Source organism: Rheinheimera sediminis (assembly GCF_004005375.1).
Taxonomy (GTDB): Bacteria; Pseudomonadota; Gammaproteobacteria; order Enterobacterales; family Alteromonadaceae; genus Pararheinheimera.
Genome location: NZ_RZUF01000012.1, coordinates 1 through 57,671, shown reverse-complemented (window position 1 = coordinate 57,671; position 57,671 = coordinate 1). Strand labels below are relative to the sequence as shown.

Annotated in this window: 54 protein-coding genes; 20 read left to right on the top strand and 34 right to left on the bottom strand. The window is 45.3% G+C overall.

The window, feature by feature from the left end:
• Positions 1 to 23: 23 nt before the first annotated feature.
• Positions 24 to 887 (bottom strand): flagellar protein MotY, encoded by an 864-nt coding sequence (locus tag EMM73_RS09670; protein WP_127686240.1) that lies wholly within the window; start codon positions 885 to 887, stop codon positions 24 to 26.
• A gap of 129 nt (positions 888 to 1,016) precedes the next feature.
• Between EMM73_RS09670 and rnt the strand changes: the two genes are divergently transcribed.
• Positions 1,017 to 1,694, top strand: a complete 678-nt coding sequence (gene rnt, locus EMM73_RS09665) for a ribonuclease T (protein ID WP_127686239.1) — start codon at positions 1,017 to 1,019, stop codon at positions 1,692 to 1,694.
• A gap of 64 nt (positions 1,695 to 1,758) precedes the next feature.
• On the opposite strand, the gene EMM73_RS09660 is transcribed toward rnt, so the two are convergent.
• On the bottom strand, positions 1,759 to 2,097 hold the full coding sequence (locus EMM73_RS09660) for a Grx4 family monothiol glutaredoxin (RefSeq protein ID WP_127686238.1): 339 nt from the start codon (positions 2,095 to 2,097) through the stop codon (positions 1,759 to 1,761).
• A 224-nt stretch (positions 2,098 to 2,321) separates the two neighbouring features.
• Between EMM73_RS09660 and EMM73_RS09655 the strand changes: the two genes are divergently transcribed.
• From EMM73_RS09655 to EMM73_RS09640, 4 genes are all read left to right on the top strand, one after another.
• Complete coding sequence (locus EMM73_RS09655) at positions 2,322 to 2,906, top strand: Fe-Mn family superoxide dismutase (RefSeq protein ID WP_127686237.1); 585 nt, start codon at positions 2,322 to 2,324, stop codon at positions 2,904 to 2,906.
• Positions 2,907 to 3,136: 230 nt separating this feature from the next.
• On the top strand, positions 3,137 to 5,059 hold the full coding sequence (locus EMM73_RS09650; protein ID WP_127686236.1) for a PrkA family serine protein kinase: 1,923 nt from the start codon (positions 3,137 to 3,139) through the stop codon (positions 5,057 to 5,059).
• A gap of 21 nt (positions 5,060 to 5,080) precedes the next feature.
• The gene (locus EMM73_RS09645) at positions 5,081 to 6,349 is read left to right on the top strand and encodes a YeaH/YhbH family protein (RefSeq protein WP_127686235.1); all 1,269 of its coding nucleotides are present in this window, start codon (positions 5,081 to 5,083) and stop codon (positions 6,347 to 6,349) included.
• Between the two features lie 23 nt (positions 6,350 to 6,372).
• Positions 6,373 to 7,875, top strand: a complete 1,503-nt coding sequence (locus tag EMM73_RS09640; RefSeq protein WP_127686234.1) for a SpoVR family protein — start codon at positions 6,373 to 6,375, stop codon at positions 7,873 to 7,875.
• Positions 7,876 to 7,935: 60 nt separating this feature from the next.
• Here EMM73_RS09640 and EMM73_RS09635 read toward each other — a convergent pair whose 3' ends face one another.
• Together EMM73_RS09635 and EMM73_RS09630 are read right to left on the bottom strand one after the other, a co-directional pair.
• A complete protein-coding gene (locus EMM73_RS09635; RefSeq protein WP_127686233.1) occupies positions 7,936 to 8,892 on the bottom strand; it encodes a sensor domain-containing diguanylate cyclase in 957 nt (318 codons plus the stop codon).
• Positions 8,893 to 9,924 (bottom strand): response regulator, encoded by a 1,032-nt coding sequence (locus EMM73_RS09630; protein WP_127686232.1) that lies wholly within the window; start codon positions 9,922 to 9,924, stop codon positions 8,893 to 8,895.
• A gap of 145 nt (positions 9,925 to 10,069) precedes the next feature.
• On the opposite strand from EMM73_RS09630, the gene tpx reads away from it, so the two are divergent.
• Together tpx and EMM73_RS09620 are read left to right on the top strand one after the other, a co-directional pair.
• On the top strand, positions 10,070 to 10,678 hold the full coding sequence (tpx, locus tag EMM73_RS09625) for a thiol peroxidase (protein ID WP_127686231.1): 609 nt from the start codon (positions 10,070 to 10,072) through the stop codon (positions 10,676 to 10,678).
• Positions 10,679 to 10,866: 188 nt separating this feature from the next.
• Positions 10,867 to 11,310, top strand: a complete 444-nt coding sequence (locus tag EMM73_RS09620) for an Hsp20 family protein (RefSeq protein ID WP_127686230.1) — start codon at positions 10,867 to 10,869, stop codon at positions 11,308 to 11,310.
• A gap of 72 nt (positions 11,311 to 11,382) precedes the next feature.
• Here EMM73_RS09620 and EMM73_RS09615 read toward each other — a convergent pair whose 3' ends face one another.
• From EMM73_RS09615 to EMM73_RS09540, 16 genes are all read right to left on the bottom strand, one after another.
• Entirely contained in the window at positions 11,383 to 12,123 is a 741-nt protein-coding gene (locus tag EMM73_RS09615) for an alpha/beta fold hydrolase (RefSeq protein WP_127686229.1), read from the bottom strand.
• Between the two features lie 3 nt (positions 12,124 to 12,126).
• The gene (locus EMM73_RS09610; protein ID WP_127686228.1) at positions 12,127 to 12,507 is read right to left on the bottom strand and encodes an MAPEG family protein; all 381 of its coding nucleotides are present in this window, start codon (positions 12,505 to 12,507) and stop codon (positions 12,127 to 12,129) included.
• Between the two features lie 198 nt (positions 12,508 to 12,705).
• Positions 12,706 to 13,350 carry an adenylate kinase gene (gene adk, locus EMM73_RS09605; protein ID WP_127686227.1) on the bottom strand — a complete coding sequence of 215 codons (645 nt, stop codon included), beginning with the start codon at positions 13,348 to 13,350 and terminating at the stop codon, positions 12,706 to 12,708.
• A gap of 453 nt (positions 13,351 to 13,803) precedes the next feature.
• Positions 13,804 to 14,514, bottom strand: coding sequence for a DUF3379 family protein (locus EMM73_RS09600; RefSeq protein ID WP_127686226.1), 711 nt, complete (start codon positions 14,512 to 14,514; stop codon positions 13,804 to 13,806).
• Positions 14,507 to 15,067, bottom strand: a complete 561-nt coding sequence (locus EMM73_RS09595) for a sigma-70 family RNA polymerase sigma factor (protein ID WP_127686225.1) — start codon at positions 15,065 to 15,067, stop codon at positions 14,507 to 14,509. The genes EMM73_RS09600 and EMM73_RS09595 overlap by 8 nt, the downstream gene beginning before the upstream one ends.
• An 80-nt stretch (positions 15,068 to 15,147) precedes the next feature.
• A complete protein-coding gene (locus EMM73_RS09590) occupies positions 15,148 to 15,789 on the bottom strand; it encodes an HvfX family Cu-binding RiPP maturation protein (RefSeq protein ID WP_222422640.1) in 642 nt (213 codons plus the stop codon).
• A 717-nt stretch (positions 15,790 to 16,506) separates the two neighbouring features.
• Positions 16,507 to 18,438: a molecular chaperone HtpG gene (gene htpG / locus EMM73_RS09585; protein WP_127686223.1), complete on the bottom strand. Its 1,932-nt coding sequence runs from the start codon at positions 18,436 to 18,438 to the stop codon at positions 16,507 to 16,509.
• Positions 18,439 to 18,895: 457 nt separating this feature from the next.
• Positions 18,896 to 19,498, bottom strand: a complete 603-nt coding sequence (gene recR / locus EMM73_RS09580; protein WP_127686222.1) for a recombination mediator RecR — start codon at positions 19,496 to 19,498, stop codon at positions 18,896 to 18,898.
• Positions 19,499 to 19,516: 18 nt separating this feature from the next.
• Complete coding sequence (locus EMM73_RS09575) at positions 19,517 to 19,852, bottom strand: YbaB/EbfC family nucleoid-associated protein (protein ID WP_008897685.1); 336 nt, start codon at positions 19,850 to 19,852, stop codon at positions 19,517 to 19,519.
• 87 nt (positions 19,853 to 19,939) lie between these two features.
• Positions 19,940 to 22,153 (bottom strand): DNA polymerase III subunit gamma/tau, encoded by a 2,214-nt coding sequence (gene dnaX / locus EMM73_RS09570; RefSeq protein ID WP_127686221.1) that lies wholly within the window; start codon positions 22,151 to 22,153, stop codon positions 19,940 to 19,942.
• A 146-nt stretch (positions 22,154 to 22,299) separates the two neighbouring features.
• Positions 22,300 to 22,848 carry an adenine phosphoribosyltransferase gene (apt, locus tag EMM73_RS09565; protein ID WP_127686220.1) on the bottom strand — a complete coding sequence of 183 codons (549 nt, stop codon included), beginning with the start codon at positions 22,846 to 22,848 and terminating at the stop codon, positions 22,300 to 22,302.
• 271 nt (positions 22,849 to 23,119) lie between these two features.
• Positions 23,120 to 23,857, bottom strand: coding sequence for an HvfC family RiPP maturation protein (locus EMM73_RS09560; protein ID WP_127686219.1), 738 nt, complete (start codon positions 23,855 to 23,857; stop codon positions 23,120 to 23,122).
• 1 nt (position 23,858) lies between these two features.
• On the bottom strand, positions 23,859 to 24,707 hold the full coding sequence (locus EMM73_RS09555; protein WP_127686218.1) for an HvfB family MNIO-type RiPP peptide maturase: 849 nt from the start codon (positions 24,705 to 24,707) through the stop codon (positions 23,859 to 23,861).
• Positions 24,708 to 24,759: 52 nt separating this feature from the next.
• Positions 24,760 to 25,056 carry an HvfA family oxazolone/thioamide-modified RiPP metallophore gene (locus tag EMM73_RS09550; protein WP_127686217.1) on the bottom strand — a complete coding sequence of 99 codons (297 nt, stop codon included), beginning with the start codon at positions 25,054 to 25,056 and terminating at the stop codon, positions 24,760 to 24,762.
• 170 nt (positions 25,057 to 25,226) lie between these two features.
• The gene (locus tag EMM73_RS09545; protein ID WP_127686216.1) at positions 25,227 to 26,183 is read right to left on the bottom strand and encodes a class I SAM-dependent methyltransferase; all 957 of its coding nucleotides are present in this window, start codon (positions 26,181 to 26,183) and stop codon (positions 25,227 to 25,229) included.
• A gap of 135 nt (positions 26,184 to 26,318) precedes the next feature.
• Complete coding sequence (locus tag EMM73_RS09540; RefSeq protein WP_127686215.1) at positions 26,319 to 28,967, bottom strand: TonB-dependent receptor plug domain-containing protein; 2,649 nt, start codon at positions 28,965 to 28,967, stop codon at positions 26,319 to 26,321.
• A 476-nt stretch (positions 28,968 to 29,443) separates the two neighbouring features.
• Between EMM73_RS09540 and dinG the strand changes: the two genes are divergently transcribed.
• The 4 genes from dinG to EMM73_RS09520 are packed head-to-tail and all read left to right on the top strand — an operon-like array spanning position 29,444 to position 33,817.
• A complete protein-coding gene (gene dinG, locus EMM73_RS09535) occupies positions 29,444 to 31,516 on the top strand; it encodes an ATP-dependent DNA helicase DinG (RefSeq protein WP_127686214.1) in 2,073 nt (690 codons plus the stop codon).
• 2 nt (positions 31,517 to 31,518) lie between these two features.
• Positions 31,519 to 32,298: a sulfite exporter TauE/SafE family protein gene (locus EMM73_RS09530; RefSeq protein WP_127686213.1), complete on the top strand. Its 780-nt coding sequence runs from the start codon at positions 31,519 to 31,521 to the stop codon at positions 32,296 to 32,298.
• On the top strand, positions 32,295 to 32,885 hold the full coding sequence (gene priC, locus EMM73_RS09525; protein WP_127686212.1) for a primosomal replication protein PriC: 591 nt from the start codon (positions 32,295 to 32,297) through the stop codon (positions 32,883 to 32,885). The genes EMM73_RS09530 and priC overlap by 4 nt, the downstream gene beginning before the upstream one ends.
• Positions 32,858 to 33,817 (top strand): histone deacetylase family protein, encoded by a 960-nt coding sequence (locus tag EMM73_RS09520; protein WP_127686211.1) that lies wholly within the window; start codon positions 32,858 to 32,860, stop codon positions 33,815 to 33,817. Before priC ends, EMM73_RS09520 begins: the two co-directional genes overlap by 28 nt.
• A gap of 100 nt (positions 33,818 to 33,917) precedes the next feature.
• On the opposite strand, the gene EMM73_RS09515 is transcribed toward EMM73_RS09520, so the two are convergent.
• Positions 33,918 to 35,021 carry a tryptophan 2,3-dioxygenase family protein gene (locus EMM73_RS09515; protein WP_127686210.1) on the bottom strand — a complete coding sequence of 368 codons (1,104 nt, stop codon included), beginning with the start codon at positions 35,019 to 35,021 and terminating at the stop codon, positions 33,918 to 33,920.
• A 183-nt stretch (positions 35,022 to 35,204) separates the two neighbouring features.
• Between EMM73_RS09515 and EMM73_RS09510 the strand changes: the two genes are divergently transcribed.
• From EMM73_RS09510 to EMM73_RS09495, 4 genes are all read left to right on the top strand, one after another.
• Positions 35,205 to 35,474 (top strand): late competence development ComFB family protein, encoded by a 270-nt coding sequence (locus EMM73_RS09510; protein WP_127686209.1) that lies wholly within the window; start codon positions 35,205 to 35,207, stop codon positions 35,472 to 35,474.
• Positions 35,461 to 35,649: a YbaM family protein gene (locus EMM73_RS09505; protein ID WP_261373375.1), complete on the top strand. Its 189-nt coding sequence runs from the start codon at positions 35,461 to 35,463 to the stop codon at positions 35,647 to 35,649. Before EMM73_RS09510 ends, EMM73_RS09505 begins: the two co-directional genes overlap by 14 nt.
• A gap of 38 nt (positions 35,650 to 35,687) precedes the next feature.
• Entirely contained in the window at positions 35,688 to 36,593 is a 906-nt protein-coding gene (locus tag EMM73_RS09500) for a DMT family transporter (RefSeq protein WP_127686208.1), read from the top strand.
• Positions 36,594 to 36,670: 77 nt separating this feature from the next.
• Entirely contained in the window at positions 36,671 to 37,456 is a 786-nt protein-coding gene (locus EMM73_RS09495) for a substrate-binding periplasmic protein (RefSeq protein ID WP_127686207.1), read from the top strand.
• Between the two features lie 104 nt (positions 37,457 to 37,560).
• Here EMM73_RS09495 and EMM73_RS09490 read toward each other — a convergent pair whose 3' ends face one another.
• The 3 genes from EMM73_RS09490 to EMM73_RS09480 form a co-directional block, all read right to left on the bottom strand.
• The gene (locus EMM73_RS09490) at positions 37,561 to 38,070 is read right to left on the bottom strand and encodes a DUF1993 domain-containing protein (protein ID WP_127686206.1); all 510 of its coding nucleotides are present in this window, start codon (positions 38,068 to 38,070) and stop codon (positions 37,561 to 37,563) included.
• Between the two features lie 72 nt (positions 38,071 to 38,142).
• Complete coding sequence (locus tag EMM73_RS09485; protein WP_127686205.1) at positions 38,143 to 38,586, bottom strand: MarR family winged helix-turn-helix transcriptional regulator; 444 nt, start codon at positions 38,584 to 38,586, stop codon at positions 38,143 to 38,145.
• Between the two features lie 69 nt (positions 38,587 to 38,655).
• Positions 38,656 to 39,045: a cytochrome b562 gene (locus tag EMM73_RS09480; protein ID WP_127686204.1), complete on the bottom strand. Its 390-nt coding sequence runs from the start codon at positions 39,043 to 39,045 to the stop codon at positions 38,656 to 38,658.
• Between the two features lie 106 nt (positions 39,046 to 39,151).
• Between EMM73_RS09480 and EMM73_RS09475 the strand changes: the two genes are divergently transcribed.
• Positions 39,152 to 39,940, top strand: a complete 789-nt coding sequence (locus tag EMM73_RS09475) for a PhzF family phenazine biosynthesis protein (RefSeq protein WP_127686203.1) — start codon at positions 39,152 to 39,154, stop codon at positions 39,938 to 39,940.
• Positions 39,941 to 39,993: 53 nt separating this feature from the next.
• Here the strand turns inward: EMM73_RS09475 and EMM73_RS09470 are convergent, their stop codons facing one another.
• Positions 39,994 to 40,707, bottom strand: coding sequence for a DUF445 domain-containing protein (locus tag EMM73_RS09470; protein WP_127686202.1), 714 nt, complete (start codon positions 40,705 to 40,707; stop codon positions 39,994 to 39,996).
• A 343-nt stretch (positions 40,708 to 41,050) separates the two neighbouring features.
• Positions 41,051 to 42,490 (bottom strand): MocR-like pyridoxine biosynthesis transcription factor PdxR, encoded by a 1,440-nt coding sequence (gene pdxR, locus EMM73_RS09465; RefSeq protein ID WP_127686201.1) that lies wholly within the window; start codon positions 42,488 to 42,490, stop codon positions 41,051 to 41,053.
• 90 nt (positions 42,491 to 42,580) lie between these two features.
• On the opposite strand from pdxR, the gene EMM73_RS09460 reads away from it, so the two are divergent.
• Positions 42,581 to 42,976, top strand: coding sequence for a GNAT family N-acetyltransferase (locus tag EMM73_RS09460; RefSeq protein WP_127686200.1), 396 nt, complete (start codon positions 42,581 to 42,583; stop codon positions 42,974 to 42,976).
• 6 nt (positions 42,977 to 42,982) lie between these two features.
• Positions 42,983 to 43,579: an FMN-binding negative transcriptional regulator gene (locus EMM73_RS09455; RefSeq protein WP_127686199.1), complete on the top strand. Its 597-nt coding sequence runs from the start codon at positions 42,983 to 42,985 to the stop codon at positions 43,577 to 43,579.
• 113 nt (positions 43,580 to 43,692) lie between these two features.
• Here EMM73_RS09455 and EMM73_RS09450 read toward each other — a convergent pair whose 3' ends face one another.
• A complete protein-coding gene (locus EMM73_RS09450) occupies positions 43,693 to 43,881 on the bottom strand; it encodes a hypothetical protein (RefSeq protein WP_127686198.1) in 189 nt (62 codons plus the stop codon).
• Positions 43,882 to 44,186: 305 nt separating this feature from the next.
• Here EMM73_RS09450 and EMM73_RS09445 point away from each other — a divergent pair, with 305 nt between their 5' ends.
• Positions 44,187 to 44,615, top strand: a complete 429-nt coding sequence (locus tag EMM73_RS09445) for a hypothetical protein (protein WP_127686197.1) — start codon at positions 44,187 to 44,189, stop codon at positions 44,613 to 44,615.
• Between the two features lie 64 nt (positions 44,616 to 44,679).
• On the opposite strand, the gene EMM73_RS09440 is transcribed toward EMM73_RS09445, so the two are convergent.
• The 5 genes from EMM73_RS09440 to EMM73_RS09420 all read right to left on the bottom strand — a co-directional run bounded on the left by EMM73_RS09440 (position 44,680) and on the right by EMM73_RS09420 (position 53,504).
• Positions 44,680 to 45,552 carry a 3-keto-disaccharide hydrolase gene (locus EMM73_RS09440; protein WP_127686196.1) on the bottom strand — a complete coding sequence of 291 codons (873 nt, stop codon included), beginning with the start codon at positions 45,550 to 45,552 and terminating at the stop codon, positions 44,680 to 44,682.
• A gap of 165 nt (positions 45,553 to 45,717) precedes the next feature.
• Positions 45,718 to 48,957 (bottom strand): S41 family peptidase, encoded by a 3,240-nt coding sequence (locus EMM73_RS09435; protein WP_127686195.1) that lies wholly within the window; start codon positions 48,955 to 48,957, stop codon positions 45,718 to 45,720.
• A 291-nt stretch (positions 48,958 to 49,248) separates the two neighbouring features.
• Complete coding sequence (locus tag EMM73_RS09430) at positions 49,249 to 49,758, bottom strand: hypothetical protein (RefSeq protein ID WP_127686194.1); 510 nt, start codon at positions 49,756 to 49,758, stop codon at positions 49,249 to 49,251.
• Positions 49,759 to 50,156: 398 nt separating this feature from the next.
• On the bottom strand, positions 50,157 to 51,227 hold the full coding sequence (gene ltaE / locus EMM73_RS09425) for a low-specificity L-threonine aldolase (RefSeq protein WP_127686193.1): 1,071 nt from the start codon (positions 51,225 to 51,227) through the stop codon (positions 50,157 to 50,159).
• Positions 51,228 to 51,338: 111 nt separating this feature from the next.
• Positions 51,339 to 53,504 (bottom strand): prolyl oligopeptidase family serine peptidase, encoded by a 2,166-nt coding sequence (locus EMM73_RS09420; RefSeq protein WP_127686192.1) that lies wholly within the window; start codon positions 53,502 to 53,504, stop codon positions 51,339 to 51,341.
• 246 nt (positions 53,505 to 53,750) lie between these two features.
• Here EMM73_RS09420 and EMM73_RS09415 point away from each other — a divergent pair, with 246 nt between their 5' ends.
• Positions 53,751 to 54,857: a dienelactone hydrolase family protein gene (locus EMM73_RS09415; protein WP_127686191.1), complete on the top strand. Its 1,107-nt coding sequence runs from the start codon at positions 53,751 to 53,753 to the stop codon at positions 54,855 to 54,857.
• Positions 54,858 to 54,877: 20 nt separating this feature from the next.
• Here the strand turns inward: EMM73_RS09415 and EMM73_RS09410 are convergent, their stop codons facing one another.
• Positions 54,878 to 56,518 carry a methyl-accepting chemotaxis protein gene (locus EMM73_RS09410; RefSeq protein ID WP_127686190.1) on the bottom strand — a complete coding sequence of 547 codons (1,641 nt, stop codon included), beginning with the start codon at positions 56,516 to 56,518 and terminating at the stop codon, positions 54,878 to 54,880.
• A 187-nt stretch (positions 56,519 to 56,705) separates the two neighbouring features.
• The gene (locus EMM73_RS09405) at positions 56,706 to 57,608 is read right to left on the bottom strand and encodes an AraC family transcriptional regulator (RefSeq protein ID WP_127686189.1); all 903 of its coding nucleotides are present in this window, start codon (positions 57,606 to 57,608) and stop codon (positions 56,706 to 56,708) included.
• Positions 57,609 to 57,671 lie beyond the last annotated feature (63 nt).

Sequence of the window (57,671 nt, the reverse complement as noted above, 5' to 3'; positions counted from 1 at the left end):
CCCCCGTTTCAAAAGCCCTGGTGTCAGGGCTTTTCCATCTGAATAACAACACGACGGTTTTTAGCTCTGCCTAGCGAGCTTTCATTAGAGGCTACGTGACGTTTTTCACCCAAGCCTTCAGTGCGAATTCGACTTTCTTCCAAACCAAAGCTAATCAGGCGCGCCTTAATAGTCTCGGCACGCTTGATAGACAACTGTTCATTCATCCAACGGCCTCCAAAGGAATCACTGTAAGCTTGGATATCGATACTTTCGATACTTTGATCATGCTTTAAATATTCAGCAATTTGGTCCAAACGTTTTTTAGAGGCCTTGGTCAGCTCATCACCACCGGACTCATAAGTCAACACAGTAAAAGCAATATCATCAAATGTGTAAGGTAGCAACGAGCTAACACAAAGGCTGAATTGATCCATGGCTGTCATAAAATGTACAGGATTCAGTGACACACTAACTCTGTCATACGGACTATACCAATCAGAGAAATAAAAAGTTGGGCTATAGCCCTGCTCCAGCTCTGTCAGCATGATCCAACTTTCAGCTTTACCCAAATCACCATCAAACTGCTTTAAAATTTTCATACTAGTGATAGCTTTAGCCTGTTCACCAGGCCGCCAAACAGGCGGAACAGACAAGACCTCAGCCAATGCATAATGATCGGGTAAACGCAGCATACTCAGTTCGAACTGCATATTGAGTTCTTTGCCAGCGACACTTCGAAAAAAAGCTTCACCAAAATGTGGAATAGGATGACTGAGTTCGCACAACAAGGGCGAATTTTGCACCAAAGACCAACTGGATTTATCGATAGTAGCTGAATACTGGCGTAATCCTGCTTCAGCATGAGCAGTGAGCCCCAGCAGAACCAGCGCAAGCTTATATCGCATAGGTTTCCCTTTTTTCATCTCAACACCCGCTGTTTTTCAACTTCAACCCGGACAAACAAGGTACTCAAACAAGACGCTTTGCAATTTATTTGGCATAATACCCGCCAATCTTATCAGGACACAGGTCTTATGACTCAAGCTTTACATCCGTTAGCACAACGTTTTCGTGGCTACTTCCCTGTTGTTATCGACGTAGAAACCGCAGGCTTTAATGCAAAAACAGATGCATTGTTAGAAATCGCTGCAACTTTGTTGACTATAGACGAAAAAGGCATGCTTGTTCCAAGCCAGACTTTACATTTTCATATTGAACCTTTTGAGGGGGCCAATATGGAAGCAAGCTCCTTGGCTTTTAATGGTATAGACCCCTACAACCCGCTTCGCGGCGCAGTTTCAGAACGGGAAGCCCTGACTGAAATTTGCCGAGCTGTACGTAAGGCTCAGAAGGATGCTGACTGTCAACGTGCTGTGGTTGTGGCTCATAATGCAGCTTTTGATCAGGGCTTTTTAAATGCAGCTATTGATCGAATTAAATTAAAACGTTCGCCTTTTCACGCTTTTGTGTCTTTTGATACCACGACTTTGTCGGCATTGGCTTTGGGTCAGACCGTTCTGGCAAAAGCATGTAAACAAGCTGGTATTGATTTTGACAATAAAGAAGCGCATAGCGCTTTGTATGACACGGAACGCACGGCTGAGCTGTTTTGCTACATAGTTAACCGCTGGCATCAACTCGGCGGCTGGCCGCCCCCTATGCTGATGGATGATTGCGATTCAGAGGAAAGCAGCGAATCCAATCCTGCATAATAAAACTGGGGGCAGATCACATTAGTTACGCATAACTAATGTGATCTGACCCCAGTTTCAGCATCTACTCTGCGCTTTCGCTGTTGTACTTTGCTGCAGTCTGGTTAATTATTGGCTGCAATTCACCGCGCTGGAACATTTCCAGAATAATGTCACAACCACCAATCAGTTCACCCTCAACCCATAACTGTGGGAAAGTTGGCCAGTTGGCATATTTTGGTAATTCAGCACGGATATCCGGATTTTGCAGAATGTCGACAAACGCAAAAGGTTGGCCACATGCAATCAGGGCTTGAGAAGCCTGAGCTGAAAAACCGCAACTCGGTAATTTTGGCGAACCTTTCATGTAAATAATGATTGGGTTATCAACCAACTGTTGTTTAATTTTCTCAATGGTTTCCATCTTCAGCCTCTGACACTACTGGGTTTAAAAATTGTCTCATTTTACGCTGAGTTTGTTCATTTAGCACTTGAGATCTTACAATGTGCCCCAAGAACATGGGAAGCAGACATTTGCAGTGCAATAAACTCAGACTATGAAATTTACGACTAAAACTTGAGTAATTTAGTCGGGTTTTGTAGTCTACGCGATGCAGACCTCATAAACAACGCCTACGGAGAACGACAATGGCTTTCGAATTACCAGCATTACCTTTCGCAAAAGACGCATTATTACCTCATATCTCTCCTGAAACTCTGGATTATCACCATGGCAAGCACCATAACGCCTATGTTGTGAAATTAAATTCACTGGTTGAAGGTACTGAATTCGCAGGTAAATCTTTAGAAGACATCATTCGTACTTCTCAAGGTCCGGTATTTAATAACGCGGCTCAGATCTGGAACCATACTTTTTACTGGAACTGCTTATCACCAAATGGTGGCGGCGAACCTACTGGTGCTTTAGCTGATGCTATTACCGCGCAGTGGGGCTCTTTTTCTGCATTCCAGACTGCTTTTAATGACAAAGCCGTCAACAACTTCGGTTCAAGCTGGACCTGGTTAGTGAAGAAAGCGGACGGTTCTTTGGATATCGTCAACACCAGCAATGCTGGCACACCGCTGACTGACAGCTCAGTGACTGCACTGATGACTGTGGATCTGTGGGAACACGCTTACTACATCGATTTCCGCAATGCGCGCCCAACTTACTTAAATGCATTCTGGGCATTGATCAACTGGGAATTTGCTGCGGCAAACTTCGCGGCTTAATCTGCTGTTGCTGTAAAAATTAAAGCCCGGTTCGCCGGGCTTTTTATTCAGTTCCTAATTCAAGTCCACACTCTACCTCCCAACAGCTTTACTGTTCTGTTCACTCATCGCTACAAAAAAATTCATATTTTTCTGTGAATTAGTTGAGCGAAGCGCTTTTTTACTGTCTAACCTTACAACAGTGGCTTTATTTGCATTCAGTTCCCACAGACCAGTTTCGGAGGTGCACTATGGGCATTTTTGAGCACTACAAATCCAGATACGAAGCAGCCAAAGAAGAGGAATACAGCATCCAGGAGTATCTGGAGCTGTGTAAAAAAGACAAAAGTTGTTATGCGAGCGCAGCTGAACGCCTCTTAGTGGCTATAGGTCAACCTGAGTTGATTGACACAGCACAGGACCCTAAACTAAGCCGCCTGTTTTCCAATCGCGTTATTGGCCGTTATCCGGCTTTTGCCGAGTTTTATGGCATGGAGGATGCGATAGAGCAAATTGTCTCGTACCTGAAACACTCAGCTCAGGGACTGGAAGAGCGCAAACAAATTTTATACCTGCTAGGCCCTGTAGGTGGCGGTAAATCATCCTTAGCTGAAAAGCTAAAATCGCTGATGCAGCAAGTGCCTGTGTATTACATTAAAGGTTCACCTGTTTATGACAGCCCTTTGTGTCTGTTTGATGTCAACGAAGATGGCACTATTCTGGAGCAGGAATACGGCATTCCCAAGCGTTACCTTAAAACCATTATGTCGCCCTGGGCCAGTAAACGTCTGCATGAATTTAATGGTGATATCAGTCAGTTTAAAGTAGTCAAAAAATACCCTTCCATTCTGGATCAAATTTGTATTGCTAAAACTGAGCCTGGCGATGAAAACAATCAGGACATCGCGTCTTTGGTAGGTAAAGTAGATATACGCCAGCTGGAGCATTTTTCCCAAAACGATCCGGATGCCTACGCTTATTCAGGCGCTTTATGCCGTGCCAATCAAGGCCTGATGGAGTTTGTTGAGATGTTTAAAGCGCCTATTAAAGTGCTGCATCCACTATTAACTGCCACACAGGAGGGTAATTACAATGGTACTGAAGGTTTAGCTGCGCTGCCCTTTGAAGGTATTATTCTGGCGCACAGCAACGAGTCGGAATGGCAAACCTTTCGCAATAACAAAAACAACGAGGCCTTCTTAGACAGGGTTTATATTGTCAAAGTGCCTTATTGCCTGCGGGTATCTGAAGAAGTCAAAATTTACGAAAAACTATTGGAACACAGTGAGTTAAAAATCGCACCTTGCTCTCCTGCGACCTTAACCTCGTTGGCTCAATTTGCCGTGCTATCGCGTTTAAAAGCGCCGGAAAACTCCAGCCTGTATTCCAAAATGCGGGTCTATGACGGCGAAAGTTTAAAAGACACAGACCCCAAAGCCAAGTCCTATCAGGAATACCGCGATTACGCCGGCGTAGACGAAGGCATGTCGGGTTTATCCACCCGTTTTGCTTTTAAAATTCTATCCCGGGTCTTTAACTTTGACTCCACTGAAGTGGCAGCCAACCCTGTGCATCTGTTTTATGTGCTGGAACAGCAAATAGAGCGGGAACAATTTCCGACCGACGTGTCAGAGCGTTATCTGGAGCACTTAAAAGGCTATTTAATTCCGAAATACGTAGAGTTTATCGGCAAAGAAATTCAAACCGCTTATTTGGAATCCTACTCTGAATACGGCCAGAATATTTTTGACCGCTATGTCATTTATGCTGATTTCTGGATCCAGGATCAGGAATACCGTGACCCCGAAACCGGTCAGTTGTTTGACAGAGCTGCACTGAACGCTGAGCTGGAAAAAATCGAAAAGCCGGCAGGCATTAGTAATCCAAAAGATTTTCGCAATGAAATCGTTAATTTTGTACTAAGGGCCAAAGCCAAGAATAATGGTAAAAATCCAACCTGGACCAGCTATGAAAAACTTCGCACTGTGATAGAGAAAAAGATGTTCTCCAGCACCGAAGAGCTGCTGCCTGTGATTTCCTTTAATGCCAAAACCTCGACCGACGATCAGAAAAAACATGATGATTTTGTCGACCGTATGATGGAAAAAGGCTACACCCGTAAACAAGTACGCTTACTGAGCGAATGGTATTTACGGGTTCGCAAGTCGCAGTAGAGGCAGAGCCTTGGAGGTTGTATGGCGCATTTTATCGACCGCCGTCTAAATGGAAAAAACAAAAGTGCTGTCAACAGACAGCGCTTTATCCGCCGTTATAAGCAGCAAATTAAACAAGCTGTGTCTGATGCCATCAGCAAACGCAGCGTCACTGACATCAACAAGGGTGAGAAAGTCTCTATTCCCGGCAAAGATATAACTGAACCTTTTTTCCATCAGGGTCAGGGCGGTCATAGAGAACGTGTACACCCTGGCAATGACCAGTTCAGCCCTGGCGATAAAATCAAACGGCCTCAAGGCGGGCAAGGCAGTGGTTCAGGCCAGGGCGACGCCAGTGCAGATGGTGAGGGCGAAGACGAGTTTGTGTTTTCGATATCCAAAGACGAATACCTGGATTTGTTATTTGAAGATTTAGAACTGCCCAATCTGAAAAAAAATCAGTTGGATAAACTGGTGCAATACAAAAATGTGCGGGCTGGTTTTCGCTCTGAAGGCGTGCCCACTAATATTGATATAGTGCGATCACTACAAGGATCACTAGCCCGCCGTGTTGCTATGACCGCAGGGAAAAAGCGAGAATTGCATGAACTGGAGGCGAAATTAGGCTTGGTTGAAGCAGAACCTGTACCGGATCAGTATCAACTGATGGCACTGCGGGAGCAAATCGCGCAGTTGGAGAAAAGAATAGGCGCAGTGCCTTTTATTGACAGCTTTGATTTACGTTTTCGTAATTTCCAAAAAAGACCTGAACCTACCAGTAAGGCGGTGATGTTTTGCCTGATGGATGTGTCAGGCTCTATGGATCAACCAACTAAGGATATGGCGAAACGTTTTTATATATTGCTGTATATGTTTTTAAGCCGTAGCTATAAAAATGTCGAAGTGGTGTATATCCGCCACCATACCCAGGCAAAGGAAGTGGACGAACAAGAGTTTTTTTACTCACAAGAAACAGGCGGCACTATAGTGTCCAGCGCGCTAAAAATGATGGCCGATATTGTCAAAGACAGATATGACCCAGCAGAATGGAACATTTATGCCGCGCAAGCCTCGGACGGTGACAACTGGGCCGATGATAGCCCATTATGTGCTGATTTACTGTCGCAACAAATTTTACCCCTTGTACGTTATTACGCTTACATTGAAATTACTCCAAGGCCACATCAAAGCTTATGGCTTGAATACGAAAAAATTCAGCAGAGCTTTGATAACTTTGCTATCCAGCCAATACGGCAAGTTGCGGACATCTATCCTGTATTTCGTGAGCTCTTCAAAAAACAGGCCGCTTAGCTACTGACTTCAGGGAGTTGCTTATGTCTTCTGTTGCACAAAAACAACCACTATCCGATGGCCCGGACTGGAGCTTTGAGTTACTGGAGCAGTATCAGGCCGAAATAGAACGGGTTGCCAAACTTTATAAACTGGACACCTACCCCAATCAGATTGAAGTGATTACCGCCGAACAAATGATGGACGCCTATTCCAGTGTCGGCATGCCTATTGGCTATAACCACTGGTCTTATGGTAAAAAATTTATCCAAACCGAACAAAACTACAAACGTGGCTTTATGGGGCTGGCGTACGAGATTGTGATTAACTCCAATCCTTGTATTGCGTATCTGATGGAAGAAAACACCGTGACCATGCAGGCGCTGGTGATGGCGCATGCCTGTTATGGTCACAATTCTTTTTTCAAAAACAATTACCTGTTTCGCAGCTGGACTGATGCATCATCCATTATCGATTATCTGGTATTTGCCAAGCAGTACTTAAGTCACTGTGAAGAAAAATACGGTATCAGTGAGGTGGAAGACATGCTGGATTCCTGTCATGCCCTGATGAACTACGGCGTCGACCGATACAAAAGACCACAGAAAATATCGATGGATGAAGAACAAAAACGCCAGCAAGACAGAGAAGCTTATCTGCAATCCCAGGTCAATCAGCTATGGAAAACCATTCCGAACAAAAACCATTTATCTGCAGAGCATGAATACCGTTTTCCATCAGAGCCTCAGGAAAATATTTTGTATTTTATTGAAAAAAATGCGCCGCTGCTCAAGCCCTGGCAGCGTGAAGTAGTACGCATAGTACGAAAAATCTCGCAGTATTTTTACCCGCAAAAACAAACCCAAGTGATGAATGAGGGCTGGGCAACCTTCTGGCATTACACCATATTGCAGCACCTGTATCAGGAGAACTTAGTCACGGACAAGTTTATTCTGGAAGTGCTGCATAACCATACTAATGTAGTGTTTCAGCCTGAGTATCACAGTAAATATTACTCGGGTATTAATCCTTATGCTTTGGGTTACGCCATGTTTACTGATTTACGGCGCATTTGCGAACAACCAACCGAAGAGGATAAAGAATGGTTTCCGGATATTGCAGGTTCAAACTGGTTAGATACCTTGCATTTTGCGATGCAAAATTTTAAAGACGAGAGTTTTATCAGCCAGTATTTATCGCCCAAAATTATCCGGGACTTTCATTTATTCGCCATCACAGACGATGACAAAGAAAGTACTTTAGAAGTAGCTGCTATTCATAATGCTGAAGGCTACCAGCAAATCCGCCAGACATTGTCAGCCCAGTATAATTTAAGCAACATTGAACCCAATATTCAGGTGTACAGCGCGAACATCACAGGTGACCGTAGTTTAACTTTAAGGTTTATCCCGAATCAGCGCATTCCACTGGCCGACAACTTCCAGCAAGTGTTGAAACATGTCCATAGGTTATGGGGTTTTAATGTGCAACTGGAGCAACTTAACGAAGACGGTAGTGTGAAGTTCTTAGGTAGCTGTCCTCTATAGATTCGAATGGGGGGCAAAACACATTATTAATTAACCTGAACAATGTGTTTACCCCCTTTTTCATTCAGCTTTGGTAATGCGGTTACGCCCCGCAGCCTTGGATTGGTATAAAGATTTATCCGCCGCTTCAAGCCAGTCCCGATACTCCGTCATAGTTTCATTGTATTCAGACACACCTATACTGACGGTCACTTTTACAATTTGCTGGTTATATTCCACCGACATAGCTTCAACATTTTTCCGCAAACGTTCAGCAAAAAACATCGCTTGCTCTACAGTAGTATCCAGCAACAAAACAGAGAATTCTTCTCCACCATACCGGCCTGCCACATCTGTGCTGCGCAAATTTTTCTTCACTGCGGCAGCAACATGCTGGATCACGGCATCACCAGCCGAATGGCCATAGGTATCGTTAACACGCTTAAAGTGATCAATATCGCACATTAAAAGGGTACTATGGTTGCCGCTGCGCTGAATGCGCTTGTACTCTTTAATCAGCGCCTCTTCCCAGAAACCTCTGTTATTCAACCCTGTCAGGAAGTCTGTTTTCGATAAAGTACGCAAATGGCCATTCATCGACTCAAGCTCTATTCTGCTTACTGCTACATCAGTTACGTCGTAAATGATAAGACAGAGATGAGTGACTCTACCCATAGTATCGGTCAGCGGAAATATAGTACTGTTTTGATACATATACTCAGCTGAACCTGTAATAGGACGGTAATTGCGAAACTTGAAAATATAAGGCCGTTGCTCCCAAATCGTAAATGCCCGGTTTTTTAATAAAATGACAGGGTCACATTTGCGTCGCAACCAGTCTTCGTCAATTTCTGAGAATAAATCAAACAGGTATCTGTCACGGACCTGGCGTGGTGTCAGACCACTGTGATTTTCCATAAAGCCGTTCCACACCTGAATGCGGTAATCAGCTGACAATACCACCAGGCCAACGTCAACCGTCTGGAACATGTCCATCAACCAGTGGATTTCGGATACTTCTACGTTGTTTTGTGACATTTAATCTTCCAGCAGGAATTCGACTTTATAATTCAGGGTTTTAATACTGTCTTCCGTAAAGAGCAGCAACAAATCACAGCTGATATTGTAATTCTCAATACCATAACTAATTTCTATAGCCAAAGTTCGACGCCAACGTCTGGCGTTGGCTTTAATCAGTTCGCTTACAGGAGCATGCTGCCCTAAAACCACGGGATGCCCCTGACTGAAGGTCATATCTATTTGTTCAGCCAGTCCTTTGAGCACAGCACCAATCAAAATGTTGGAGATGTCCATCAAAAGCTCCAGTTCAACCTTAGTGGTTAGCTCACCGTCATATTGCATCAATCTGGCGATGTCTTTAAAACTAGAATCGTTTAAGATCAACAAGGCTTCGCCAGCAACGCCACCACCAATAAAGCCCTGACAAATAGCTGAGGTGTTCTCTTTTTGCTCAACGGATGCTATCGCCATATGCAATTCACTGACTTCAATCACATTTACATTGGGGATAGGGAGTTTGACAAAGACATTGAGGAGGCGGGCTAACAAATCACCAGCCTGCCCCATGGCCACATTACTCAGCTCTTGAAATACATCACGTAAGTCATTAGAGAGAGTAAATGAGCTATGGCTTCTCACTGCAGCCTTTTTGGGATCGTTTTTGGCTTCTTCTTGTTGCTGAATAGTTTTTTGCTCAACCAAACCTAACACATGATTTAGCTTTTCCTGATCTACAGGTTTTTTAATAAAGTCCAAAGCACCGTAAGATAACACCCTCTCGCGGGCTTCGGGTTGAATGTCACCAGAAACAACTATGGTTTTCACAGGCAACTGCTGTTGCTGGATAGCAGCAAGTACCTGATAGCCATCCAGTATAGGCATATTCAAATCAAGAAAAAGTAGATCGATAGACTGGCGCTGCAAAATATCTAAGGCCTCCCCGCCATGACCGGCAAATTTAACATTTTGCTGCCACTCTGCAGGTAAAGATCTTGCCATTTGTTTACGCGCAAGATTGGAATCGTCACATATCAAAACTGCTGCTACCATTTACGGCTCACTTCACGTATTGTTGATTTTCAGTGTAGCCAGAAATACGGCTCTGCGCTAACCAAGTGTAGTATCTGACAAAAAATAAACAACACCTACAGTTTTTTTCACTTTAAGCAGTTCAACCAGGCCGGGAGACATTAGAATGCCATTAAATTTGATAAAAACACTCACTTGTTGCCTATTCATCAGTCAAGCCGCTTGGGCTGTCGATTTAAATTCACAACTACCCAGCCGGTTATCAGAGGTAAAAGCAGGTAACAAAGCGATAGAGTTACTAGGCTATCCAGTGCAATTGCAGCAACAAGCCCCGGATTTCAAAGTTGTAGACGATAAATTTAAGACAATTCAGCTGAGTGATTTTAAAGGTAAAACAGTATTGATCAGTGTAGTGCCAAGTGTAGATACGGGCATTTGCTCTTTGCAAACGAAAAGGTTTAATCAGGAAGTCAGTCAAGTATCGGATCAGGTAGTAATGATGACTATCTCTACCGATTTACCTTTCGCACAAAAACGTTACTGTGCCCAGGAAAAAGTTGAGCAGTTGATGGTGTTATCTGACGCCGTCTGGCGCGATTTTGGCAGTAACTACGGCCTGTTGATCAAAGATATGGGCATTCTGGCACGCGCTGTATTGATCATTGATTCTAAAGGCAATTTAGCTTATCAACAACTAGTGCCTGTGCTGGCACAAGAACCTGATTATGCGCACAGCATGGCTGCTCTTGCACAAATTACCGGCAAAAAATCTTAAATTTTTGTATAGCCCTCTATTGAAAATTCTCTAAGCGCACTTATTAAGTAAGCAGGTGGCCGTATGGCACCTGCTTTTTCCGCCGCACTTGCAGTTGCTCTGCCGCTGCAAATACTTAGGAAATACTGTAAAAAATTGCTCGTTCAATTGAAGAGCAGAAAAGATTATTTGCCTTAGAGGATTTGATTATGAATACGTTAGATTTCACCCCATTTTACCGCTCATTTATTGGTTTTGATCATTTAGCCAACCTGATGGATGCCGCTGCACGCAACGAAAAGCAGCCTGCTTATCCTCCTTATAATATTGAAGTGACAGGTGAGGATCAGTACCGAATTACAATGGCAATAGCTGGCTTTGATGAAAACGAGCTGTCGATTGAAACCGAACATAACACCTTGCTGGTTCGTGGCCAGAAAGCGGATAAAACCGAAGGTCGCCGTTTCCTGCATCAGGGTATAGCAGAGCGTAATTTTGAACGCAAATTTCAACTGTCTGATTATATCAAGGTTACGGGTGCGCAAATGAGCCATGGTCTGCTGCACATAGAGTTGGTACGCGAAGTGCCTGAAGCATTGAAGCCACGCAAAATTGCCATTAATCAGCCATCAGCCATCAGCCATCAAAGTTGAACCTCAACTGCTTAATCAAGCATTAGCTCAGATGAACAATGCCTAAGCTAGACATGGCTTGTATTTTAAAACCTAGAGCTGCTGAATAAATTCAAGCAGAATAGAGTTTACCAACTCAGCATCGGTAACGGGCCCCATGTGGCCCGTTTTTACTGTCTGAAACTTTACCTGCGGTAAAGCCTCAGCCAGCAGTGTCGCTAAACGCTTGGCCGATAACTGGCTCTGTTCACCGCTGAGAAGCAACACGGGGCACTGAATGGCGGCGTAATCGTGAAGAGTTGCAGGCTCACCACTTAAAGCCTCAAAGTCGGCAGACACTTTGCCAACTTGTAGTGTCAACTTTTGCTGCATCACATGCGGTAGCCCAGCGAAGTAACCTTGGCCTTGCCAATAATCGATAAAAAGCGAGGCGGCATCTTCAGGTTGCAGCCGGTGTATCTGTGAGCTTAATTGCTGTACCTCTTGATACAAAGCAGGCTCTGCTGTTTTTAATAAATGAAAAGCCACTGGCTCAAACAGTACTACAGCTTTAAAGAGTTCTGGACGGGCCCTGGCCATATGCAAAGCCAGTGCACCACCAAAAGAGTGCCCAACACTAATCACTGATCCAGCAGGCTTTCCGTTCAGCAGAGGCCAAAGCTGGCTCGCTTCGTCCGCAAGACGCATGGGACGAGGGTAAATGCTTGTATTGCTGCCATAACCGAGAAGATCAGGATTATAGACTTGAAAATTAACCTTTAAGGCCTGTTTTAGTCCTTGCCATTGGCGCCCGCTCGAGAGCGAGCTATGCAACATAAGTACCGTATCCTGCATCAGTTACTTCGTCAGCAAAAACACAGCGCCAACCATGAGAGCTGTAAAAGTTGATATCATGCCAAAAAAGCGTGGGACAGAGGTACCACTGCTAAGCCATAAGCCTATTGCATGCAGCACACGTCCGGCCAGGGTTAAGCCAGCTACCAGATGTACTTGCCAGACTGGGCTCTGCTGAATCTCAAGCAAGGCCACCAGTATCAACAAAAACGGCACGTATTCAGCAAAGTTACCATGCATTCGCACAGTCTGCAGCAGTTGTGGCTGTTCGCCCGTGCCAAGACCTATTCTGTGTTTAAAACGCTGACGGATCACTAAGCCAGCCAGTAGCACGTAAAAAAGCGCTAAAATAGCAGTATAAAAAGACGTAACAACTAATGTCATAAAAACACTCCCTGCAGTTCTTGCAACTCTAAAGCTGCGCTTTGGAAATTAATAAGGCAAGCACAGACAGCGGCATGCGGTTAAACATCCAGTTCCTGTTGCAGTTAGAGAGCAGCGTCAGACTTCACATCTTCCGATGCTCTGTTTACCCTTCACAAAAAAGCCCACTCAAGGTGGGCTTTCTATAACGACAGACACTTAACCTAATAAGGCCTCAAGTTTTGCGCTGACTTGCTCAACAGGCAAAGTACCTACCATATGATGGTACTGAGTACGGCCCTGCTCGGCCTCTTCGCGGTAATAGCCGACCAGTAATTCAGTTTGTTCGTGGTAAATACCTAAACGCTTACGCACTGTCTCTTCTTTATCGTCTTCACGGATCACCAGATCTTCGCCAGTTAAGTCATCTTTGCCTTCGACTTTTGGCGGATTGTAGCTAACGTGATAGACACGACCTGAAGCCGGGTGCACACGACGGCCGCTCATACGCTCAACAATCACATCGTCAGGCACATCAAATTCAATCACATGATCCACTATCACGCCATTAGCTTTCATCGCATCAGCTTGAGGTATAGTGCGCGGGAATCCGTCTAATAAAAAGCCTTTAGCACAATCGTCTTTACTGATGCGCTCTTTTACTAAACCAATAATTAAATCGTCTGAAACCAACTGGCCTGCATCCATCACTTGCTTTGCAGCCAGACCTAAAGCAGTGCCCTCTTTAATGGCAGCACGCAACATGTCACCAGTAGAAATTTGCGGGATCCCATACTTGTTCATCAGAAACTGCGCCTGAGTTCCTTTTCCAGCACCCGGGGCACCCAACAAAATAATACGCATACAAAGACCCTCAATTAACCTGGGAATGAACCATTTGTTATAGGGGATGAATCTTTACATAATGCGCATCATCAGACAAGGAATTTGTCTGCTTGTCTTACCTGATACGCGCCAGTCAAGCCTACTTTGGTAGGATAACCTACTACAATAGCCAATTCAGTGCTGTCTTAGGTCGAAAAGGGGTCTTTTAGCAAAAAAGATGAATAAAGACAGTTAGCTATTCGACTAAAGTGGTGCATATTTACTGCGTTTCAAAGGCCAATCAAAACAAAGCCATAAATAATAAAACTGTGTGTCAGCTCAAATAATGAACAGCAGATCATTGATACAAAACATTGATTTTAAATAAAAAAATATTTATCTGTTCAATTTTATTTGACAGAGATCAATGAGACAGATGAGTTTAGGCCAAAACACCGCGGAAGCAAACAAAGCCTGTGAAGCGAATAGCTTTCAGGCTTTAAACTCAAGACTTTTCAGCAACTGCCGTTCACCCTGCAGTAATGCATCAGGTTTGTCACTCACCACCACCAGAATAGCTTTTTCACTATTAATACTGCGCCCCTGATACTTATCGTCATGAAACTCAGCTTCAAAATCCAGTGAGTTTTCTTTTGGAACTACAAACACAGTCATCAGGCCCTGTTCTGTTTCAACCACCAGATGCAAAGAGCGAGTACCACGGAAATTACAAAAATTAGCGTACACAACGGCATGCTGGCTTTCACTCAAACTTGCATCAAACTCAGCAAGCTTCGCATTAACATCTGACAAAGATAAAGCCGTTGTCATATGTTGCATATAAGGCTCTTCATGATAGACATGAGCGAGAGAATGTTGTCCCAGGCTTTGTGAGCCATACATAAATACCGACCAATTCAATGCAAAGCCTGCCAAAAAAGCCACAGAGGCAGCGAAAGCAACAAGATTCTGGTAGAAACGTTTTTGTTGTTGTTGCTTATAGTTGTGTTGTTGCATTAGCAAAGCACTCTCCAGTGCTTCTGGCACAGGTGGGCTTAAAAGCTGTTTGAGCTTCACATCTAAGGCTAGTACATCCTGATGAAACTGTTGGCTGTCGGGATCTTTGTGTAACTGTTCTAGTTGCTCAGCCTTTAGTCTGTAGGGGTCAGTCAGCAAACGACGGCGAATTTCTAACTCATCCATTTTGTTGCTCCCTTACATTGTCACTATTTAATAGATCCCGTAATTGCTTACGAGCGCGAAATAAACGAGTATTGACTGTATTGAGATTCAGTGCGAGCAATTGTGCTATCTCATCCCCACTAAAACCACCAATAATTTGCAAAATTAAAGGCTCACTGTATTCAGGCTCCAGGCTTTCAATTTGTCTAAGTAACTGCTGTTGTGAATATAATTGTTCTGGACTAACCTGGTGTTCATCCAGCAATAAGTCCTGCTCAACGTCCTGATACTGAAACTGCTTTCGCTCAAATCGTCTGGCATTTTCGTTACGCAAGATTGTAAACAACCAAGCTTTGGCTGATGCCTCGCTTTGCAACAAATCAATACTTTTCCAGGCCCTCAAATAAGTATCCTGCACCAAATCTTGCGCAGTGTCAGCACTACGACAAAGCCAGCAGCTGTAGCGGTATAAATCCGCATGATACAAACGAACCAACTGCATATAACTATAGTGGCGCCGTTCTTTATCCGTCATCAAACTTTTAGGTACAACTTTTAGACTAGACCACCACATTAATTTTTTTGTCCTTGTAGCTAAGCGCTCAATTTCCGGCGGTTCTGGCTGTTCACTATAGGACATAGAACGGAGAAAACTCAAGCGACCGCCTCCTTTGCTATTGTCACTTTTGCTGCTTTTTTTGCTAACAAGTAATCCAGACTCAACCAGCGTCCAGCGCCATAGACTACCAATACAAAAAGCATAGAAAAGTAAGTGGCTGCAAATTCAATACCGTTATTGAGTACCACCAATTTGCCACTGGAGATCAGCCAGCTGTAATCAGCTTGTTGCTGTAAAACTTCATTCGCTTTGGCGAGTTTCTCTGGTACGGCCATCACAGCTTCATTGCGGAAAATAGTGCCATCAGCCAACCAGCTTGATGCATCCGCTATGGCCAGCCAGCCGTTTTGCGCATGCACTGTTAGCATAGCGACTAACATCGTTATACTTAGTCCAAAAGCTGTCAGTCGGGTAAATAAACCCAATAGCAGTGCTAAACCGCCGCCAAGCTCCAGCAAAATCACCAAAGACAATAACAGCGCAGGCGCAGGTAAACCTAAACCCCAGTCCGGGTTGGTAAACCAGCTTAAGGTGCTGTCAAAGTTTTGCAGTTTAGTCCAGCCCGCCTGCATCATCACAGGAGTTAAATACAACCGCAGCAATAACAATGGAATAAAGTCGAGTTGCTGTAGTTGGCCCACTAGTTTTTGATAAAAGAGGATACTTTGTCGTATCACAATCAGGCTCCGCATTATGCTGTTGTGATCATAGACAGGGAAATAGCGGCAAATCTTTCTCTTGATCGATAAAAAATTGTCAGGAGCAATTTTTAACAACGCGAAGCGTTGGCCCTAAGGGTGAGCGCCACGGATGGCTGCGAATAAAAAATTGTCAGGAGCAATTTTTAACAACGCGAAGCGTTGGCCCTAAGGGTGAGCGCCACGGATGGCTGCGAATAAAAAATTGTCAGGAGCAATTTTTAACAACGCGAAGCGTTGGCCCTAAGGGTGAGCGCCACGGATGGCTGCGAATAAAAAATTGTCAGGAGCAATTTTTAACAACGCGAAGCGTTGGCCCTAAGGGTGAGCGCCACGGATGGCTGCGAATAAAAAATTGTCAGGAGCAATTTTTAACAACGCGAAGCGTTGGCCCTAAGGGTGAGCGCCACGGATGGCTGCGAATAAAAAATTGTCAGGAGCAATTTTTAACAACGCGAAGCGTTGGCCCTAAGGGTGAGCGCCACGGATGGCTGCGAATAAAAAATTGTCAGGAGCAATTTTTAACAACGCGAAGCGTTGGCCCTAAGGGTGAGCGCCACGGATGGCTGCGAATAAAAAATTGTCAGGAGCAATTTTTAACAACGCGAAGCGTTGGCCCTAAGGGTGAGCGCCACGGATTTCTGCGAATAAAAAAGCCTCTGCGTTTGCAGAGGCTTTTTAAACTCAGAGTAAAACTTATGCTTTTTTCGATAAATCCAGCAGCAGCGCGTTTAAGCGGCTGACAAAAGTTGCAGGATTTTTCAGGCTGCCACGCTCAGCCAATAAAGCCTGATCCAACAAGACTTCAGCCCATTGTTTAAACTGGGTTTCGTCCTGCACATCGGCAATATGTTTCACCAGTGCGTGATCAGGGTTCAGTTCAAAAATAGGTTTCACATCCGGCACTTTCTGGCCAACAGATTCCATCAGTTTCATCATCTGCGTGCTCATGTCAAACTCGTCAGTGACAATACAAGCCGGGCTATCGGTTAAGCGATGACTGGTTTTCACCGCTTTGACCTGATCACCTAAAGCGGCTTTAAAGCGTTCAGTCACAGCGGCAAATTGCTTTTCTGTTTCTTCCTGAGCTTTTTTGGTTTCTTCGTCATCCAGCTTGCTGATGTCCAGATTACCTTTGGCGATAGAACGCAGCTTTTTACCTTCAAAGTCAGTCAGATGCTGCATTAACCACTCGTCAACACGGTCAGACAGCAGCAATACTTCGATGCCTTTTTTACGCAAGACTTCTAAATGGGGACTGTGTTTGGCCGCTTCGAAGCTATCAGCAACGATAAAATAAATTTCGTCCTGACCCTCTTTCATCCGGCTGACATAAGCCTCTAAGCTGACATTCTGATCGGCATTGTCGTTATGAGTCGAAGCAAAACGCAGCAGCTTAGCTATGCTGTCTTTATTGCCCATATCTTCAGCCGGGCCTTCTTTCATCACCTGACCAAACTCGTTCCAGAAGGTCTGGTACTCACTTTGGTCTTCAGCTTTGGCCATTTTCTCCAGCATTTTTAACACGCGTGAAGTACAGCCTTTGCGTAGGCTTTGCGTCACTTTCGTATCCTGCAAAATTTCACGCGATACGTTCAATGGTAAATCGCTGGAATCCAACACACCTTTGATAAAACGCAGGTAACTTGGCATAAACTGTTCAGCGTCATCCATAATAAATACACGCTGCACATAGAGTTTTAAGCCATGACGGGCTTCACGATTCCACATATCAAAAGGTGCTTTTTTCGGCACAAACAATAAACTGGTGTAGTTGGTATTGCCTTCGACTTTGTTGTGAGTCCAGCTTAATGGCTCGCTCCAGTCGTGCGATATATGCTTGTAGAATTCCTGATATTCATTTTCAGTGACTTCAGACTTATCACGCATCCAAAGTGCTGTGGCTTTGTTGACTGCTTTCCAGAAGCCTTCAGTGGCAGGGATTTTTTCGCCATCTTCACCGTCCTGCTCTGGCGTGCCTTCCTGATACATTTCTACCGGAATGCTGATATGGTCAGAGTACTTGGTGACAATAGACTCCACTTTCCACTGGCTTAAAAATTCAGTTTCTTCGTCGCGTAAATGCAGAATGATTTCTGTACCACGACCTGATTTGACTATAGGTGTGATAGTGTATTCACCCTCACCTGTCGATTCCCACTCAACGGCAGAATCAGCTGGTGCACCGGCTTTACGGGTTTTCACTGTTACTTTGTCGGCCACGATAAAAGCAGAATAGAAACCTACACCAAACTGACCAATCAGCTGAGAGTCTTTGGTTTGATCACCTGACAGCTGACCAAAAAACTCTTTAGTGCCGGATTTCGCGATAGTACCTAAATGACTAATCACTTCATCCTGCGTCATACCAATACCATTGTCGCTGATGGTAATGGTCTTCGCGGCTTCATCCAGACTGATACGAACGCGCAATTCGCCATCATTGTCGTACAGGCTACTATCTGACAAGGCTAAAAAACGCAGTTTGTCAGCCGCATCTGAGGCGTTGGAGACCAGCTCGCGCAGGAAGATTTCTTTATTGGAATACAGCGAATGGATCATCAGCTGCAGAAGTTGTTTGACCTCGGCCTGAAAGCCGTGCTTTTGTTTTTGTACTGTCTCAGTCATGTACAGCTCCTTATCTTTCGTGGAATGACTTTAAATGCAAAGGCGCCTATGCAAGGGCATAGCGCCTTTCAAATTGTGCTGGCAAGGATATGGGTTTAATAGCCACAAATATCAAGGGGGCAATAAAAGCAAAAGTCAGAACAAAAGTAGAGTAACAGGCAACTGGAGAAAGAATAAGCAAAGCTATAGCTTCAAGGATGAAGGTTTTGAGCAAAAGTATTGGAGCCAGAGCACAGCAAAATTGTAGGGGCGTGGTTTATCCACGCCCGCTTGCAGTTCTAAGCAAGTGGCACGAAGAGCGCAGCCAACAAAGCTATAGCTTCAAGGACGAAGGTCCTGAGCAAAGGCATTGGAGTTGCAGCGCGACGACAAGCGAGCGAGACCCAAGGAGCATAGTAGTCCTATGTGACTTGAGCGAGTAGCGCAGTCAACAAAGCTATAGCTTCAAGGACGAAGCTCAGATAGGTTTACGGCCACTAAAGGCGTGCGACAAGGTAGTCCCGTCCACATACTCTAAATCCCCACCCACAGGCACACCATGGGCGATACGGGATACAGTGACCTGATACTTTTTGCACTGCTCGGCAATGTAATAAGCTGTGGCATCCCCTTCTACGGTCGGGTTGGTGGCCAATATTACTTCCTGCACCGAACCTGTACCGAGCTGCTTTTGCAGTAAATCCAGACCCAGTTCTGAAGGACCTATGCCATCAAGTGGCGACAATTGGCCCTGCAAGACAAAATAACGGCCTTTAAACTGGCCTGTTTGCTCTATCGCAAACTGATCAGAAGACGAAGCGACAATACAAAGGCTTTGACTGTCGCTGCGCTTCGGGTCTGAGCAAATCGCACATAAATCAGTTTCGCAAAAAGTACGGCACTGTTGGCAATGCCCTACTTTCTCCATAGCCACAGCCAAAGCTTTCGACAACTGCACAGCACCGGAACGGTTGCGTTCCAGCAACTGCAGGGCAATACGTTGTGCCGACTTCGGACCTACCCCTGGCAATATGCGCAAGGCGTCAATCAGCTGCTGCAACAATGGGCTAAATTTGCTCATACTAAATCAAACAACAACTTAGAACGGCATCTTAAAACCAGGAGGTAATTGCATACCACCTGTTACAGCAGCCATTTTGGCTTTGTTGGTTTCTTCAACACGGCGTACCGCGTCGTTAATAGCTGCAGCAACTAAATCTTCAACCATTTCTTTGTCATCCTGCATCAGACTATCGTCGATGCTGACACGGCGTACATTGTGGTTGCCTGTCATGGTGACTTTCACCAGACCTGCACCCGACTCGCCTGTGACTTCCAGATTAGCCAATTCCTGCTGGGCCTTTTGCATTTTATCCTGCATGGCTTGCGCCTGCTTCATGATATTGCCTAAACCGCCACCACCACCTTTGAACATAACTGTACTCTCTTTAAAAATGACTCGATTAAACTGGCGACAAGATAATGACTTGAGCCCCAAATTACAAGATTAAAACAAGACGAATTAGTTGACGATAATACTATCGGCCACTATTTCCGCCCCAAACTCTTTTTGCAGCTGCAGCACCCATGGATCCTGTTGCAGCAACTGCTCTACATAAACCAGTCGTTCCTGCTCAATACGCTGCTGAATAGCCACAGGGCAAGTCTCCACCCAAGGTTGATACTGAATGTCCAGCTGAACCGTTTTATGAAAGGCCTGACTTAGTTCTTTAATAATTTCAGCACGGAATTTTTCTTTATCCAGATGCTGCTGACTTTGACAGACCTGCAACTGCACTGTATTCCCTGCCCAACTAATGCAGCTGTGTAACAAATACAAACGCAACAACCCACCTAAATTCAGACTATCCACTAAAGCTGCCCATTCATCCACCTGAGCGGCAAGCCGCACTGAAAAGTTCTCGGCTGTGATCACCCCATCAAAACGGTACTGCGCTTTCGTTTCCGGCGCGGCAATTGGCTGCGGTTCTGGTATAGGTTCAGATTGATACTGCTGTTGGAACTCCTGCCAGGCCCAATCAGCGGCAAAATCGGCATCTTCAGGCGGCACATCTGCAGGATCAGATTCATCAGGGTAAGCGGACATTGCCGGTTCTTGCTGTTCAGACACCACAGCAAGCATAACCGGACTGTGCTGAATAACAGCGGGAGAGTGCAGAGGCGTATTGGCTTGCTGCGAAGCTAATGGCTGCGGTAGTTGCCGTTGTGATACGGGTTGCTGTAAAACGGGCTGATGAACCTCGGCTGGAACAGCTTGCGCTCTTTGTATAGCAAAAGGCTCTGTAGCCTTAGCTACAGCCGGAGTTGGTTCAGACTTTTTTTCGCTCTGAGTCTCCACAGCTCTATCAAGGCTAACAGCATCAACTTTAATACCACGGCGCGCCAAAATAGAAGCTGCAATACCTGCAGCAGCGGGTTGCGCAACAGCAGCCACAACTTCTGTTGCAACATGCTGTTCTGGAGGCATTTCAACTACAGCTTCAGACTCTAACTGCAAGGACTCTGTCATATATAGCTCAGGTTCTGGCTCTTTAGCCGGAGCTGCAGTTTCAGGTAAATTAAACTTGGCTTTGAGTTCAGCGGCATGCGATACAGGCAGCGACGCTCGCATAGCAGAAGAAGTATCAGCAGCTCCTGGCACAAAAGCCACAGCGCGTAATAACGCCATTTCCAAACCAATACGTGGCTCTGGAGCAAAGGCCAATTCTTTTTTGCCGGAAATCAGTAACTGATAAAACAGCTGTAACTGCTCTGGGCTTTGCTGCTCTGCTAATTGCTGCACAAAAGCGCTGTGGTCTGTGACCAAATCAGCAGCCTGCCAGTTAAACTGACTTAGAGCAGCTAAATGCAACAAGGCAAGCATATCATCCAGCACATGGGCAAAATGACTATGCTGCTGTACCAATTGATCCAGATGCTGTTTCAGCGCAGCTAAATCCCGGTTAATTACAGCAGCTAATAACAGTTCAGCCCACTGCTGCTCCAGATATCCCAGCATATCGCGCACTAGCTGCACTGTAATATTGGAATTACTCTGGGCTATTGCCTGGTCAGTTAAGCTTAACGAATCGCGTAAACTGCCCTTGGCGGCACGAGCTAATAAAGCCAGCGCATCTGCAGCAGCAGGAATGCCTTCCTGCGCCAATACATATGACAAATGATGTTTAATCTGTTCCGGGCTTAACGCCTTTAAGCTGAACTGCAAACAACGGGATAATACGGTCACAGGCAGCTTTTGCGGATCAGTAGTGGCCAGCAAAAACTTCACGTGCGGTGGCGGTTCTTCTAAAGTCTTCAACAGTGCGTTAAAGCTGTGGCGAGACAGCATATGCACTTCGTCTATTAAGTAGACTTTATAACGGCCACGGCTGGGCGCGTATTGCACGTTGTCGAGTAAATCGCGGGTGTCTTCTACTTTGGTGCGGGATGCAGCATCAATTTCTAACAGATCAACAAAAAAGCCCTGATCAATTTCAACGCAGGCACTACAAACCCCACAAGGCGTGGAGGTTACGCCAGTTTCACAGTTTAAACTTTTGGCAAAAATACGGGCTATGGTGGTTTTACCGACACCACGGGTGCCGGTAAACAAATAGGCATGATGTAATCTGTTGTGATTCAGCGCATTGGTCAACGCTGTTTTCACATGATCCTGGCCGACCAATTGACCAAAATGTTGCGGTCGCCATTTTCTTGCCAGTACTTGATAACTCATGCCACCTGCCTGTTTTAGCCTTTGTACTTGAAGCTACAGCTTTGTTGGCTACGCGCGCTCCCCCCAATCACATAGGAAACTATGTTCATGGGGCCTCGCTAGCTTGCCGCCGCGCTGCCAGTCCAAATAATTTGGCTACATTAGATTTAATCGCCTGCAAATTCAACCAGACTGTAGAGGTTAAGCCCCAGTTTCTCTAAACGCGCTTGTCCACCCAAATCCGGCAGATTCACCACAAAAGCGGCGTCCGTCGCTTTGCCACCTAAGCGCTCGACTAAACTGGTTGTTGCAGCAATAGTACCACCTGTAGCCAATAAGTCATCCACTAACAGCACCTTATCTCCGGCAACTATTGCGTCTTTATGAATTTCCAGCGTGTCTTCGCCGTATTCCAGTTGATAAGACTGAGCAATACGTTCGCGCGGTAATTTACCTGGCTTACGCACTGGTACAAAAGGTAAACCCATGGCATAAGCCAAAGGGGCACCAAAAATAAAACCACGGGATTCAGTACCGACAATCTTGGTAAAGCCTTTGCCCTGATACTGCTGCTTAAACGCATCAATCACCTGTGCGAAAGCACCAGCATCCAGCATTAAACTGGTCACGTCACGAAATAAAATACCTGGCTTTGGATAGTCAGGCACAGCTTTAATCACCTGACTTAATAAAGCGGAAAGAGATTGTGGATTCATCATCACCATCCTGATTATAAAATTCAACAACGGCATATCGACAAAATGCTGGATATACCACAGATAAAAAAACCGCCTTGAGGGCGGTTTTTTTCGCTCGCAACAATTTAAGCGATGATCCGCAGCCAACTGATGATGGGTGCCAGACACAATAAAACCACAAAGGCTGTGACTAACAGCACTAACTGGCCGATACCAAAAGATTCTTTAAAATTCTCGTCTGCCATGATGTGAGCTCATTCACTAAAAAGGTTGGACATGGTAATGAATTTTAGCCCGCTTGAAAAGCTTGTACTATGCCTTTCTCGGCAAAATCTGCCAGTATCTGCTCAGCACCGGGCAACAATTGACAGGGATCCAACTGTGGCACGTAAGGTGATAATTGGCTAACCAGTTCAGCCAAGGTTAAACCTGGCTGCTGCGCTAATACTTGCAGCAATAAAGTGGTCAGCTGGTTTAACGCGATAAATTTTACTTCGTCGTCAGAGTTACGATGAATAAGTAAAAAACTAGCTTCGGTTTCTGTTGGCTGAAACTCCAGACAAATTTTATGCACTGGGTATTGATAGGCCTGCACTGATGCTAAATCGGACAACTGCAGTGCCTGCTGTTTCAGATCGCGTATGGGAAGTCCGGCTTCTGCTTTGCGTGTTGCCAGCTCTAATTCCAGCCATTCATAATGCGCCAATTCCAGCATAAACACAGGGTCATCGGGCTGTAGTTGATACTGGTGCTGTAAAAACTCTAAAAAACTCTGGGCTATGGATAAAAAGAATGGATTTTCGCAGCGATAGCCGGCAAAAAAAGGCTGTAAACGCTGCTGCCATGTCTGCTCTGAGTACAAGGATTTCAGCACAGGAAAAGCACTGCTGATAAAACCTGACACATTGTTAAACAACAATTCCCGATACACATCCAGACGTTCCTGCTCTATATCCAGAGGTTTTTCGTGTTGCTCTGGCGAGCGCAAATAAGCAACAAAGTCCCGTTGAACCTGTTGGAATTTCATTTCAGGCCCTTACCTTATTTTGCTTAACTTGTTGCAAGCTACGAATATGCGCCAGCTCCAGTTGCAGTTGTTGCATATCAGGAATATTAAAATCCCTTTCCAGCAAAGTCGGAAACAGGCCGTGATGCAAATAAGCGTCGGACAATAAGGCCCAGACCGGATCAGACACATCAGCGCCATGAGTATCAATCAGCAAGCTGTCATGCTGGCGATAATGTCCAGCGACATGACCATAAGCAATACGCTGTGTTGGCAGGCCTTTTAAAAAAGCCAGCGCATCATAGCTATGATTAACTGAATTGACGTAGATGTTATTCACATCTAATAGCAGCTTGCAGTCGGCCAACTCCAGCACTGCGTTGGTAAACTCAAGTTCAGTCAGCTCTTGTCCAGGCGCTGCATAATAAGAGACATTTTCGATGACCAACTGCTGTTCAAGAATATCTTGTACCAGACGAATACGATCTGCGACATAAACAGCAGCTTCTTCGGTAAAAGGAATAGGCAGCAAATCATACAAATGTCCTGCGGCAGAACAATAACTTAAATGTTCGCTGTAAAGTTTGATCTGATGCTCTTTTAAAAAGGCTTTGATTTGGCGGACAAAATCCAGATCCAAAGCATCAGGACTGCCTAAAGACAACGACAAACCATGGCAAATAAAGTGATAGCGTTCAGTTAACTGACGGAATTTTTTTTGGTAGGCACCACCATAAGGCAACCAGTTTTCCGGCGCAACTTCAAAAAAGTCGATGTCGGCTTGAGGTTGTTGCAACACAGAGTTGAGCATTTCACGACGTAAGCCCAAACCGACTTCTGCAGCTTTTAAACCAAAACGAACATCAGACATAAGATCTCCTGAAAGCGGTCAGCCTGCGATCGCAGGCTGACATTCTTCGGTGTTATACAGCGCCACCGCACTTGCCTTCACCACACTTGGCTTCTTTGGCTTTTTCTTTGTCTTTGCCTTCTTTTTTATCGCCACCACATTTGGCTTCTTTATCTTTGGCTTTGTCTTCGCCGCATTTAGCTTCTTTAGCTTTGTCTGCGCCACAAGAAGCTTCAGCTGAAGCCAGCTGGTAACCAGCATTTAACTGCTCAGCTGAAAACGGATTCGCGTTGGCGCTCAAGCTTAACGTGGATAAAGAGCCCAGTACTAAAGCACTGATGGCAACAGCTGTCGTTTTGTTGGTTTTCATATCGATGTTCCTCGTAGTTGCATTAAGTTGCATTTAATAGACCTGTACTACAGAAAAAAAATTTCGCAACAGCATAAATTATTCGGCACACCGGATACCATAGACCAGTTCTATGCTCATAATCAAAAAATACTGATCTACGGATTGACCTTTTCAGACAGATGGAGCAATTAAATCTTTGTCAGCTTCACTGCCAATCCGATCAACCCTTCATTGCTCTTGATCTCGGTATAAACCGCTGGAGCAAAAAGTCCAGGCTGCGCTGCTAACTTCTGATCCAATTGCTCGGGCGTTAACGCTACTGCTTGCTGCTGCACCAAACGTTGCAAATGAAAACCTGTATTAACTTTTAACGCTTTGACTCGCTCCAGCGCGGCGAAGTCTGATGCTAAAACAGCTTGAGCAGTCTGACGGAATAACTCTGAATACCATTCTTGTTCATAAGCGGACTGATAATTCTGATTAAACTTCTGCATAATAGCCAACAAGGCCTGATTCACCTGAGCAAAGGCCGGAACCTGAGCAGGCGCTATTGACTTTTGTTTGAGCTGAAGCGTCAACTCAATCAAGGAGATCGCTAAGTCAAAATACAAATACTGATCCATTAATGCACTCAGGATAGCGACGCCTAAGCTGCAGTCTGTGGAAATAAAAGACTCTGGATGGTGCGCAATAAAATGCAGCGATGTACCAGACTTCAATACTCTGTGTAGCTCAGTTAAAGACATGTCCAGATCTGTATACTCAAAACCAAATTGAGAAATAGCTAAATCTACAGATTGAGAGGCCAAAGGTAACTTCTCTATTGATGTATCGCCAAGAAACTCTGCTCGTACTGGTGCAGTCAGCTTTGCTAATTGCTGCTTTACCGCAGAGAAATTAATCTGAGCAGCATCAATACCATACAACATAAAATCTTTGTCTGTTGAGCACGAATAACTAGCTGCAGCGAGAAGCAAAGCTCCATTACCACAACATAAATCCGCAACCACAGCCTGCGGGGTCTGAGCTTCGAACACTGACGACCAATAATCTGCTACGGCGCCTTTATAACCAAATGCCATTTCACCTTCAGCAAAGCTACTTAACGCCTCTGTAGTACCCCAAAGATTATTCCAGTGATCCATAATGAACTCTTTTACCAAATCATCAGCCGCAGTATTGTTAAAGAGCGGCTTTGTATTAAAAAAAAACCCCACCAAAGTGGGGTTTTACGTCAGCTTAAACTGCAGTTGTTATAACAACCTAGCAGTAAAGGCTTATCAGAAACGTTGAGTGTAACGAACGTAGCTGATACGGCCGTAAGCATCATACAGTGTATAGTCTAAGTTACGACCAGCAGCACTGGATACACCAATCTGTGGGAACTTTTCAAACAAGTTCTGAGCACCCACTGTGATATCTGCATTCCAGCCAGTGTGGTAAACCACTTGCAGGTCATGCGTAGTCCATGAAGCAATATGGCCACTGCGAGTAGTAACATTATTTGCCGTAGTCACGTTGTTAAACTGATCACCGATCAGGTTAGTAGTGAAGGACACGTCAAAATCACTGATGCTCCAAGCGTGGCTTAATGCCATACGCTGTTGTGGACGACCTGGGTCTTTCACAAGGTTACGGCCGCTGTCCAGACTGAAATCTAACACGTGGCTGGCTTGGAATGTTGATTTCAGTTTACCGAAATCACCAAAGTCAAAGTTAGTAGCTATGTTTAAATCTATACCTGAAGTTTCTTGCGTACCGTCGTTAGCAGAACCAGTTGTGGCTTCGATGATAGCATTGTTCACCGGGTCACGAACATAACCTAAACCAGCAGGGATTGGGTCGCCAGCACGATCACGGTTGATCAGTGTTTGTAAGCCGATATAACGGATTGAGTCTTCAATTTCGATATTGTAGTAGTCAACAGCAAAGTTTAACCAATCTGTCGGCTGATATGCGATACCAAAAGAACGCTGATCTGATTGTTCTGATTTCAGAGCAGGGTTAGCAATATCCGTTGAACGGATCTGGCCAGAAGGACAAGACGTGACCGGAGTATTGTTGAAATCACACAATACAAAATCCTGTACCGTATCGTTACGAGACGACGGTTGTTGTGTCAGGATGTCCAAGCTTGGTGCGTTAAAACCTTTACCTACTGAAGCACGTAATACTAAACCTTCTAATGGCTCGTAGCGGGCAGATACTTTAGGTGCCAAATCGTTGCCGTAGTCAGAGTATTTCTCGTAACGGGCAGCAAAGTTCAGTTCAAACTGTTCTGTTACTGGCACTAATGCCTCAGCGTACGCCGCTTTCACATTACGACCACCACCAGCAGAAGAACCAGCAGAACCACCTACAACACCAGCTTCAGACAGTGAGTCATACTTGTCGTTGTATTGCTCTTTACGGTACTCGGCACCTACTACCGCCTGAATAGCACCTGCGTCTAATTCCATCACGTCAAAAGCAGCAGAAGCAAATGCTTCTTCCTGGTCAAACTGGCTGACGCGAGAAATAGTCACGTTCATTGAGTTTAACAAGGCACGGTAAGCAGCCTGGTCTTCAGCAGTAGTGAAACGCTCACCGAACGGGTCGTTTAGCATGTAAGCACCACTTTCCATGGCGATATTTGCCGCAGAACGTAACAGGTAACCAGTACCTATGTTGTAAGCTTTCGTTTTGGCTTTGCGTACACCTACGTCAATATCGATATCGTTGACGTTACCTTCTAAACCAACCATTGCATCGTTAGCATAGTTATCAACAGATGTATCACGAGTTCCCAATGCCGCAAAACGGTGGAACACAGCAACAGAACGGGCAGCGCCACCAATAGCAGCATCGTACAGTGGGCTATTTGGGTTCGTTGGGTTGTTTGGGCTTGTTGCAGAAATGATACTGCCCGGATCGTTCAGAGAAGCAGCATAACGACCGAATGACTTGGTTTTAGCAACGTTAGCATTACCATAGACTTTCCAGTTGTCTGTAAACTCGTGAGTACCACGAACAAATAGAGACTGGTTGCCCGTCGATGAATCGTTGGCATTGGTTTTCAGGAAGTCATAGCTACACAGTTGGTTTGCAGGAACCCAAGGGCTTTGAGTAGTGTAGAACAATTCAAAATCACAAGCTTTAGTTAATGCACGAGCCTGTGTAGAACCTGGAGCACGGCCAGCTGAAGTTAACGGAGCCCAGTTGTTACCGTATGGAGAGATACCACGGTTTGGCGCATTCCATGGGAAAGCACGTTCAAAAATAATGTCACGGTTGTTCCAGGAAAAACCAGCCATCAGGTTGGTTTTATCATTGGCAGAACCGATCAGGAAACTACCTTCCTCACGATCACCGCCATCTGAAGGCAAGCTTACACGTGAAGAGCCCAGTTTAATTTCAGCACCATCGTAGTCTTTACGAGTGATGATGTTCACAACACCACCAATAGCGTCTGAACCGTATACAGCAGATGCGCCGTCTTGCAGAACTTCGATACGTTCAACAGCAGCCAGTGGCAACTGGTTTAAGTCCTGAGAGCTACCTGTTAAAGGAGACTTAGGAACACGTTTACCATCAATCAGAATCAAGGTACGGTTGGCACCTAAACCACGTAAGTTGATCTGAGACGTACCCTGAGCAGAGTTGCCTGAGGTGGTACGGGCAGAACCGAATGAGTTGAAGGTAGTGTTACGTAATAAGTCAGTCACAGACAATTGACCAGACATATCAATAGCAGCACGGTCTATAGTAGTGATAGGTAAAGAACCTTCAAGGTCAGTACGTTTGATACGTGAACCAGTTACTTCGATACGCTCAACGTCCGTAGCTTCTTCTTCCGCGGCTTCCTGAGCTACAGAGGTAAAAGCAACTGAAGCTGCACCAAAAGCAACAGCTAAGCGCACTGCCTTTGATAATTTGTTATTTGTGAACATGTTTTTCTCCCTGGACCACTATTTAGTGATTCTATATTTTTACGATGACCAACCTTTGCGGCGATTGGAACTCCGAACTTTTCGCAATCGAGGTTGACCCCGACAACAACGCTTCGATAATAAACGTAATTTTTCAGCACGGTCAACAGCTTTTATGGAACAAATTTCTCTGGGTGTTGTCAACGTGTGCGATTGTCCATGCCTTGTACCACTTTGACCTGCCACTTGGTGGGTATTTTTTAAGCACCCATACCTATTTAGCCTACATAAAAAGCTTTTATAGAACAAAATTCAGCCACACCAAGGCTACCATTGAACTTTGCCTAAAAATCTGTAACTTTAAGTTTACGGTTTGTAAGTCAAATTATTTCATTTATTCGCTGTCTGAACTGCTGTTTTTCAAAGGTAATATCCATATTGCGCCGGCTTGCAGGCTGACTTATGATGAACCCCTGTTTTTTTATCCAGATGTTTTAATGCTTACCGATGCTTTAAAGAACCAAATCCGGCAAATTCACCAGCAACTGAAAAGCAACCTGGCGAACTACCAACCTCGGCCTGGTCAAAACAAAATGGTCGCGGAAATTGCCAATACCTTGGCTGGTAGCTATCACACCTATGATCGAACTTTGCTGGTTGAGGCAGGAACTGGCACAGGTAAATCTCTGGCCTATTTGATGGCAGCTATTCCCTTCGCCCTGAAGCAGAAAAAAACCTTGGTTATTGCTACGGCCACAGTGGCTTTACAAGAGCAATTAGTGCAAAAAGATTTGCCCTTTTTTCTAAAACACAGCGGCCTGAAGTTTGAATTCTGTTTAGTCAAAGGCAGGCAGCGCTATGCCTGCATCGAAAAAATCAAACAACAATTATTGCAGCCTGACTTATTACCTTTGTTTCAAAGCACTGCCCCTGCCCCCCTGTTACAACAGTTATTAAACCATTGGCAGCAGCGGTTGTGGTTAGGTGACAGAGACAGCTTAAAAGAGCCTGTAACAGATGAGCATTGGTATGGCATTGCCTCAGATCCAGCCCATTGCACCAAAGCACATTCAGCGCATCACCACTGCCCTTTTCATTTGGCTCGTGCAGAAATTGAAGGGAGCACCGTTTTAGTGGTCAATCATGCCTTGTTATTGGCTGACTTGGACGCAGGCTCACAAATATTGCCAGAGCCAGCGGACTGCATTTACGTTATTGATGAAGCGCATCACTTGCCAGACAGTGGCCGTGATTTTTTTTCTGCACATGCCCCTATGAGCTTCCCGGCACAATGGCTGGAAAAACTAAAGAAAACTACGCAGCAACTCGCAGGTATCCTGCCCCAACAAGGCGCAATGACCGAAGTATTAAAACTGGATGAGTTGGCGAGTGACTTTTTAAAACAATTAAAGCCTGTACAACATCAGATAGAACTCAATCAACACCGCTGGTTTACTAAAGAATCTCATTACCGTTTTGCTGATGCAGTCTTGCCCGAAACTTTTGCCTCCAACGCCGATCAACTGGCTGAGTTGAGTGGTAAAGCCTTGGCTTGTGTAGAAAAATTACAACAATTTTTATCTGAGGCCGGCACAGAACATAAAGTCGCGACAAAACTTGTGTTGCCTTTGCAATTCGAACTCACAGCTATAGAGCACAGGTTTGAGCAGCAGTCTGAACTTTGGCGGCTTTATTCGGTACCGCAACAAAAGCATGTGAATCAAGCGCGTTGGCTAAGTGCAGACAACCTGAATAGGGACTCTAAACAGAGAGAGAATCTGCAAAGCAGTGCTTATGCCAGCCCTTTGTCAGTAAGTTTCCTGCTAGACGACTTATTATTTAGTCAGGCTTTCGCTACTGTGCTTTGCTCCGCAACTTTGACCACTTTAAATAGCTTTGACTATATCAAACAAGAACTCGGCCTTGCTCAACATCCTGGTTTACAAACACTCAAAGTAGACTCCCCCTTTGATTATCGGAATAAAGCCCGATTGCTATTACCAAAAATGCAGACAGACCCAAGCAGCGATGCATTTACCGACGAATTAATCGATAAATTACCAACATATATGGATAAAGTAGCAGGTAATCTGGTGCTATTTGCTTCGTATTGGCAAATGCAAAAAGTTACAGAGGCCTTAAGGGCTAAAGGTTGGTCCTTTTTAGTGCAAGGCGAAGCGTCGCGTCAGTCTTTATTGGAACTTCACAGCATGAAAGTAAAAGCAGGAGAAGGCAGTATTTTATGTGGCACCCAAAGCTTTTCAGAAGGTTTGGATTTACCCGGGGCTCTACTGACGAATCTGGTGATCACAAAATTGCCTTTTGCTGTGCCTTCATCGCCATTGGAAGAAGCATTATCTGAAGCCATCACCAAACGTGGAGGTAATCCATTTTTACAAATGACAGTGCCAGCTACGGCACGAAAACTGGTGCAGGCCTGTGGTAGACTGCTGCGCCAGGAACAAGATTATGGCCGTATTGTGATTTTAGACAGACGCTTAGTCACCAAAACTTATGGCAAAGCCATGCTTAAGGCCTTGCCACCTTTTTCACAAATTATTGAAGAGTAAAGATGGAATTAGCTTTAGACCTCTGGGTAGTCGCCGCTTTGTGTGCTGTTGCTTTAGTGGCTGGTTTTATCGATGCAGTAGCTGGAGGGGGTGGCTTGTTGACTGTACCTGCACTTTTAACCGCTGGTTTACCGCCTCATCTGGTGTTAGGCACTAACAAACTAGCCGCAACTTTCGGTTCCATTACCGCTTCAGTGACCTATTACAGACGAAAACTGTTTGATCCCGCCTATTGGCGCACTGCGCTTATATTCACCGCTATTGGCGCTATATGTGGCACTTTAGTGGTGGATTTGATCAGTAAAGAATGGTTAGAACGTATTATCCCATTTTTTATTGTGGTCGCAGCTTTGTATAGCCTGCTGGTCAAAATGCAGCCAGACGATCATATGACCTTACCAAAGCAAACTCCCAAGCATTTCTGGCTACAAAGAACACAAGGTTTTAGCTTAGGTTTTTATGATGGCTTAGCAGGCCCGGGGACCGGTTCCTTCTGGATGGTGTCGACCATGGCACTGTATAAAATCAACTTACTGCTGACCAGCGGCGTGGCTCGTTCGATGAACTGCGTTAGTAATGTTTTTGCGCTGGTGACTTTTGCCTGGTTGGGTCATATTTACTGGGCACTGGGTTTGGCTATGGGCGCTTGTTTAATGCTCGGATCCTATTTTGGTGCCCGTTCAGCCATTCGTTTTGGCAGCAAGTTTATCCGGCCACTATTTTTAACTATGGTATTAGCTATTACCGCCCGCTTGTTATGGCAAGCCTGGAGCAACGGATGAAAGACTTATTGGCCGCGCTTGAACAACAACTGAAACAGTTGACTCAACAAGCCAAAGCCATAGATGGTAAACAAAGCAGCTGGCAGCAAAAAGCCTGGTTTGATAGTGCCTTGTTTCAGTCTCACTCACCTTTTTTAACCGATTATGTCCTAGAAGCCGAGGTGATGCTCAAACGCCTCAAAGCAAGCACAGAGCAGCGTACCAGCTCAGCCCAGGCGCTGGCAGCTAAGCTTAGCGAACAGATCCAGGCGTTAAGCCGGGCTTTTCAAACTAAAGATTTGCGGTATTTACCTGGTAAAACAAAAAAACGTCCTGCTTCAGCAAATGCCTCAGAACAAGCTCAGGCCATGGTAGGTCAATTGCGCCGTTCAACTCAGCAGCTCTATCAACAGCTGTCAGAATATCAGGGCTTTGAGAGGCGTTTATTGGATATGCTGGAGCTTGAGCAACGTCAGTTATCAGGCGGTTCTAAGGACACCAGTGCCGACAGAGTATTGGCCATTCACGCCCGGTTAGGCCGTTGTCGCAAAGCCATCAGCGAATTAGAGGTAGAAATTCAGTGGTCCGAACAAAACCGCCGGGGTTAATTTATCACCCTATTTATAGCCAGCTTGAACTGCCTTTTAAACATCGATATCCCATAGGTAAATATCAGGCTTTGTATCAGGCTTTATTGGAACTGGGTGTGCCAGCTAATCAGTTTACATGCTCTGAAATCGTCAGCACAGAGCTGTTATTATCAGTACATCAAACTTTCTATGCAGAGCAGCTTATCTCTGGTCAACTGGATGCCAAAGCTATGCGTCGTATAGGTTTTCCCTGGTCAGAGCAATTAGTCACCCGTTCTTTAACTTCGGTAGGTGGTACAGTGCAAACAGTTCAGCTTGCGTTACAACAAGGTTTAGCTTTGCATTTAAGTGGCGGTTATCACCATGCGTTTGCAGGTGAAGGCAGTGGCTTTTGCTTATTTAATGATTTAGCAGTGGCAGCACGCTATGCCCTCACGCAAGGTGTGGAGAAGGTGCTGATCTTTGATTGTGATGTGCATCAAGGCGATGGCACAGCCGCTATTTTTACTGATGAACACGCTGTAGTTACCGCCTCTTTGCATGGCGAAAAAAATTTTCCGGCTCGTAAACAACAGTCCAGCTGGGATTTAGGTTTACCGACAGCCTGTACAGATGAAGAGTATCTGGTAGCGGTCAGACAAAGTCTGGATTATTTGTTATGCATCCATCAGCCGGATTTAGTGATTTATGATGCGGGTATTGATATTCATCAACAGGATAATTTGGGGCTTTTGCATATCAGCACAGCAGGAGTGGCAGAGCGGGATTGGTATGTATTAAGCGAATGTCACAAACGCGGTATTCCGGTAGCGGCTGTCATTGGCGGGGGTTATCAGCGTGATATTGATTCATTAACACAAATTCATCTGCAGCTGTTTTACGCAGCCTTTAAAATCAGCGGTGTATCATTACCAAATACAAACAGCTGGTTTCATGCCCTTCGTACTTGAATTTGAGAAGGGCAGGTTGTAGGGGCCGCGGCTTGTCCCGGCCCGCCAAAGGGCACCGCGATATCCATTGACGGGCGGGTACAAGACCCGCCCCTACAATTTAGACTTGCTGAGCACCTGCGAAATAAAACCCCAGCTGTTTACGCACGGCCAAAGGCAATTCAGGTAAATCCGATTTTGGCAGTAAAAAAGTGGCCATATGGAATAAATCGGTAAAAATACGATTCTTTTCCGTGGTACGTTTTAAATAATCATGGCCAGAGGAACCACCAGTGCCAATTTTAGTTCCCAGCATACGTTGCACCATCATGGCGTGTTTATAGCGCCATATCGTCATATTCTCATCGATTTCTGTCAGACAGGTTAATACCTGAAATGGCAGGTTAAATACTGGCTCTTCCTGATACAAGGTAATAAACAAGGCCGCCAGCATGGCGCGCTGACTTAAGCGGAAACTACCTTGTTGTTGAAGTTCAGCGTATTTGTCTTTATCCAGCAAAGCGGCAAACTTAGCTCTGGTATTGGTGATTTCTTTCAGTTGCATGTCGCGTTCATGCTCTGCAATCTGCTCTATCGACACCACAGTGCTTTCGTCTTCGTCCAGCATGTTTTCTGTCGCGCTTTGGTACATCTGCCAGAAGCTGAAATCACCAAATTGTAAAAACGGCATACGTTCCAGCCATTTCTCCACTTGCTCAAATAAACTTGGCTGAGTTTCCAAAGCTTCTAAAAACAACCGATCTTTTTCATTTAACCTGCTGTAAAAGGAGTTTTTATCAAAATCGATGCGATATTCGCTCTTTAGCCCTAACCCAATTTCCAGCATTTTAAATTGCACACTTTGAAAACCGGAAGCTGGCACCAGATAGTCGCGAAAGGACATAAAATCCTGAGGCGTCATGGTTTCCATCACACCTATTTGCTGGTTCATCAGCTGCTGAATGGTAATAACCCGTTTGAGTTTGTGTACCACACCTGTCAGTTGCTGGTCTTTGACTTCATCTGCGGCAAACACAGCAAGCACAGCTTTCAGTTCATGCAGCACTTGTTTAAACCATAACTCATAGACCTGATGCACCACGATAAACAAGGTTTCATCATGGGCTTCGTTGGCATACTTTGCGCTTTCAGGCGCCTGGGCTGTTAAAATTTTGTCCAGTTGTAGATAGTCACCGTAGTAACAAGGGGTTGTATTCTTTTGCATTTTTTTAATCTTAGGCCTGAGCCTGTTGTTTTGACCGCGCTATTCTAACAGGCAGACCTGAAGTTAACATCTGCTGGTAGCGTTTTATAACCGAACTGATTATGCTTAGCTTCAGTATCAGTGCGCTATTAGTACGCTATTAAAAGGCCGGAGCATAAAGTTCAGGCACACAAGGAGTAACAGATGAAGTTAGATAACGATATTCATAACTATTATGAAAAACTTCTGTTGGACCATTTAGTTGAGTTGCGTTTAGACCAGAATCACGACAATGAATATCTGGCTGACTTGTGCTGCATAGTTCTGAATCAGTTGCCGTCCAAATACATTCGTTATGAAGTGGATATGGCATTCTATCTGCCACAAACAGAGCGTTTTGAAATGCTGATGAAAGTGCGCGAAGCCGTGAAAAAAGCCAAAGATTTCTTAGACACTCAACGTGACAAAAACTGAGATACCGGCTTTATCGGAAGCAGCGCTTGAGGTGCAATTAGCTGTGGACCTGATCCTGTTGCTTGAGCAACAGGATCTGCCAGTCAATACTGTGCTGTCCGCACTCACCATAGTACAGCGTGACTTTCAGAATAAAGCACAACGCGATGGTGAGCCCGATACGCACAGACTTTAATCCATCTTTTTGCACCAGGCAGTGATCGTAGAGGCAGTATGCTTACCCATTCCATTACCTTGTATCTGGCTACAGTGCTGATCTGGGGTTCAACTTTTTTTGCTATTAAGTTTCAGCTTGGCGATGTACCAGAGATATGGTCTATCGCCTATCGTTTTGGCCTGGCAGCTCTGCTGCTTTGGCTCTGGTGTTTGTGGCGGAAATTACCACTGCGTTTTACTCTCCGCCAACACGGCTGGATGGTACTGCAAGGTTTGTTTCTATTTTGCCTGAATTATTTGCTGATCTATATCGCTACCTCTAATCTCACTAGCGGACTTATTGCAGTAGTGTTTTCCAGTATAGTGCTGATGAACATCCTCAACGGTGCCTTGTTTTTTGGTCGGGCTATTGAGGTGAAAACCTTACTTGGAGCCCTATTAGGCGTTCTTGGCATTACTTTTGTGTTTTGGCCTGAACTGGCAGGACTAGAAAATAATAGCTCTGCTTTTTGGGGGCTGATCCTGAGTATTGCAGGTACCTACATCGCCTCACTGGGCAATATGTTGTCCTCTAAAAACCAACAACAGCACCTGCCCGTGGTCCAAAGCAATGTCTTTGGTATGGCTTATGGCGCTGGCATTATGGCCTTATTAGCTTTAACACAAGGCATTATGCCGGTATTGGAAACTAGTCTCAGTTTTAATCTGTCCTTGTTGTATTTATCATTATTTGGCTCAGTATTGGCTTTTGGCGCTTATCTGACGCTAGTCGGACGTATTGGACCAGCCAAAGCAGCCTACACTATGGTGCTTTTTCCGATAGTAGCATTGTGCATATCGACCGTTTTTGAAAACTATCACTGGAGCTGGTTTGCACTTATTGGTGTTTGCATTGTGGCTTTGGGAAATTTAGTTATTTTACTGCCAGCCACGAAGTTAAAACTAATGTTCAGGCTGAAATAACCCGACCTGGCCTGTTGTCAAGTGAATGAAATCTAGCTATACCTAGACGAGTTTTTTATGATTCGAGCAAAGTGATTATGCAGTTTATTGCCGGAGTTCTTTTTATTCTTCTCAGTTTCTCGGCTCAATCTCAGGGCTTGCGCATCATCACTATCATAGAGCCGCCGGCCAGTTATCTGGATAGCCATGGCCAATTGACTGGTTTTTCTGTGGACGTAGTTAAGGCAATTCAGGCCAGTCTGAATGACAAAACTAAAATAGAGGTCATGCCGGAAGCTCGTGCAATTCATATTGCCCGCACTGAACCTAATGTGTTGCTCTTCAGCTTCTCAAGAACAGATAAAAGAGAAACTGAGTTTTACTGGATTAACAAACTCATTGAAAAAACCTGGTCTGCATACGCTATGCGTTCAAGCTCAATGCATATTGAAACCCTGGACCAATTGCGTTTGGTAAACTCTATAGGTGTGGTCAGAGGGGATATCAGGGAAGAATGGTTAACAGAGCAGAACTTTGACAATTTGCATCCCTCCGTTAATCATCAGCAGAATATTCGTCGATTACAGTCAGGTCGACTGGATTTAATAGTCTACGAAAGTCAGGGTATTCAGCATTTATTGTGGGAAGAAGGTCTGCAATATGACGACATAAAAACAGTCTATTCACTCAAAACATCTGAGGTTTATTTGCTGATGTCAAAGCCAGGCACAGATCCAAAACTGATGCAGAAATGGAAAGCTGCTGCCGAAAGATTCCGTCTAAGCGGTCAGCAGCACTTTATTGCTGAAAAATGGCAGATGATTTTAAAACAGTATCACAACATCAATACACAAGCTGTAGAGGGTATTTTAAAATTCGAATGATCACTACTGGTCGTATTTAAACTTCAACTTTGTTCGCTTCAAACCTTCAGCTTCAGCAGTATTGAACGCAAAACGGGCGGGCACTAGACCCGCCACCGCATCGCCTAAATTTGACCCATATAGTCTTTTTTACCTACTTCAACACCATTGTGACGCAATAAAGCGTAACTGGTGGTGACGTGGAAATAAAACTGTGGCAAACCGTATTGAGCTAAATACTGGGTACCGGTAAAACGTTTTTCTTTGGGTGTACCAGCGCGCAATACAATTTCTTTTTCTGCAGCATTGGCAAATTGCTCTGCACTTAAAGTATCAAGAAAAGCCAGAGTTTTATCCAGACGTTGCTGCAGCTCAGCAAAAGTCTGCTCGCTGTCTTCATAAGCAGGCACTTCAACGCCAGCTAACCGGGCCGGTACACTTTTAGCAAAATCAGCGGCAATTTGTACCTGACGCAGCAGCGGAAACATATCAGGGTATAAACGCGATTGTAGCAATACCGCATCGGCCAGCTCTTTTTGCTGGCTGAATTTTTCAGCTTTAGCCAATAAATCTTTTAAACTGGTGAGGAACTGCTTAAAGACCGGAACTGACGCGCTGTAGAAAGATAAACTCATGCTTTTTGCCTCATTCAAACCATCCTGCCCTTTGCAAGGATCTGAGGATTGAAATGGGGATGCGAAAACCTATTACAAGGCTTCGAGTTGCTGAAATAATAGATCGCAACTCTGTTTCAACTGCTGCAACTGCTCTAAAGCTAAACCAGATTGCTGAAAAATAGTTTTTGGAATATGACTGGCCTGAGCCTTTAACAACTGTCCCTGCTCAGTCAGGCGAATATGCACTACACGTTCATCCTGCTGACTACGGTTCCGGCTAACGAAGCCTTTGTTTTCCAGCCGTTTTAACAAAGGAGTTAAAGTGCCTGAGTCCAGATGCAGTTTTTCACCTAAATCTTTGACATTGAGTTCAGGTTGCTGCCACAACACCAGCATGGCCAGATACTGCGGATAGGTCAGATCCAAAGGGTCCAGCAATAAGCGGTAACTGCGCACCAGTCGGTGGCTGGCGCTGTAGAGTGAAAAACATAGCTGTTTTTCCAGTACTAAATAATCGTCGTTTTCTGTCGTCATCAGATGGCCAGACTCAATTGAATTGTGTGCAATATACTCCAGTTCTACGATGAAATCGAGCTTAAGAACTTAGCCAAAAATCAGTTGCCAGAAGCTGGGTTTACGATGTTTATGATACTTTTTCCGCAGCTCATCTATTTTCACCAGGTGCTGCTTCGCCCCGTCCAAATTCTGCTGTTCTAACAACAGTTGAGCCTGGTCCACTTCAATAGCCAGTTCTTTTAAACCTTGCTGATACAGTTCTGCTTTGTCTGCCTGAAATTTACCTTGCTGCGCTTGCTGCAATTGAGTTTCAAAACTGGCTAATGCCAGCCTCATCTGCTCCACTGACTGCGCTTCTTTGGCTTGTTTAAAGTTCAGCGCCATTTGCTTCATAGTTTTTTCCATATCCACATCATTCGCAAAAGCAAAGCCACAAAACAACACAGCTGTTATCACTACAGAAATTATTACTTTCATCAAAAATCCTCAAAAAATACTGCGGTATTATAAGCAAAATATCCTGCTAGCGGGTTTTTCTGATCTGATATGCTGCCACTTACCACAAGATACTGAGCTTATAACGATGAAACTTCCAATTTATCAGGTAGATGCTTTTACCGATCAGCTATTTAAAGGCAATTATGCCGCCGTTGTGCCTTTACAGCAGACTATAACTGATGAACTGATGCAGCAAATTGCCACTGAAAACAACTTGTCTGAAACCGCCTTTGTATTACCTTTGGCGAACGATCATTATCAGATCCGCTGGTTTTCGCCTGTCACCGAAATTGATTTTTGTGGTCATGCCACCTTAGCTGCAGCTTTTGTATTATTTGCTCAAAGCAACAGTACCACCCTTCGCTTCAGCACCCTGAAGGTAGGTGACTTAGTGGTGAGCCAACAAACTGATGGCTGGATCCAAATGGATTTCCCTCAGCGCCTTGCCAGCCCGGTCACAGCGCCAGATGCCCTGATGGCAGGATTATCTATAGCTCCGGCTTTGGTGTTGCAAAGTGCACAGGCTTATTTTGCGATTTATACCGATGAAGAGCAGGTAAAGCAGCTAGTAACCAACAGCCATGAACTGAAAAAATTGGCGCCTTATGATGTGGTGGCCACAGCGCCTGGCACAGAGTATGACTTTGTTTCACGTTATTTCTGGCCTGCCAATGGCGGCGATGAAGATCCGGTGACAGGTTCAATTCATGCCGGTTTAGTTCCCTATTGGGCAGAACAGCTTGGAAAAACTCAGTTAATGGCCTGTCAGGCATCGGCACGAGGTGGTGTATTGCGCTGTGAATTGGCAGGTGAAAGAGTGCTGGTTTCGGGGCAGGCAAAACTCTATTTGCAAGGTGAGATTTTTTTAGCTTAACTATTATCTTGATTCTAAGGGCAGAAAACTCTGCCCTTACTATTGTTTTAAAATCACATCACCTGAATAAAGCTGCTTAATAAACCTATCAGGCCACCAAAGACACCGCCCCAGACTACCAACCAACCTAAATGCTGACGGATCATCTGTTGCACTATGTCTTTCACCATTTCAGGTGTCAGCTCAGCTAAACGAGCTTCGACTACAGCGGCAATTTTAGGTTGCAACAAATCAATAGTATCGCCTTGGTGCAACTGATTTTTAAGTTGTTGTTGTACTTCCGGGCTGTCTGCCAGCTCGATTAACGAACGGCTCAGGTTTTCGATAAAAGGCTCTTTTAACGGCACTAACATCTGAGCACCACCAAACATCGCCAGCATGCCACCTAAAGAAGATTTTTGGACTGTCTCCAGTAAGGCATCAAAAGCGGGTGATAGGTCGATGGCTTCAATCACAGGTGCCAGTTTTAAGCTGACTGCGTCTTGCTCATGTTGCTCGGCAAGCAAACGCTGCAGATTTTCTTTGCTGAAAAACTGCCCCATGATCAGATCATAAATACCTTGTTTGAATTCAGAAAAACGAGCCGGTATCACGCCTGAACCATATAACAAGGGCACCTTTTCAAACAACATATGAATAGCCAGCCAGTTGGTGACAGCACCGGAAAAGGCAAACAAGCCGATAGCCCATAACCAAGGTAAGGCGAACAACCAGCCAGCAGCCATCAGTACTAAAGACAACAGATTGGTTAAAAGACTTTTATTCATCAGAACTCCATACAAACAGCGGAAATGGCAGCGATTGTAATCAGTGTGCAGAAGAACAACAAGATCAGGATTTTATCGCCTGCAGATGATAACACTGCCGCCTGGTCCGAAGATCTGTAAGCAGAATCAAAGCATCAACCTGAGATCACTGCAAGGCTTTCAAGCAGTAAAATCAGGCCACCAGTTAGCACAACGGCAAATCCAAGCCATTGCCTTATAGTTTTGATCAGTTTAGGGGATGTGTTTTGTGGCTTGGGTTCTGTCATCAGGTGTATTGGCTTCAGTAAAAACAACTCAGATGATAATAATTCCCATTTGCAATTTAGGCAATAATTTATGCGTTTCAAACTTTTTTATACAAAGGCAGCAAGTGAGCAATAAACTGTACACCAGATAACAGTTGCTGCTCTGAACTGTTGGCTAAACCTATCACCAGACCAGTACGCGCAGCACCTGCAAATACATAACGGCTCAAAGGCTGCACTCTGTAGCCTGCTTTTAACAATTCGGCCGTTAGCTGCTGATCTGCCACTTCATAGGGAAACTCAAGGCTGATATGTAAACCGGCATAACGGGCGTGTAGCTTTGCCTCTGGCAGAAACCTGGCAATAAGTTGCTGACAAAACTGTTGTTTATGCTGGTACAGCTGGCGCATTTTTCGCAAATGCCGGCCAAAATGCCCTTCAAGCATAAAATCTGCCGTCACAGCCTGAGGCAATAAAGCGACATCGCCATACAAAGCCTGTAATAAAGCAGCAGCTTTCGCGACCCATTGTTTGGGTAATACCAGATAACCTAAACGCAAAGCAGGAAATAAAGTTTTACTAAAGGAGCCGATATATATCACCCCTTGACCTTGCGCCAGCCCCTGCAAACTGGCAATAGGCCGGTGTTTAAACTGAAACTCGCTGTCGTAATCATCTTCAACCAAAACACAGTGCTGCTGCCTGGCCCATTCCAGTAAATGCAATCGCTCTGACAGCGGCATAATGCCGCCCATGGGGTATTGGTGAGCCGGAGTCACAAACAAGGCTTTACAGCCGTTCAAGCGAGAGAGATCTGCAGTGGCAAGCCCGCTGTCTGAACTGGCATCGATATAATGAATATCGGCTTCGGATAACTGCAATGCCTGCCGTAAACGGGGATAACCAGGGGATTCCATCGCCACTTTATCCCCTGCCTGACTCACCAGCTTAGTGGCAATAAACAAAGCTGCCTGAGCGCCCGGTGTGATCAAAATACAGTCTTCATCACAAAGCACCTGACGGGACTGGCGTAAATAATGGTTCAGCGCCTGACGCAGTGGCAAAAACCCCATAGCATCAGCCATACCGGCTAAAGCACTTCTGCCACTATGTCGCTGAGTTAACTTTTGCCACAAGGCAAAAGGAAAGGCTGACAAGTCAGGTACTCCGGTTTGCAGTAAACCTGAAGCTGGCCCGGTTTTGGCTGTGACGCCATAGTCAAACACTGTGATTTGAGCTGGTGCCTGCGTTACTTGAGCATGCCCGCTTGCCTGAAAAAATTGATCCGGAGCCACAGCAAGCACCTGATAACCCCGGCCTGGTTGGCCCAACAAATAACCTTCGGCCACCAGCTGTTGCAACACCTGATTGACCGTATTGCGGCTTAACTTTAAATCCACAGCCAATTGCCTGCTGGAAGGCAATAAGGCCTCTGCAGGCCACTGCGCTGTCAGCAGCTTTTCGCGTAATGCCTGATACAACTGCTGCTGCAAACTGCCTTCACCGCTCAGAAAAAAATTTCCAAGTTCTATACGCAAACTGGATCTCTCACTTTAACAAAACTGGCACTTTCTATAGAACCAGTTTAGCGATAAAACAGCGTCTTCTACAAGCGAACAGGAATGTATATGCTGAGTTATCAGGTGGAATCCAGTTTTGATTTAGAAGAAATGCTGACTTTGTATAAAGCCTCTGGCATTAACAGACCCACAGAGGATAAAAGCCGTATGGCAACCCTGCTTTCCAGCGCGAATTTACTGCTGACAGCGCGACAAGACGGCAAGCTGGTGGGCTTAGCGCGCTGCATGACAGACAAAGCATGGGTAGTCTATATCTGCGATTTATTAGTTGATAAAAGCCTACAACAGCAAGGCATAGGTAAAGAGTTGTTACGTCAGGTGCAAGTAGTGACAGGACCACAAGTGCAGCAGTTATTGCACAGCGCCGAAAGTGCTATGAGTTATTACCCCAAAGTGGGTTATCAGTTATGCCACAATGCTTTTGTCGTCAGAAGGGAAAGCTAAAACACTATGTATTTACCTAACCACTTTCAGAGCGAAGATTTAGATCAGATCCGCTCTTTTTTACAACAGCATTATTTTGGTTTGCTGCTGAGTAACAGCCCGGATTTGTATTACAGCCCTTTGCCATTTTTAATGGACTGGCAGGAGGATCATCTGACTGTATTTTGTCATCTGGCGCGCAATAATCCACAGTTAAAGCAGCTCAATGAACAGCAGGTACAAATTGTGATTATGGGCCCTCATGCTTTTGTCGCAGCAGACTGTTATGGTGATGAGCAAGCAGTTTCAACCTGGAACTACAGCCTGGTTGAACTCAAAGGTACAGCTTTTGCTTTAGATACAGCACAAACTCTGGCTTTAGTACGAAGGCAGGAAAGTTTTTCCGCACCCGGCATGCTGCAAGCTGCGGATTATCAGCAAAAGCTGGTCAACGGCATTTGTGGGGTGCGGATAGAGATCAGCAGCATTGTTGGGAAAATGAAACTCTCGCAGAATAAATCAGCAGAACAGCGGCAAAAAGTCGGAGACTATTTACAGGCGACGGAACAACCTCAAAGCGTCTGGCAACTGATGCAACAACTGGCTTTGTATCAAAGCAACTGACAGCGAAAAACAAGCAAAGCAGAAGATGGTTGCGGGCTCAGTATAAAACCAGCGACTACCTTGCCTGAGTACTGACTAAAACCAGAGCTACAGATGAGTGGCCGCACTGCAGCTTAGTTATAACCAAGCTCAGCACAGTGATCTGTAATGAAGTCAGGGTTTTTGGCTTTCACTACCTCTGACTCAGCATCACTCCAGACTAAACTTAAAGCCCGGCGCTCTTGCTGAGTTAAATCTGTATTGTCCTTGCTGGCATCAAAGGTAAAGGGCTGCGCACTTTTCTGTTGTTTGATTGCACTCATAAGATGCACTCCTGTGTTTATACTTAAGCTAATACCTTGTGGTATTGAGACTGCCAGGGGCTAAAATCTACACTTCATTACAGAGCCCACTGGCAGATGGATTTTTAGTTTGCGCCTGTAAAGATGAGCCTAAGCTGAACTGAATGCTCGTTTTTCAACCAGACATTATCCCTAATTTTTTAGCCAAATCCTTCTGCGAAACCAGCTTCAACAGCAGTAAGCGGCCGTTTAGTTAACCAAGGTACACTGCCGCTCCATGTGAACCGGGCAAGATCCGGTATGTGTTTTAAAGAGGGATCATAACAATGAAAATTAAATTAACTCTGGCCACTTTAGTAGTCGTAACAGTATTCGCAACAGGCGTTGCTCAGGCAGGTGAATTTGTACCAGCCGCAGGTTTTGGCTCTCAATACGGCGACTTAGGCGGTAAATTTATGTACCGCGAAGACAATATGGCTGTTTACGTCGGTGTGGGTGTAGGCGGTGCAGCTTTGGGTTTTCATATAGCGCCATCTGCCGGTAGTCAGCACGTATTTGGTGCTCACTATGCATCAGGCTCTGATGTGTTTGATAGCAAAGCTTTGTTACTGGCCACTTATGATTACCACTTCAGTGGTTTTAGCGGTCGTGGCTGGACTTTAGGTGGTGGTTTAGGCACAGCAGATTACGATGCTGGCCGTCGTGATGGCGACAGCAGAACTGTTGCCGTCTTTAACGCTGGCTATAAATTCTGACGTTCTTGTTCAACTAGCGCACTGAACTGAAGGCAGCCATTTGGCTGCCTTCACTGCAGTAGAATTATAAAAACAGCTTGCTGTATTCTGCCGGCATTTGCTCTAAAGGTTTAATGAGTATGCCTTTGTAGAACAGTTCTGCGGCTTCACTTTGCAACTGAATTTTTCCTTCAATTAAAGGCTCAATTTTGCCTTCTGGCGTAACATATCTGGAATTACGCAACACCATCACCACATGACCATTCACTATATGCAAGCTTTGCCCTTCAAAAGCAATAAGCTCCAGCGTGTTCCACTGCCCTGCAGGTTTTTCATGGTTTTCTTTCCGCAATACAAAACCCTGCAGCTCTTCACCTTTGCCCACTTTTATAAAGGGCTGAGTCTCATCAGCTACTGCATTCATAATAAATTCGGGTTGATAAGCGCGGATATCAATAGCCGATGTGGCTTGTTGCCAATAATCGCCGTTATGACCTTCCATGATTTGAAACTCCTGCGACAACATCCAGGAGCGGAAGTACTCTTGACCATGCTCACCTGTTGCATGATACAAAATGCCACTGTCTTTGAGTTTATTCAGACGAGGTGGCCACTTTTTCTCACCCCAACGAAATTGCAGTTTTAAATGATAATTTTTATAGGATTTTTTACTGGTCACAGCGCCATAAATTTCACCACTGACTCTAAGCACTGGCTCGCTGTTTTCTTCCTGCACAGTAAAAACTTTATGTACCTCGTTGCCGGTATTTAAACCTATAGGAGCTATAGGATTTCCATGCTCATCTTTAGGCACTGAACCATCATAAGACTCTTTATGCTTATAGCTTAAATAGGTATCCCACTGACTCAGGTTTTTATCCAGTAAGGGTTGCCAGTCAGCAGCTGCAACTGAATAACTGCACAAGAGGATCGAACAACAGAGGAATTTAAGTTTCATAGCTTTATCCAATAGTGAATGATTTCAATTGGATACCAGTTTAGCTCTCAGATGTAAAGCGCTTACATAATCCGAATGAAGCAAAGGCTGTTACGTTTTTTAGTAATTGGGGGCAGAACAGATTGTTCACTATTAACAAGATGTCCTGACCCCAATTTTAGTTAATTACCAGTTCAGCTTTTGTGCGTCTTTGGCCATACCAGGCGTTACAGGTTCTGCTTTTAATTCAGGCACAGCCTTTTCCTGCAGTTGTTTTTGCAGCAAGCTGATGGCATAGGACAACTGCGCGTCCTGACCACTGAAGCTGGCGTAAGGTAAATTATCAACCATTACATCCGGGCTCACGCCTCTGCCTTCGATAATCCAGCGGCCATCCTTATCAAACTGTGCGGTTTCTGCCACACGAGCCACGCCCATATCAGCTAATAAATTACGACCTGACAACCACACCCCTGCCCCTGCAGTTTGTTGCCCAATCACAGGGCCTAGACCTAAACTCTTGATACCTGCTGCAAAAGTTTCACCATCTGAGTACGTCAGTGGGTCGGTCAGTACCACCAACTGGCCACGGAAGCTTTGCTGCATATTGCCATAAGCATTGCCCTGAGTCGGTTGCCAGAAGGCCCACACCCGTCGTAACAGCTTTTCAATCACCCAACTGTCGATATTGCCACCTCTGTTGCGGCGCACATCAATGATCAAGCCTGGTTTATCCACGTTGGCATAAAACTCACGGGCAAAGTTGCTGATGTCGTTGGCTGTCATGGCGTATAAATGCAAATAACCCAGTTGCTGTTTGCCTTGCTGTTCCACCTGTTGTTTTTTCTGCTGTACCCAATGCTGATAACGCAACATTTGCTCTTGTTGCGAGCTGACAGGTACTACGACCTTCTTCAGTGTTTTGTCATTTCGCTGCAGCTGCAGCAATACCTGCTGACCTAGCTGTTGCTGTAAAACCTGATGTAAATCCAATACTGAAGTCACAGCTTTACCATTCACCGCCAGCAAGTGATCGCCAGTTTTCAGTTCCACTCCGGCTTTGTTCAGCGGACTGGCAATAGCAGGTAAATCAGGGTCGGTCTGGTAAATAGTCTGTAGTATTAATTTGCCATCGCGGCTGACAAATTCACCTCCCAGACTGGCCGCTTTGCTGCTTTCACTAGCCTTGGCATAATCACCGCCCCGCACCTGCGAGTGCAAGACAGACAATTCGCCAATCAGCTGTGTCAGTAAATCATCCAGCTCAAATCTGTCTGTCACCCTTTCAAGTAAAGGCTGATAGCGTCTTTTGGTGGTGCCCCAGTCCACACCTCGCATGGCTGGGTCAAATAAGAATTCTCTGTGCATCAGCCAGGCATCATGGAACATTTGTTGCCACTCCGCTTTAGGCTTTATTGCCAGGCTAATTTTGTCTATAGCCCAAGGTTCAGCTTCTTCACCCTCTGGTGCCTTCGCCGCGGCAGAGCCTAAGAAAAATCTATACTCACCCGGCTCTGTTTCGTACTGCAGAAACAGCGAGTTACCATCTGCACTAGTTTGTAGTGCTCTCACTTTACCAGCAAAACTCAGCAGCTTTTTATTTTCAGGCTCAATTTTTAAAGCCCGTACCGGCCCAGCAACGCCGCTGTATTCAAACTCATGCAGATATAAATAATCAGCACCAACCTGCAGTTTCTGATAATTCCCCGCTGCTGCCGGTACTTGCCACAACTGCCCTGGCAAGTCTTTCACTGAAACAGCTTTACCCTGGTCTTCAAGCCCGGCGGTTAATTCAGTTTCTGCATCAAAGGGAAACTGCGCCGAGCTGGTTAACGCATAAGCAAATACCTGAGCTCTTTTATCAAAAGCAGGCCCCATATTTCTATCTCCCCAAGGTGAACCTGGGGTTAGTTTTAACTCGCGCTCGGATAAAAAGTACAACCAGTCGCCATCCGGATGAAAAGCCGGGCTGTAGGAATTGTATTTATCTGTAGTCAGCAGTTTTGCCTGCTGCTCTTTGATGGAATACAAGCCAATTTGCTGACGGCCGGTGCCATCTTTTTCGGCGGTAAAAGCCAATATATTACTGAATTTATTCCAGACCATATCGCCGTATGGGCTTAAACCAAAGCCACTTTTATGGGCCAGCTGATTGCTACCGGTCTTTAAATCGAACACCCAAAGCTGGCCTTGTTTATCATCATGCGCCAGATAACGGCCATCCGGCGATAAAGCTAAATTCCAGCGAAAACCCCGGCCGTCATTGGTCAGTTGCCTGCCTTTACCTGAACCATCGGCTGCATATTGCCAAATTTCAGGTTCACCGGATTGATCCGAAATCAGATAGACCCATTTGCCATCCTCGCTGACCACAGCCCCGCGGGCCCGGGCTGTTTCAGGTACAGCCAGCTCAACAATACGTTGTGGCGAACGGGACAAGACTTGTACTTTGCTGCGCAGCGTCAGTACTAATTTCTCTTTGGCAAAACCGACAGAGCTGGAGGTTAAATACTTTAGAGGTTCTGTTAATACTCGCTGACGTTGCTGCGGAGAGTCTGTCACCAAAGCAGGAGCTAAAGTGCTGCTTTGACCCGAGCTTAAATCCAGCAGTTTAATGTCTGCACCTAACTGATAAACCACTTTACCTTGCTCAAGACGGGCAGAACGTACGGCAAAATCCTGATGTGTAGTCAGCTCTTTTAGCTGTTTAGAAACAGGATCGTAAGACCATAAATTGGCATTGCCACCCGCATCACTAACCAACACCAGCTGGCCTTGCCAAAGCATAGGATTGCGTAAAGAGCCCTGATGATCTGCCAACAAGCGTTCAGCTTCGAGCACTGAACCCAGCTTCCAGCGCCATAACTGGCCTTTGGCACCGCCCTGATACTGCCTGGCGTTATCGCCTGTCAGTTGCAAACCGTAACGGATAAAATAAACATAGCCATTTTGCTGATCCAATACAGCTTCTACCGCATCTAATAGCGGCAAAGTTTCAGTTTGTTGAGTGTCTATATCCATCAGTTTCAACACCCAAGTGTTGACTGGTCCCGTCGTGGCATCAGTGCTGTACAGCAATTTGCCATCCAGGCTCCAGCCTTGCAGCTTTACTTTGGCATTGTGTGCAGTAAGCCGTTTCGGTGAGCCCCCCTTTAAAGATAAATAATAGATATCCGGGGTGTCGTCATAAGCTGCCACATAGACCACAGCCTGGCCATCTGGCGTGAACAAAGCCTGAGTTTCCTCTGCAGGGTGAGTGGTCAAACGTTTGGCATCTTCAGCATTGATGTCACTGAGCCATAAATCTCCCTCCGCGGTGAAAACCAGTTGGTTTTGCTGTATCGAGGGTGAACGATAATAGGCTGCATCTGCATAAGCACTGGTAAAAAGTGCTGCCAAAAGGCAAGCAGCTAAACTAAGTTTCATAGTGGTCCTGAAAGTATTTTGTTCTGCTTTTACCTTATCAGCTTCAACAAAGAAAAACAGAGGGTACCACCTCAGAAATCAGGTCGTTAATCCCAGCCTAGTCTGAATAATTCGAACCCTACATCAAGTGTGACATGGAAGGGGCACTGTGCTTACGCTGTTTTGCTTAAGTATCAGTTGCTATGTCCAGACCGGGCATACAAGGAAGCACGAAAAGATGGCTATTCAGTGCTGCGGCTTATGCCGGGCTCAGGTTATTCAATAAAAGGGGGCTCTCGCCCCCTGGAACAGTTATTTCACCGTCTGTAGGTACTTCTGTAGAGTTTGAATATTGTTGTTGTAGGCTGTTGGTTCACCTAAAGACAAACCCTGACTACGAACATAATAATCAAAAGGTAATTGACGCTGGCCAAAAAATGCAACAAAACCATCAGGTTGCAGCGTATCACCATTTAAACCAATGGCCCAGTTACGAGCCTGGTAGTCTTTGAGCTGAGTAACAATAGCATTTACCAGCTGTGTTTCAGCTGTTACTTGTTGATTGATATAACTTTGTAGGGTACTGACATTCACCTCATAAGCAGACTCATTTCCTGCGGATACACCCTGACTACGCACAAAATATGCAAAAGGCAGGCTGCGATCTTCAAAAAATTTCAGAAAGCTATCAGGTTGCAGAGTGTCGCCATTTAAACCTATAGCCCAAAAACGGCTTTGGTAATCCTTCAAGCCTTGAATAGTACTATGGCAAGCGCTCAGATTTTGCGGAGGTAAAGACCAGACTAAAGATTGTTGTTCCATTTCAGTTCTCCATATCTGTTATGTGCCCGATAGTGGGCCAGCAGACTATAGGAGTAGGAAGCGATATCAACTTTATATATTTCTGATATTTTCGTTATATAAATACCTATTAAAGCTGTGTGCAGGACAATCAGTGTCGGAGCACACTGCATTTAACTATATCAATCATATAGATAAACTAATTCTTGCCCTAAGCTTACTTCTTCACTGATTGAATTCGCAAATTTTTACCGATCTGAAGGCGTTTTGTGACATGCCATAGTCTGCTATGGCTAGACAAAATAACGCTTAGAGGCACAAAAGGGCATTTTAAGTGTCACGCCTGATGCCCAACTCAGGTTATCCAGGCTATGACAAGCAGGGTTAAAAAGTGCCTCTTACAGCACTTTCTGGCAGCTCTAAAACACTCGCAAAGAATCAATAGCTTGCTGAATGTGCTCAGGTTGAATATCCAGATGTGTGACCCAGCGAACTCTCTTATAGTCTTGATCCGCCTTGCTGCAATTACTGCTAGTTAACCGGATACCCTGTTCAGCCAAATGCTCCAATACATCATCCGCTACATCTGCGGCTATATCTGTGAACAAAATATTGGTATGAACAGACACCAACTCCAGCTTGCCTTTAAGTCGTGGATGTTCAATAGCGATACGTTGTAAACCTTCTGCCAGTTGTTGTGCATTTTGATGATCCTCTGCCAGACGCTGAATGTTATGCTGCAATGCATATAAACCGGCAGCCGCTAACACACCAGCCTGACGCATGCCACCGCCCAGCATTTTCCGAAGTCGTCTTGCCTGCTGTATAAAAGCATGACTGCCCAGCAGCAAAGAGCCAATAGGTGCGCCTAAACCTTTGGATAAACATAAAGACACTGAGTCAAAACCAGCGCAGAGTTGTCTGGCTTTTTGAATTGGATCTGAATCATCAGCAGTCGCTAAAGCCACAGCAGCATTCATCAAACGGGCACCGTCTATGTGGCACTTTAATCCAAGCTCTTTGGCCAAAGTCGCCACTGAATTCATATAATCCAGTGGCAGTACTTTGCCGCCTGTGGTGTTTTCCATCACAATCAATTTAGTGCGGGCAAAATGTGGATCATCAGGTTTTACCGCAGCTCTTATATGTTCCAAGGCTAAAGTGCCATCAGGCTGATGCTCAAGAGGTTGTGGCTGAATAGAACCGAGTACGGCCATACCACCACCTTCCCATCTATAGGTATGCCACTGTTGCCCAACTATAGCTTCATCACCACGCTGGCAATGCGCCATCAGGGCTATTAAGTTGGTTTGAGTACCACTTGGCGCAAATAAAGCTGCTTCAAAACCTAATAGCTCTGCCGCATAACGCTGCAACTCGTTTACTGTCGGGTCATCCTGAAATACGTCATCACCCAAAGGGGCTGCCAGCATAGCGGCCTTCATTGCTTCGCTGGGTTGAGTCACTGTGTCACTGCGAAAGTCTGTCATGCATTCCCTCTGTTTATTAAGATTTTAAAGAGTAAAAAAAACCAGAGTTTTAAAAGCTCTGGTTTTTTATCAGGGTTAAGCTGCTATCTCAAGTAATAGTGCTAAAAGTACTTACTGCTTAGGCAGCTCTTTCACACCCATATTAAACAAAGTAAAACCAAAGATATCCGCAGCTAACTCGATTTGCTTGGATACCGGCACACCGGCACCGTGACCAGCATTGGTTTCAATGCGAATCATCTGTGGGTTAGGACCAGTGGCTTTAGCTTGCAGTTCAGCAGCAAACTTAAAGGAATGGGCTGGTACTACACGGTCATCGTGATCGCCTGTCGTTACAAGAGTTGCAGGATAAACCACACCTTCTTTAACGTTATGCACTGGCGAGTAGCCTTTGATGTAATCGTACATCTCTTTGCTTTGCTCAGAAGTACCGTAGTCGTAGGCCCAACCCGCACCAGCGGTGAAAGTGTGGTAACGCAGCATATCCAGTACACCCACCTGAGGAATAGCAACTTTCACCAGATCAGGCCGTTGTGTCATCACAGCACCAACTAACAAACCACCGTTAGAGCCACCACGAATAGCCAGTTTATTGCTGGACGTGTACTTTTCTGCGATCAGGTATTCACCTGCAGCAATAAAGTCATCAAACACATTTTGTTTTTTCAGCTGAATACCGGCGTTATGCCAGGCTTTGCCGTATTCACCACCACCACGCAGGTTAGGCACAGCATACACTCCGCCCATTTCCATCCATACCAGGTTGGCTACGCTGAAGGCTGGAGTAAGGCTGACGTTAAAACCGCCATAACCGTACAACATGGTTGGGTTAGACCCATCCAGTTTGATGCCTTTTTTGTGGGTGATCATCATCGGCACTTTAGTACCGTCTTTAGAGGTATAAAACACCTGCTTCGACTCATAATCGTCACTATTAAACTTCACAGCAGCTTTGTAATAAGTACTGGTTTCGCCAGATTTTGGCTCAAACGCAAAAGTGCTAGGTGCGGTGTTGTAGTTCGTGAAGCTGTAGTACAAAGTCGTGTCTTTGGTTTTACCACCAAAGCCAGACACAGTGCCCAGGCCAGGCAATGTGACATCACGTACTAACTTACCATCATAGTCATATTGTTTAATCTGAGAAATCGCATCCACCATGTAATTGGCGAATAAGAACCCTGCCCCTTTATTCACGTCCAGCACATTGGCAGTTTCCGGGATCACTTCTGTCCACTTATCAGCTTGAGGTGCAGTCGCATCAATTTTGATCAGCTTTTTATTCGGTGCATTTAAGTTGGTGACAAAATACAGCGCATCACCACGGCTATCCACAAATTCAAAATCGGCATTGCCTTCAGCATATAAAGTGACAAAAGCGCTATCGGCTTTGGTTAAGTCTTTCAGGAAAACTTTGTTACCAGAGGTCGCGTTGGCGGCAGAAACAATCAGGTATTTGCCGTCATCCGTTACACCACCACCAACATAACGATGTTTTTCAGCATCAACAGCACCAAACACCACAGGGTCGTCTTTTTGTGCAGTGCCTAACTTGTGGTAATACAGCTTGTGCTGATCGGTTTTTGCAGACAGCTCACTGCCTTCTGGCTTGTCATAGCTGGAGTAATAAAAACCTTCGTTGCCTTTCCACGATACACCGCTGAACTTGACGTCTACCAAGGTCTCTTCAATGGGTTGTTTCGTCTCAACATCGATGATAATAATTTTGCGCCAGTCACTGCCCCCTTCAGAGATGGAGTACGCCAGAGTTTTACCGTCGTCAGAAAAAGACACATCAGCCAAAGAGGTAGTCGCATCAGTGCTGAAGGTATTTGGGTCTAAAAAGACTTCAGCTTCGCCATCGCCTTTTTTACGGTAAAGCACAGACTGGTTTTGTAAACCGTCGTTTTTAAAGAAGTAGGTGTATTCACCTTCAATAAAAGGCGCGCCTACTTTTTCATAGTTCCATAGCGCTTCTAAACGTTGTTTAATTTGGTCGCGGTAAGCGATCTGGTCCAGGTAAGCAAAAGTCACTTTGTTTTGCTCTTTGACCCAGTTGCCTGTCTCGCTGCTGCGGTCATCTTCCAGCCAGCGGTACGGGTCTGCCACTTTTTCTTCAAAATAGCTGTCTACTACGTCACCTTTAGCGGTGACAGGGTAAGTAAAAGGGTGAGCGGCCTGAGTTTCTGTCATAACTGTTTCTTGTGTTTTTGTGGTGTCACTTGGTTGGCCACAGGCTGTTAACAAAGCCAATGCCACTGCGCTTAATGCGTATCTCATCTATCCTGTTCCCCGGATGTTATACCCTCCGCAGTGGAAGCCGGTGCTTCACTGACGAATGGGTGAGTGTTACTAAAATTCGATACCGAGCATAACAAAACTGCCAGCTCAAAGCACCTGTTTGAACCAAGGCTGTCAAAAGACGCGACTAATCACCAGAGCTGTGCGGTTTATGGAATAAATCGACAGAATATCGGCTTGTTGTTCAGCTTTGTTTTATGCTGCATAAAAGATTGGTGGGATTACATGATGTTCAGATTAAGTGCTGCGCTTTGGCTGGGTCTAGCTGTTTTTTGTGTCAATGCTGATAGTACAGTGCCGGTAAGTCCTGCCGCCACTTATCCGGGAAGCTGGCAAACCCCAATGCCTGTGCAGCAATGGCAACAGCAGCAACGTCAGTTTTATCTGGATGCTTTGCTTGCGCCTGCGAAATACCCTCTGGCTGAGGCACAAATGCTGCAACAGGAAGACAGAGGCCGTTATCAGGCAGAACTATGGCAAATTCCGTTAAGCAGTATCAGTCATAGCAAAGCCTTGCTGCTCACACCTAAAAGCCAGCCGATTAAAGCTGCTATTTTATTGCTGCATGACCACGGTGCTTATTTTGTTATAGGTAAAGAAAAAATGATCCGGCCTTTTGCCGGTTCCAGCGTCAAAACAGAAGCGCAACACTGGGTAGACAAACATTACGGCAGCCGTTTTATTGGCGATGAACTGGCGGAACAAGGTTATCTGGTACTGGCCGCCGATACCTTAGGTTTTGGTGAACGTGGGCCAGTGCTGTACGAACAGCAACAGCAATTGGCCGCTAATTTGCTGGCGACAGGGCATTCGCTTGCAGGTTTGTCGGCTTATGAAGATATGCAGTTAGCTCAATTTTTAGCACAAAGACCCCATGTGCCCAAAGGCAAAGTTGCTGCTATCGGCTTTTCAATGGGGGCTTACCGGGCCTGGCAGGTGGCGGCTTTGTCAGAGCATATTCAAGCTGCAGCGGCTATTTGCTGGTTTAATACTTATCGGCATTTAGTGCAGCCAGGACAAAACCTGACCAAAGGCCAGTCGTCTTTTTATCTGCTGCACCCCGGCTTAGCCCGCAAGCTGGATATAGTGGATCAGGTTAGTTTAGTAGCGCCTAAAGCTTTGTATTTAATCAATGGCGGACAAGACCCACTGATGCCGGTGCAAGGGGTGATACAAGGTCAGAGCCAATTGAAAAAAGTCTGGCAGGCTTTTGACGCAGACTCAGCGCTTCGCACTGAGATCTGGACTGAAGCTCGCCACGAATTTAACCAGCAACAGCAAGAGCAGGTCTGGAGCTGGCTCGAACAATGGCGTTTAGCACCTTCTGATTAAAATCTGATTCGATACTTCACTCAGGCCGGTAAACGGAAATAAGCAATTTGCTGTTTTAGTTGCTCAGACAACTGTTGTAACTGTTCCGCTGATAGCAACACAGTAGCGGCAGCAACTGAGCTTTGCTCTGCCCCTTGGTGGATAAAGCTGACATTTTTATTGATATCCTCAGCCACCACACTTTGCTGCTCTGCTGCGCTGGCAATTTCAGAGCTCATGTCCCAGACCAGTTGGGCACTTTGATTAATTTGTTGCAACCTGCTGCCGGATTGATTCACCAGCTCCACTACCTGCTGCACTTCCTCTGTACTTTTCTCCATGGATTGCAGAGATAGATCCACACCACTTAACAAAGTACCGATAATTTGTTGTATCGCCTGGGTCGATTGCTGAGTGCGGCTTGCCAGGGTACGGACCTCATCCGCTACTACAGCAAAACCGCGGCCCTGCTCACCAGCTCTGGCCGCTTCAATAGCCGCATTCAGTGCCAGTAAATTAGTTTGGTCAGCGATGCCTCGGATCACTTCAATCACTTGGCTAATTTGTTCACTTTCAGCGGAAAGGCTTTGTACAGCCCGGGTTGAATACAAAATATTTTGCTGCAACTGCTGCATTGCATGCAGTGTCTGGTCCATCACTTTAGCGCTACTCACGCTTTCCTGGCTGGCAAATTCAGCCTTTAACGAAGCCTGACGGGCACTGTGAGCGACAGAGACCACAGTAGTGGTCATTTCGTTCATCGCAGCGCTGGCAGACATCACTTCATTTTTTTGCTGAGTCAGTTGAGCAGAGGCCTGATGACTATTTTGCTCCAGAGTGAGTGAATTTTGATTCACCAGGTCGCCAACTTGACGTACTTGTTTTAATACGCCGATGAGTTGATCAACCATCTGCTTCAAAGCAAACAGTAAACTCTGAGGTTGTGCTTTGTCGAGATTGATGTTCAGGTCCAAACGTCCAGCTGCAATTTCCTTGACCAAAGCTACGACCTGCATAGGCTCAGCGCCCAGTTGGCGTAAAATACGCTGAGTCACAACATAGCCAGCAACTGCACTACCTGCAAAAGCAAGCAGAGTAATACCCCAGATCCACCAGACTTCGCTATCGTATAAAAGGGTAGCTTGCTGATCAATCAGTGCAGATTGATCCAATTGATATTGGATTAAGGCAGAAATCTGATTACTGATCGGATCTATGGTTTGGTACAAAGGACCATCCATGCTATCCAGCTGTCGCATGACTGAACCTTGTTTCGAGGATAGCAGCTCAATGGCTGCAATAATTTGTTGGTCAGCTGCGCTGAACAATTGCTGGGTTTGTCGGATTAATTCTTTTTCATCCGTCTGCATAGGATGAGCCTGATACAAAGACCACTGTTCTTTGATGATCTGCTGGGCTTTTTGTAATTCCTGTACAGTCTGCTCGGCTGTAAAGAAACCTGCGTTGGCTTTGTTTACTGCATCTACCACATTCACAGCGTAAGCATCAGCAATCAACTTGAGTTCAGTCAAAGGTTTAATCCGCTTGTCGTATAAAGTATCAATATGCTGATGCATAGCCCGGACAGAAAAATAGCTCTGACTGCCTAATATAACTAATAGTAGCAGTGGCACTGAAAACGCCAGAATCAGCCTGAGGCTGATAGTTTTAGATTTAAACATGAATACTTACTACCTGATGCAAAAATGATAGGGCTGTGCCTGAACACAGGTCTAAAGCTGACTTGAGCTTTTTATGGCGAGATTATTACATGGCATTGTTCAATTTCACTGCCCTCAATGGTGTGAATTCGCAAATATATATATGAGATTTATTCATCCATAAAATTGACGGCAGAACCTATGTTCATTACTGGCCTTGCAAACGCACTCTTTCTATATCGGTTTTAGGTGGTGCGCCAAATAAACGGCTGTATTCACGGCTAAATTGTGACGGGCTTTCGTAGCCTACTTTATAGCTGGCGGTAGCGGCTTCGATGCCTTCATGCAGCATAATACGCCGCGCTTCGTTCAGGCGTAGTTTCTTCTGATACTGCAAAGGTGACATGCCGGTTACGGCCTTAAACGCCTGAAACAAAGCCGACTCACTTAAATGCACTTCGTCGGCCAGATCTTTAATCCGTAGCGGTTCATTGAATTTTTTCCGCAGTATTTCAATTACTTTACTGATGCGATGGCCCTGACTGTCCAGCAGCATAAAGTCACGTAACTGGCTGCCTAAATCACCTAACAATAAGCGGTATAAAATTTCGCGTTTTAGTAGTGGGTAAAGCACTGGGATATCAGATGGCTTATCCAGCAGCTGCAGCAGACGAGCTATAGCGGACAACAATCCTTCATCCACCCGCCCGACCGATATAGCTTTTACCTGCTCTTTGCTACGTTCTACCCTGCCACCTACATCAATAACTAAATCAGCCAGTTCTTTTAAATCTATGGTTAATCGAAGTCCTAGATAAGGCGTTTTTGCACTGGCTTTCGTCACTTTACCGCTGGCCGGCACTGTCACAGGCACCAGCAGATAACTTAAAGGGTCATACACAATGCGGTCATTGCTAAGATAAACCTCTTTTTCGCCCTGCAACATAATACATAGCGAAGGCTCATACACCACAGCAGTGATCTCAGTGGTCACTTCAGTGCGATACAGACACAGATCCGGAATAATACTTTCCATAGCGCCATAGGCTGGCATATGAGGCATAAGCTGCGCTTTTAACTGCTCAAGTTGCTGCTCGATTAAATTACTCACACTTCACTCCTCTGACGATTTGTAAACGCAGTGTAAAGAATCCACCTTCTGAAGAAGGTGGCT

Coding starts and splice junctions, on each gene's coding strand:
- EMM73_RS09670 (WP_127686240.1), bottom strand. CDS start 887: ATGCGATATAAGCTTGCGCTGGTTCTGCTGGGGCTCACTGCTCATGCT.
- rnt (WP_127686239.1), top strand. CDS start 1,017: ATGACTCAAGCTTTACATCCGTTAGCACAACGTTTTCGTGGCTACTTC.
- EMM73_RS09660 (WP_127686238.1), bottom strand. CDS start 2,097: ATGGAAACCATTGAGAAAATTAAACAACAGTTGGTTGATAACCCAATC.
- EMM73_RS09655 (WP_127686237.1), top strand. CDS start 2,322: ATGGCTTTCGAATTACCAGCATTACCTTTCGCAAAAGACGCATTATTA.
- EMM73_RS09650 (WP_127686236.1), top strand. CDS start 3,137: ATGGGCATTTTTGAGCACTACAAATCCAGATACGAAGCAGCCAAAGAA.
- EMM73_RS09645 (WP_127686235.1), top strand. CDS start 5,081: ATGGCGCATTTTATCGACCGCCGTCTAAATGGAAAAAACAAAAGTGCT.
- EMM73_RS09640 (WP_127686234.1), top strand. CDS start 6,373: ATGTCTTCTGTTGCACAAAAACAACCACTATCCGATGGCCCGGACTGG.
- EMM73_RS09635 (WP_127686233.1), bottom strand. CDS start 8,892: ATGTCACAAAACAACGTAGAAGTATCCGAAATCCACTGGTTGATGGAC.
- EMM73_RS09630 (WP_127686232.1), bottom strand. CDS start 9,924: ATGGTAGCAGCAGTTTTGATATGTGACGATTCCAATCTTGCGCGTAAA.
- tpx (WP_127686231.1), top strand. CDS start 10,070: ATGCCATTAAATTTGATAAAAACACTCACTTGTTGCCTATTCATCAGT.
- EMM73_RS09620 (WP_127686230.1), top strand. CDS start 10,867: ATGAATACGTTAGATTTCACCCCATTTTACCGCTCATTTATTGGTTTT.
- EMM73_RS09615 (WP_127686229.1), bottom strand. CDS start 12,123: ATGCAGGATACGGTACTTATGTTGCATAGCTCGCTCTCGAGCGGGCGC.
- EMM73_RS09610 (WP_127686228.1), bottom strand. CDS start 12,507: ATGACATTAGTTGTTACGTCTTTTTATACTGCTATTTTAGCGCTTTTT.
- adk (WP_127686227.1), bottom strand. CDS start 13,350: ATGCGTATTATTTTGTTGGGTGCCCCGGGTGCTGGAAAAGGAACTCAG.
- EMM73_RS09600 (WP_127686226.1), bottom strand. CDS start 14,514: ATGGATGAGTTAGAAATTCGCCGTCGTTTGCTGACTGACCCCTACAGA.
- EMM73_RS09595 (WP_127686225.1), bottom strand. CDS start 15,067: ATGTGGTGGTCTAGTCTAAAAGTTGTACCTAAAAGTTTGATGACGGAT.
- htpG (WP_127686223.1), bottom strand. CDS start 18,438: ATGACTGAGACAGTACAAAAACAAAAGCACGGCTTTCAGGCCGAGGTC.
- recR (WP_127686222.1), bottom strand. CDS start 19,498: ATGAGCAAATTTAGCCCATTGTTGCAGCAGCTGATTGACGCCTTGCGC.
- EMM73_RS09575 (WP_008897685.1), bottom strand. CDS start 19,852: ATGTTCAAAGGTGGTGGTGGCGGTTTAGGCAATATCATGAAGCAGGCG.
- dnaX (WP_127686221.1), bottom strand. CDS start 22,153: ATGAGTTATCAAGTACTGGCAAGAAAATGGCGACCGCAACATTTTGGT.
- apt (WP_127686220.1), bottom strand. CDS start 22,848: ATGAATCCACAATCTCTTTCCGCTTTATTAAGTCAGGTGATTAAAGCT.
- EMM73_RS09560 (WP_127686219.1), bottom strand. CDS start 23,857: ATGAAATTCCAACAGGTTCAACGGGACTTTGTTGCTTATTTGCGCTCG.
- EMM73_RS09555 (WP_127686218.1), bottom strand. CDS start 24,707: ATGTCTGATGTTCGTTTTGGTTTAAAAGCTGCAGAAGTCGGTTTGGGC.
- EMM73_RS09550 (WP_127686217.1), bottom strand. CDS start 25,056: ATGAAAACCAACAAAACGACAGCTGTTGCCATCAGTGCTTTAGTACTG.
- EMM73_RS09545 (WP_127686216.1), bottom strand. CDS start 26,183: ATGGATCACTGGAATAATCTTTGGGGTACTACAGAGGCGTTAAGTAGC.
- EMM73_RS09540 (WP_127686215.1), bottom strand. CDS start 28,967: ATGTTCACAAATAACAAATTATCAAAGGCAGTGCGCTTAGCTGTTGCT.
- dinG (WP_127686214.1), top strand. CDS start 29,444: ATGCTTACCGATGCTTTAAAGAACCAAATCCGGCAAATTCACCAGCAA.
- EMM73_RS09530 (WP_127686213.1), top strand. CDS start 31,519: ATGGAATTAGCTTTAGACCTCTGGGTAGTCGCCGCTTTGTGTGCTGTT.
- priC (WP_127686212.1), top strand. CDS start 32,295: ATGAAAGACTTATTGGCCGCGCTTGAACAACAACTGAAACAGTTGACT.
- EMM73_RS09515 (WP_127686210.1), bottom strand. CDS start 35,021: ATGCAAAAGAATACAACCCCTTGTTACTACGGTGACTATCTACAACTG.
- EMM73_RS09510 (WP_127686209.1), top strand. CDS start 35,205: ATGAAGTTAGATAACGATATTCATAACTATTATGAAAAACTTCTGTTG.
- EMM73_RS09500 (WP_127686208.1), top strand. CDS start 35,688: ATGCTTACCCATTCCATTACCTTGTATCTGGCTACAGTGCTGATCTGG.
- EMM73_RS09495 (WP_127686207.1), top strand. CDS start 36,671: ATGCAGTTTATTGCCGGAGTTCTTTTTATTCTTCTCAGTTTCTCGGCT.
- EMM73_RS09490 (WP_127686206.1), bottom strand. CDS start 38,070: ATGAGTTTATCTTTCTACAGCGCGTCAGTTCCGGTCTTTAAGCAGTTC.
- EMM73_RS09485 (WP_127686205.1), bottom strand. CDS start 38,586: ATGACGACAGAAAACGACGATTATTTAGTACTGGAAAAACAGCTATGT.
- EMM73_RS09480 (WP_127686204.1), bottom strand. CDS start 39,045: ATGAAAGTAATAATTTCTGTAGTGATAACAGCTGTGTTGTTTTGTGGC.
- EMM73_RS09475 (WP_127686203.1), top strand. CDS start 39,152: ATGAAACTTCCAATTTATCAGGTAGATGCTTTTACCGATCAGCTATTT.
- EMM73_RS09470 (WP_127686202.1), bottom strand. CDS start 40,707: ATGAATAAAAGTCTTTTAACCAATCTGTTGTCTTTAGTACTGATGGCT.
- EMM73_RS09460 (WP_127686200.1), top strand. CDS start 42,581: ATGCTGAGTTATCAGGTGGAATCCAGTTTTGATTTAGAAGAAATGCTG.
- EMM73_RS09455 (WP_127686199.1), top strand. CDS start 42,983: ATGTATTTACCTAACCACTTTCAGAGCGAAGATTTAGATCAGATCCGC.
- EMM73_RS09450 (WP_127686198.1), bottom strand. CDS start 43,881: ATGAGTGCAATCAAACAACAGAAAAGTGCGCAGCCCTTTACCTTTGAT.
- EMM73_RS09445 (WP_127686197.1), top strand. CDS start 44,187: ATGAAAATTAAATTAACTCTGGCCACTTTAGTAGTCGTAACAGTATTC.
- EMM73_RS09440 (WP_127686196.1), bottom strand. CDS start 45,552: ATGAAACTTAAATTCCTCTGTTGTTCGATCCTCTTGTGCAGTTATTCA.
- EMM73_RS09435 (WP_127686195.1), bottom strand. CDS start 48,957: ATGAAACTTAGTTTAGCTGCTTGCCTTTTGGCAGCACTTTTTACCAGT.
- EMM73_RS09430 (WP_127686194.1), bottom strand. CDS start 49,758: ATGGAACAACAATCTTTAGTCTGGTCTTTACCTCCGCAAAATCTGAGC.
- ltaE (WP_127686193.1), bottom strand. CDS start 51,227: ATGACAGACTTTCGCAGTGACACAGTGACTCAACCCAGCGAAGCAATG.
- EMM73_RS09420 (WP_127686192.1), bottom strand. CDS start 53,504: ATGAGATACGCATTAAGCGCAGTGGCATTGGCTTTGTTAACAGCCTGT.
- EMM73_RS09415 (WP_127686191.1), top strand. CDS start 53,751: ATGATGTTCAGATTAAGTGCTGCGCTTTGGCTGGGTCTAGCTGTTTTT.
- EMM73_RS09410 (WP_127686190.1), bottom strand. CDS start 56,518: ATGTTTAAATCTAAAACTATCAGCCTCAGGCTGATTCTGGCGTTTTCA.